General features: G+C 64.5%; 48 protein-coding genes and 9 pseudogenes (2 of these 57 cut by a window edge). 8 read left to right on the forward strand and 49 right to left on the reverse strand.

Annotated elements, in window-relative coordinates; translation table 11 throughout:
- The 12 genes and pseudogenes from ACHMXE_RS36265 to ACHMXE_RS36320 form a co-directional block, all read right to left on the reverse strand.
- Positions 1–496: the 5' portion of a hypothetical protein gene (locus ACHMXE_RS36265; protein ID WP_395348683.1), read on the reverse strand. Its footprint begins 371 nt before the window's first position; 496 of the gene's 867 nt are visible here — the first part of the coding sequence; it begins with the start codon at positions 494–496; the stop codon falls past the left edge of the window.
- Between the two features lie 153 nt (positions 497–649).
- Positions 650–1921, reverse strand: a complete 1272-nt coding sequence (locus tag ACHMXE_RS36270; RefSeq protein ID WP_395348684.1) for a phenylacetate--CoA ligase family protein — start codon at positions 1919–1921, stop codon at positions 650–652.
- A gap of 3 nt (positions 1922–1924) precedes the next feature.
- On the reverse strand, positions 1925–2449 hold the full coding sequence (locus tag ACHMXE_RS36275; RefSeq protein WP_395352957.1) for a glycosyltransferase: 525 nt from the start codon (positions 2447–2449) through the stop codon (positions 1925–1927).
- Positions 2449–3063, reverse strand: coding sequence for a glycosyltransferase (locus ACHMXE_RS36280; RefSeq protein WP_395348685.1), 615 nt, complete (start codon positions 3061–3063; stop codon positions 2449–2451). The genes ACHMXE_RS36275 and ACHMXE_RS36280 overlap by 1 nt, the downstream gene beginning before the upstream one ends.
- Positions 3063–3422: a serine acetyltransferase gene (locus ACHMXE_RS36285; RefSeq protein WP_395352959.1), complete on the reverse strand. Its 360-nt coding sequence runs from the start codon at positions 3420–3422 to the stop codon at positions 3063–3065. Before ACHMXE_RS36285 ends, ACHMXE_RS36280 begins: the two co-directional genes overlap by 1 nt.
- Before the next feature lie 149 nt (positions 3423–3571).
- Positions 3572–4267, reverse strand: coding sequence for a hypothetical protein (locus ACHMXE_RS36290; RefSeq protein WP_395348686.1), 696 nt, complete (start codon positions 4265–4267; stop codon positions 3572–3574).
- 322 nt (positions 4268–4589) lie between these two features.
- Positions 4590–5831 carry an oligosaccharide flippase family protein gene (locus ACHMXE_RS36295; protein WP_395348687.1) on the reverse strand — a complete coding sequence of 414 codons (1242 nt, stop codon included), beginning with the start codon at positions 5829–5831 and terminating at the stop codon, positions 4590–4592.
- 24 nt (positions 5832–5855) lie between these two features.
- Positions 5856–6896 (reverse strand): NAD-dependent epimerase/dehydratase family protein, encoded by a 1041-nt coding sequence (locus ACHMXE_RS36300; RefSeq protein WP_395348688.1) that lies wholly within the window; start codon positions 6894–6896, stop codon positions 5856–5858.
- A gap of 12 nt (positions 6897–6908) precedes the next feature.
- A pseudogene (gene tviB / locus ACHMXE_RS36305) lies at positions 6909–8186 on the reverse strand (Vi polysaccharide biosynthesis UDP-N-acetylglucosamine C-6 dehydrogenase TviB).
- A gap of 79 nt (positions 8187–8265) precedes the next feature.
- Positions 8266–9405, reverse strand: a complete 1140-nt coding sequence (locus tag ACHMXE_RS36310) for a polysaccharide biosynthesis/export family protein (protein WP_395348689.1) — start codon at positions 9403–9405, stop codon at positions 8266–8268.
- A gap of 215 nt (positions 9406–9620) precedes the next feature.
- Positions 9621–10402, reverse strand: a pseudogene (gene hisF, locus ACHMXE_RS36315) (imidazole glycerol phosphate synthase subunit HisF).
- Between the two features lie 44 nt (positions 10403–10446).
- On the reverse strand, positions 10447–11283 hold the full coding sequence (locus ACHMXE_RS36320) for a D-hexose-6-phosphate mutarotase (protein WP_395348690.1): 837 nt from the start codon (positions 11281–11283) through the stop codon (positions 10447–10449).
- 134 nt (positions 11284–11417) lie between these two features.
- Between ACHMXE_RS36320 and ACHMXE_RS36325 the strand changes: the two genes are divergently transcribed.
- Both ACHMXE_RS36325 and ACHMXE_RS36330 read left to right on the forward strand, forming a co-directional pair.
- Entirely contained in the window at positions 11418–12725 is a 1308-nt protein-coding gene (locus ACHMXE_RS36325) for a dicarboxylate/amino acid:cation symporter (protein ID WP_209544663.1), read from the forward strand.
- A 13-nt stretch (positions 12726–12738) separates the two neighbouring features.
- Positions 12739–13648 (forward strand): annotated as a pseudogene (locus ACHMXE_RS36330) (amino acid ABC transporter substrate-binding protein).
- Between the two features lie 12 nt (positions 13649–13660).
- Here the strand turns inward: ACHMXE_RS36330 and ACHMXE_RS36335 are convergent.
- From ACHMXE_RS36335 to ACHMXE_RS36395, 13 genes and pseudogenes are all read right to left on the reverse strand, one after another.
- Positions 13661–14845, reverse strand: coding sequence for an AAA family ATPase (locus ACHMXE_RS36335; protein ID WP_395348691.1), 1185 nt, complete (start codon positions 14843–14845; stop codon positions 13661–13663).
- A gap of 16 nt (positions 14846–14861) precedes the next feature.
- Positions 14862–15605: a 1-(5-phosphoribosyl)-5-[(5-phosphoribosylamino)methylideneamino]imidazole-4-carboxamide isomerase gene (gene hisA, locus ACHMXE_RS36340; RefSeq protein ID WP_203204637.1), complete on the reverse strand. Its 744-nt coding sequence runs from the start codon at positions 15603–15605 to the stop codon at positions 14862–14864.
- Between the two features lie 66 nt (positions 15606–15671).
- Positions 15672–16337, reverse strand: a complete 666-nt coding sequence (gene hisH, locus ACHMXE_RS36345; RefSeq protein ID WP_395348692.1) for an imidazole glycerol phosphate synthase subunit HisH — start codon at positions 16335–16337, stop codon at positions 15672–15674.
- 51 nt (positions 16338–16388) lie between these two features.
- Complete coding sequence (gene hisB / locus ACHMXE_RS36350; protein ID WP_395348693.1) at positions 16389–17000, reverse strand: imidazoleglycerol-phosphate dehydratase HisB; 612 nt, start codon at positions 16998–17000, stop codon at positions 16389–16391.
- Between the two features lie 19 nt (positions 17001–17019).
- Positions 17020–18111 (reverse strand): histidinol-phosphate transaminase, encoded by a 1092-nt coding sequence (hisC, locus tag ACHMXE_RS36355; RefSeq protein WP_395348694.1) that lies wholly within the window; start codon positions 18109–18111, stop codon positions 17020–17022.
- A gap of 35 nt (positions 18112–18146) precedes the next feature.
- Positions 18147–18506 (reverse strand): hypothetical protein, encoded by a 360-nt coding sequence (locus tag ACHMXE_RS36360; RefSeq protein WP_395348695.1) that lies wholly within the window; start codon positions 18504–18506, stop codon positions 18147–18149.
- A gap of 8 nt (positions 18507–18514) precedes the next feature.
- Positions 18515–19363, reverse strand: coding sequence for a hypothetical protein (locus ACHMXE_RS36365; RefSeq protein WP_395348696.1), 849 nt, complete (start codon positions 19361–19363; stop codon positions 18515–18517).
- A 68-nt stretch (positions 19364–19431) separates the two neighbouring features.
- Positions 19432–20803, reverse strand: a pseudogene (gene hisD, locus ACHMXE_RS36370) (histidinol dehydrogenase).
- 23 nt (positions 20804–20826) lie between these two features.
- Positions 20827–21468, reverse strand: a complete 642-nt coding sequence (gene hisG, locus ACHMXE_RS36375) for an ATP phosphoribosyltransferase (protein ID WP_057596768.1) — start codon at positions 21466–21468, stop codon at positions 20827–20829.
- Complete coding sequence (murA, locus tag ACHMXE_RS36380; RefSeq protein WP_203204631.1) at positions 21465–22748, reverse strand: UDP-N-acetylglucosamine 1-carboxyvinyltransferase; 1284 nt, start codon at positions 22746–22748, stop codon at positions 21465–21467. The genes hisG and murA overlap by 4 nt, the downstream gene beginning before the upstream one ends.
- 46 nt (positions 22749–22794) lie before the next feature.
- Positions 22795–23037 carry a BolA family protein gene (locus ACHMXE_RS36385; protein ID WP_057596770.1) on the reverse strand — a complete coding sequence of 81 codons (243 nt, stop codon included), beginning with the start codon at positions 23035–23037 and terminating at the stop codon, positions 22795–22797.
- Between the two features lie 19 nt (positions 23038–23056).
- Complete coding sequence (locus ACHMXE_RS36390) at positions 23057–23821, reverse strand: ABC transporter permease (RefSeq protein WP_057596771.1); 765 nt, start codon at positions 23819–23821, stop codon at positions 23057–23059.
- Positions 23818–24767, reverse strand: a pseudogene (locus ACHMXE_RS36395) (ABC transporter ATP-binding protein). The gene ACHMXE_RS36390 and the pseudogene ACHMXE_RS36395 overlap by 4 nt, the downstream one beginning before the upstream one ends.
- Before the next feature lie 276 nt (positions 24768–25043).
- Between ACHMXE_RS36395 and ACHMXE_RS36400 the strand changes: the two are divergent.
- On the forward strand, positions 25044–26390 hold the full coding sequence (locus ACHMXE_RS36400; protein WP_395348697.1) for a serine hydrolase domain-containing protein: 1347 nt from the start codon (positions 25044–25046) through the stop codon (positions 26388–26390).
- A complete protein-coding gene (locus ACHMXE_RS36405) occupies positions 26381–26509 on the forward strand; it encodes a hypothetical protein (RefSeq protein WP_395348698.1) in 129 nt (42 codons plus the stop codon). Before ACHMXE_RS36400 ends, ACHMXE_RS36405 begins: the two co-directional genes overlap by 10 nt.
- Positions 26510–26542: 33 nt before the next feature.
- Here the strand turns inward: ACHMXE_RS36405 and ACHMXE_RS36410 are convergent, their stop codons facing one another.
- The 9 genes from ACHMXE_RS36410 to ACHMXE_RS36450 all read right to left on the reverse strand — a co-directional run bounded on the left by ACHMXE_RS36410 (position 26543) and on the right by ACHMXE_RS36450 (position 37955).
- Complete coding sequence (locus ACHMXE_RS36410) at positions 26543–26818, reverse strand: lipid asymmetry maintenance protein MlaB (RefSeq protein WP_057596774.1); 276 nt, start codon at positions 26816–26818, stop codon at positions 26543–26545.
- A 34-nt stretch (positions 26819–26852) separates the two neighbouring features.
- Positions 26853–27515: a phospholipid-binding protein MlaC gene (locus tag ACHMXE_RS36415; RefSeq protein ID WP_203204627.1), complete on the reverse strand. Its 663-nt coding sequence runs from the start codon at positions 27513–27515 to the stop codon at positions 26853–26855.
- A 204-nt stretch (positions 27516–27719) separates the two neighbouring features.
- Complete coding sequence (locus ACHMXE_RS36420) at positions 27720–28469, reverse strand: VacJ family lipoprotein (protein ID WP_395348699.1); 750 nt, start codon at positions 28467–28469, stop codon at positions 27720–27722.
- A 26-nt stretch (positions 28470–28495) separates the two neighbouring features.
- Entirely contained in the window at positions 28496–28984 is a 489-nt protein-coding gene (gene mlaD / locus ACHMXE_RS36425; RefSeq protein WP_093351981.1) for an outer membrane lipid asymmetry maintenance protein MlaD, read from the reverse strand.
- 40 nt (positions 28985–29024) lie between these two features.
- On the reverse strand, positions 29025–29807 hold the full coding sequence (gene mlaE / locus ACHMXE_RS36430; RefSeq protein WP_203204625.1) for a lipid asymmetry maintenance ABC transporter permease subunit MlaE: 783 nt from the start codon (positions 29805–29807) through the stop codon (positions 29025–29027).
- The gene (locus ACHMXE_RS36435) at positions 29804–30631 is read right to left on the reverse strand and encodes an ABC transporter ATP-binding protein (protein WP_395348700.1); all 828 of its coding nucleotides are present in this window, start codon (positions 30629–30631) and stop codon (positions 29804–29806) included. The genes mlaE and ACHMXE_RS36435 overlap by 4 nt, the downstream gene beginning before the upstream one ends.
- A gap of 172 nt (positions 30632–30803) precedes the next feature.
- Complete coding sequence (locus ACHMXE_RS36440; RefSeq protein ID WP_395348701.1) at positions 30804–32282, reverse strand: glutamate synthase subunit beta; 1479 nt, start codon at positions 32280–32282, stop codon at positions 30804–30806.
- Between the two features lie 39 nt (positions 32283–32321).
- Positions 32322–37076: a glutamate synthase-related protein gene (locus ACHMXE_RS36445; protein ID WP_395348702.1), complete on the reverse strand. Its 4755-nt coding sequence runs from the start codon at positions 37074–37076 to the stop codon at positions 32322–32324.
- Between the two features lie 183 nt (positions 37077–37259).
- Positions 37260–37955 carry a transposase gene (locus ACHMXE_RS36450; RefSeq protein WP_395348703.1) on the reverse strand — a complete coding sequence of 232 codons (696 nt, stop codon included), beginning with the start codon at positions 37953–37955 and terminating at the stop codon, positions 37260–37262.
- 83 nt (positions 37956–38038) lie between these two features.
- On the opposite strand from ACHMXE_RS36450, the gene ACHMXE_RS36455 reads away from it, so the two are divergent.
- The gene (locus ACHMXE_RS36455; RefSeq protein WP_395348704.1) at positions 38039–38746 is read left to right on the forward strand and encodes a DUF1266 domain-containing protein; all 708 of its coding nucleotides are present in this window, start codon (positions 38039–38041) and stop codon (positions 38744–38746) included.
- A gap of 18 nt (positions 38747–38764) precedes the next feature.
- On the opposite strand, the gene ACHMXE_RS36460 is transcribed toward ACHMXE_RS36455, so the two are convergent.
- The 11 genes and pseudogenes from ACHMXE_RS36460 to ACHMXE_RS36510 form a co-directional block, all read right to left on the reverse strand.
- A complete protein-coding gene (locus tag ACHMXE_RS36460) occupies positions 38765–39673 on the reverse strand; it encodes an SAM-dependent methyltransferase (protein ID WP_209544686.1) in 909 nt (302 codons plus the stop codon).
- Between the two features lie 45 nt (positions 39674–39718).
- Positions 39719–40348, reverse strand: a pseudogene (locus tag ACHMXE_RS36465) (DUF1415 domain-containing protein); the annotation flags it as partial.
- Entirely contained in the window at positions 40243–41508 is a 1266-nt protein-coding gene (locus ACHMXE_RS36470) for a CynX/NimT family MFS transporter (protein ID WP_395348705.1), read from the reverse strand. The gene ACHMXE_RS36470 and the pseudogene ACHMXE_RS36465, both read right to left, overlap by 106 nt.
- On the reverse strand, positions 41505–42656 hold the full coding sequence (locus ACHMXE_RS36475; protein WP_093352005.1) for a deoxyguanosinetriphosphate triphosphohydrolase: 1152 nt from the start codon (positions 42654–42656) through the stop codon (positions 41505–41507). The genes ACHMXE_RS36470 and ACHMXE_RS36475 overlap by 4 nt, the downstream gene beginning before the upstream one ends.
- A 37-nt stretch (positions 42657–42693) precedes the next feature.
- Complete coding sequence (gene aroB, locus ACHMXE_RS36480; RefSeq protein ID WP_395348706.1) at positions 42694–43815, reverse strand: 3-dehydroquinate synthase; 1122 nt, start codon at positions 43813–43815, stop codon at positions 42694–42696.
- 94 nt (positions 43816–43909) lie between these two features.
- On the reverse strand, positions 43910–44473 hold the full coding sequence (locus ACHMXE_RS36485) for a shikimate kinase (RefSeq protein ID WP_203204615.1): 564 nt from the start codon (positions 44471–44473) through the stop codon (positions 43910–43912).
- 23 nt (positions 44474–44496) lie between these two features.
- Positions 44497–46646 (reverse strand): annotated as a pseudogene (gene pilQ, locus ACHMXE_RS36490) (type IV pilus secretin PilQ).
- Positions 46643–47185 (reverse strand): pilus assembly protein PilP, encoded by a 543-nt coding sequence (locus tag ACHMXE_RS36495; protein WP_395348707.1) that lies wholly within the window; start codon positions 47183–47185, stop codon positions 46643–46645. The pseudogene pilQ and the gene ACHMXE_RS36495 overlap by 4 nt, the downstream one beginning before the upstream one ends.
- Positions 47182–47838 (reverse strand): type 4a pilus biogenesis protein PilO, encoded by a 657-nt coding sequence (locus ACHMXE_RS36500; RefSeq protein ID WP_395352961.1) that lies wholly within the window; start codon positions 47836–47838, stop codon positions 47182–47184. The genes ACHMXE_RS36495 and ACHMXE_RS36500 overlap by 4 nt, the downstream gene beginning before the upstream one ends.
- A gap of 32 nt (positions 47839–47870) precedes the next feature.
- Positions 47871–48497, reverse strand: a complete 627-nt coding sequence (locus tag ACHMXE_RS36505; protein WP_057596022.1) for a PilN domain-containing protein — start codon at positions 48495–48497, stop codon at positions 47871–47873.
- A complete protein-coding gene (locus tag ACHMXE_RS36510) occupies positions 48494–49573 on the reverse strand; it encodes a pilus assembly protein PilM (RefSeq protein ID WP_057596021.1) in 1080 nt (359 codons plus the stop codon). Before ACHMXE_RS36510 ends, ACHMXE_RS36505 begins: the two co-directional genes overlap by 4 nt.
- 238 nt (positions 49574–49811) lie before the next feature.
- Between ACHMXE_RS36510 and ACHMXE_RS36515 the strand changes: the two are divergent.
- Positions 49812–52234: pseudogene (locus tag ACHMXE_RS36515) on the forward strand (penicillin-binding protein 1A).
- A gap of 20 nt (positions 52235–52254) precedes the next feature.
- Here the strand turns inward: ACHMXE_RS36515 and cyaY are convergent.
- Positions 52255–52587, reverse strand: coding sequence for an iron donor protein CyaY (gene cyaY / locus ACHMXE_RS36520; RefSeq protein WP_057596019.1), 333 nt, complete (start codon positions 52585–52587; stop codon positions 52255–52257).
- Between the two features lie 63 nt (positions 52588–52650).
- Between cyaY and ACHMXE_RS36525 the strand changes: the two genes are divergently transcribed.
- The gene (locus ACHMXE_RS36525; protein WP_395348708.1) at positions 52651–52866 is read left to right on the forward strand and encodes a lipoprotein; all 216 of its coding nucleotides are present in this window, start codon (positions 52651–52653) and stop codon (positions 52864–52866) included.
- Positions 52863–54147 (forward strand): annotated as a pseudogene (gene lysA, locus ACHMXE_RS36530) (diaminopimelate decarboxylase). The gene ACHMXE_RS36525 and the pseudogene lysA overlap by 4 nt, the downstream one beginning before the upstream one ends.
- A gap of 13 nt (positions 54148–54160) precedes the next feature.
- Here lysA and ACHMXE_RS36535 read toward each other — a convergent pair.
- The 3 genes from ACHMXE_RS36535 to ccsB form a co-directional block, all read right to left on the reverse strand.
- Positions 54161–54811, reverse strand: coding sequence for a protein-methionine-sulfoxide reductase heme-binding subunit MsrQ (locus tag ACHMXE_RS36535; RefSeq protein ID WP_209544700.1), 651 nt, complete (start codon positions 54809–54811; stop codon positions 54161–54163).
- Positions 54812–54857: 46 nt separating this feature from the next.
- Complete coding sequence (gene msrP / locus ACHMXE_RS36540; protein WP_203204605.1) at positions 54858–55868, reverse strand: protein-methionine-sulfoxide reductase catalytic subunit MsrP; 1011 nt, start codon at positions 55866–55868, stop codon at positions 54858–54860.
- A 118-nt stretch (positions 55869–55986) separates the two neighbouring features.
- On the reverse strand, positions 55987–56609 hold the 3' portion of the coding sequence (gene ccsB / locus ACHMXE_RS36545; protein ID WP_057596014.1) for a c-type cytochrome biogenesis protein CcsB. Its footprint extends 694 nt past the window's final position; the window shows 623 of its 1317 coding nt (coding positions 695–1317); its start codon lies beyond the right edge, outside the window — the gene reads right to left on this strand; it ends in the stop codon at positions 55987–55989.

Below are 56609 nucleotides of genomic sequence, written 5' to 3' on the forward strand. Positions count from 1 at the left end.
GCACCAAACCAGCGGCCATAAAAGCCAAAGCGTCCTTTCCTAAAGCGGAGGACCAAAAACTGATTGATGGCAGGAAAATAATAACGGCAACAAGCCTACGAATATATTTCGTCTTGCCTAACGATGCGTGGCGCAAGCTCCCGGCAAAAGCCAAAAGCCCAATAGATCCAAAAACGTTGTGAAGTAAAAAAGTCCCTAAGAGCGACAAATCAAAGGTCTGGGACAAAAAACGAGGTGATGAAATTAACGCCGGCCGTGCCCACACCGAAATCGGCGTAGCCTTTGTGGAATTAAGAAAATAACTTAAGGCGTCGCCACCGTAGGAAAGAACAAACCAAAGATAAACGAAACAGAATAGCGTGTGCCAGAAATAAATAATAGCGGCCCTAAGCCCACTTAATTTAAACTTCCGACCTAGCCAAATAGCGATTACTAATCCCGCAAAAAATACGAGGATCGATGAGACTAGCTGCCAAGCAGTTGATACAAGTGGCATGAGACGGCTTTACCTTATAACCAGCACGTACTTCTCTGGACTGACCGACTCAAAATCAAATTTCGCGCCGAATATCTGTCGGCTTTAAAAAGTTCTTCACAATTCTAAACTTTCCGCTTTTTTCTCTTGGAATTTCATCAACTTTAATAATTCTTATTTCCATGGATTCACCCACTCGCTGAACCAAGGCTGTAGAAAATACCCTTCTTGGTCCAAATCAAAGTCATCAGTTCCAACGACCTTAACCGTGATGCTGCTCAGCTCGTCCTGAATGATCTGAAACGCTTCTATTCCCTGCACATCTTTCGTGCAGTTGCTCAAATTTCCCAAATTGACTTTCCCGTTTTCTTTAGAAAACACAAAATCTGAGGTGCGCCCGTCGATCTTAAGCGCAACGGGAAAATGCGATCCGCAAGCACACCGAAAATCCTCCGGTGCCGACTGGACGCGGTCCCGATTCTGTATCGAATCAATGGTGTACCAGAAGTGGTAAACGAAGTTACTAGCAACTCTCCCCTCGATCGCAGGATTGAGATTTTCGTCAACCACCTCAAAAACTCCTGTTAGAGGATTAATGTGTAAACTCCCCTCCGCACATTCAGTGATAAATGGCGCTCCCTCAGAAGAAGCGTATTGGTCCACAATTCTGCAGCCAAAGACCTTCCCAATAACTTGGCGATGACTAGCAAGAACAGTTTCTGCTGTTGGGAAAAAGACTTTTACTATTCCATGCAAATTAAGATTTCGCCGTTCAGCCATCAGGCAGAGGTCGTAAACACTGGAAGGGAAACCAACTATAAACTCCGGAGCAAACTCAACAAAGCTTTCCCAGTAGGAGAGGAAATTTTTGTCGGCCATGTGAAAAGTTGAAAAAAATCTGATCCCATGCAGATAATCATCAAAAGCAAATCTTTTTGCGTGTTCATCAGCCTTGCCGACCAGATGCTTCCCGCTAAACCAAGCTGTCTTTTTCCCAAGCTTGTAACCATACTCCGCCCGAAAATTGTCCAAGATGGCAAATCTTTCTTGCATATCCTGGTGAGTATACAAAACCTTCATAGAAGCACCAGTTGTACCACCCGTTAGGCTAACAATTGCGTCAGATTCATCAATGGTTGAAATTTTTTCCAGATTTCTAAGAAGGTCCGTTTTTTCCAAAACGGGAAACTGCTGTAGTTTCAAAGATTTTTTATCTGCATACCACACCGATTTTGTAGTAGCGTCGCGGAGAAACTGTGAAAGCCTGAGTTCTGCTTCGGCATGAATTTGGCCAAGAGACCGATTATTCGCTGCAGAATGATATTTCTGCCATTTTTTATATTCACCCTCATGACGAGCCTTATAAAGGCGCCAGTTATAAAAGGTTACGCCAAGATTTTTAACGAATCGAGGAGCGCGCTCGATAATTATATCTTTTAGCTTCATTACTTAACGATCCAAATAAATTTCTTCGAATTTTTCTACCGTTTTGGCTAAAGTGAACATATTGGAAATCTTTTCTCGCCCAGCTAGACCGCGAGCATTCCAACTGTCCTGTCCTTCGGCGGCCAACTCGAGAATCGCTTCCGTCATGGCCAATCGATCGCTCGCTTGTACGACAATTCCGATCGATCCAAGAATCCACCGAGCGTCACCCACATCTGTAGTGATGCAAGGAAGTCCCACAGACATCGCTTCACCTAGTACGTTTGGAAAACCCTCTGTTTGAGAGTGCAAACAGAATATATCTATCGCGCTCATGCACGAAGCAACATCTCGACGCTCGCCTAGCATCAAGAAATGCTCTGCTACACCAGTTGATTGAACTGCAAGATCGAGTGCGGAATTGTCCTTCGTCAACTCCCGTCCCACAAAAACAACCAGAATTTGGGGATTTTTTCGAATAGCTTCTGCGGCTGCCTGAATAAATCCCAGTTGATCCTTTGCAGCACTATATCGACCGACCGAGCCAATTAAAACTCTTTCTTTACTGACACCCCATTCGGCGCGAAGCGCTGCCTATCGAAGGCAGAATGAACAAACTCATCAATTTCGAAACCGTTCGGAATTACTACCATCTTAGCGCTGTGATATCCGACCCCTATATGAAGTTCTCTCGCAGACTCGGCGACGCAAACTATTTTATCCGGCACGAAGGGCGATAAAAAAGCACAAATCTTTCTAACGGCGCGTTTAAATAGCGTGCCTCCAGCCTCAAATTTTGAGTTTCTGATCCCCCAAATCACTTTCGCATTGCAACTAGTTCGAGCTGCAATACCCCCTAACAAATCGGAATAATACATCCAGCACTGAACCACATCAGGAGATTCTTTCCGCAAAATATTTGACAATCTCCAAAAAGTCTTAAGCCCTCCGCGCGCGCCTTTCATTCCAAGAGCTGTGACCTGGATCCCATTTTCTTCCAACAGAAGACCCAAAGGCCCCTTCGTAGTAAGAGAAATTACCCTGTGGGAGAAAACAGCGGACTTATTTTTATGAGAGATTATTAGTCGGTATAAAGCTCTCTCAGCTCCACCAACATCAAGTCCTCCCACTATGTGGGTAACATTGATGACGTTATTTGACATTAGGTCCTCTCGCCTTCTGCATCAACTTTTATTAGTGATTTAGGAGCAAAGCATACAGCACCCTCAGGAACGTCTTCGACGACCAACGCATTCGCACCAATACGCGCTCGCGCACCAATCGCTACGCCGCCAATTATTTTTGCGCCTGCTCCAATAAAAACCCCATTACCTACAACTGGAGCCGCAAATGGCCTTTTAGTAGAGCCATAATTTGAGCCGATCGTTACCTGATGGAGAATAAAACAGTTATCTCCAACTACAGCTTTCCCGGATATGAAAATTCCGCTTAGGCCGTGGCGGAAGCAGATGCCACTCCCGAGCGTGCAAGAGAATGGTACGGAGCACCCCGAGAAGCAAATTCAAAAGTTTTGCAATTGCTATCGCCAAAACGTACGCCGGCCAAACGTAAAAAGCGCCATCCCGGCGCATTTTTAACAATAAACTACCGACTCGGTAATTTATCAAATAAATTATCGTCACGAACCCGGAGCCCTTGTTTGCACTTCGATCAAAGGCTATTTTTTGAAACAGCATGGCGTTCCCTCAAAAACAATGCCAGCGCTGTAGAGAAATTTTCTTCCAAATCCGCCTTCCCTTCCATATAGTGCCATTTATTATCAACCCAATAATGATGGCCCGGAGAGGCAGTGAGCGTAAGCGGTCCAAAGTTAAGCACCTGATACTCAATTAGCTTACAAGAATCGCTTGAGATTGCTATGTCAAGAGACAGGTAAGGCACATCTAACTTTAAAAAAATGGATCGTGCAAAATCCAATGCGCTTAAGGGAGGCGTCTCGTGGGAAAAGATTCCACTACCACTGGCCCTAAAGTCATTTTTTCGAACCTGTCGACGGAGGGAATAAAATCTATTCCCAAACACCAATATCTTATAATCACAATCCAATCCCGAAATAAAATCCTGCCAATTGAATGTCTTAAATTTTTTGTTTCTATACTCATAAATCGAGTATTGCTCACGTGTAAGGCGCAAACGTCTTACGAAGTTAATAGCCATCCTTCGATAGGAAACACGGAAATATTGACGCTTCAAGGCAGCCAGTTTCTTTTCGCTTTCAACCAAGGCAACGCCAGTACTTCCTGCGCCCGTGCTTGTTTTAAATACAAAGGGAGTTGATTTAGTCAGACCTTCGAGATCGAAATGATACCCACCTTTAAGCGCGCCAAAGCCTTTTTGTTCGCGCATTAACTGCTGGATCCCTTATTCTCATGGGCGAGCAAGCTCTGATAATTTGGAATGATTTGACATTTCTGAGACACGAAATACATTACATCACGTATGTAACTTCGTATTTCCTCATTATCTGAAGAGGTATAGATCACAAAATCCGTCGAAGACAAAGGTAGATTCGGCAGATCGGTTACCGCTACCCTTCTTGCCTTAAAACCCAGCTCCTCAATGCCGCGGGAGATCGAAGCCACATCTAGTGATTTCCAACTTGCTCCAGCGCTTCCAAAATACCCATTCGGTAGTGTGGCAAAATAAACAATGGTCATTTTAAATAACGCTAAATATTTGTCTTACTACCTGCGCCCGAGAAAAGTATCACGCTCATTGCCATAAGAAATCTCGCGACAAGTATCAACGCAATAGCGCCCATGACCCCAAATTTTGGTATGACAAAGATTCCAATAAAGAAACAAACCAAAGACACTCGCACAGAAATTTTGGCGCCAACTTTGGCTAGCCCCACAAGATTAAGATAGTTGGTCCCATACGTCAGATAAAGAAACGCAAAAATTATGCTAGGGGCCAGCCACCGAATTTCTTTGGAAATCAGGTCACTGTCTTTGGGAACCAAAAAACTTGAAGCAACCGGGGACAGAATAAACAATGCAATCGAAAGTAAGGCCCCCAACCCAAGCATGACCCATTTAAATGCCTTAAATTTCCTTATATCTCTGGAAAGCAGCGGCAGATAAGCGGTACAAACAATTCGCCCCACAGAATTAGCCGCATCTACCAATGCTGCCGCTGCGCTAAAAACACCAACCGCAGACTTACCCCAATAAACTCCGAGAAGAAAATTTGCTGAGTTATTATATAAATTTGGCGCCAACTGCCCGATAAATACATCGTAGCCGTGTTTATATGCTGTCAGAATCTCTCGCCACCCTGGGAAAAAAATCCGTAAAGAAAATCTCCATCGCGCGATGGAAATAGCCGCAAAAAAAACAATAGCAGCAGCTGCGCCGTTTAGCAAGTGCACGAAAATGTAATCGTGAGGCTGCTTAACCATTAAAAACAATGCGCCTACGTAGATGAGCTTTGATGTGAAAGCCAGCGCAGTTATAAACTGCATTTTCTCGAGGCCTTGGAACAGCCAGACTGGCAGCAAGGATTGCATCGTAATAAGGAACATCGAGGAAAAGAACACGCCCCTGTTCTCCCCAAATGCCGGCACAAATGCAACTAAAATTGAAAAGGCAATTACACAGGCCAGTGCCAGAATCAGGCTCGCAAATAGCGTTACGCTAAAAATTTTTTCAACTTCAGCCTGGTTAGCTTTGGCCCTCGCAACATCCCGCGCGGCCGTTATGCTGAAACCAAATTGCATCACCGCGCCAAAATAAGCAGATGTTGACAGTGAAAAGGCAAGCAATCCAAAATTATCTATTCCGACAACCCTAATCAAATATGGTAAAACTAGTAGCGGAATGACCAGATCGAGCCCTCTCAAGATCCCTAAGGCCACAATATTTTTTAGTAGCTGACCAAAATCCTTGTTTGCTCGAAATTTTTTAAGCAAAATTCCCGCCGAAATTGTACTGCGTTAATGCCGCGTCACATACCAAGGAATCGCTGCTTTAAGTCCCGCGGCGATATCATGCGAAGGCTCGTAGTGGAGATATTTTTTTATTTTTTCAATATCCGCAAGTGAATGCATAACATCACCTGCTCGGAATTCTCCGTATACGGCATCCTTTTCATAACTTATACCATTTTCGAATAAATTCGACTTAATCATCTCGAATAATTGAGTGAGACTTGTGCGCGCTCCATATGCAACGTTATAAACTTGATTTTTCGACTCAGATTTTTGATTGGTAGCCGCAAGTATATTTGCCTGCACCGCATTTGCTATGAAACAAAAATCACGACTTGTCGTTCCATCCCCATTGATTTTGATTTCGCGCTGACCAACCATTGCGGCCACCCATTTGGATATCACTGCCGCATAAGCTCCCGACGGATTTTGTCGCGGTCCAAATACGTTGAAATAGCGCAAACCGATACTTTGAAAAGAATAGCATCGATCGAAAATACTCGCGTAGAGTTCATTTACATACTTTGTAACTGCATATGGGCTTAGCGGATTTCCAATAATCGATTCGACTTTTGGAAGGCCTGGATGGTCGCCATATGTGCTACTACTAGCGGCGTAAACAAAGGCCTCGACCTTAGCGTCGCGCGCAGCGATGAGCATATTGAGAAAGCCGGAGATATTCGCGTTATTGGTAGCAATGGGGTCTGCAATGCTGCGCGGCACACTACCGAGCGCCGCCTGATGAAGGACATAGCGCACTCCGCGGCAGGCCTTATGGCACGCGTCCAAGTCGCATATGTCTCCCTGGATGAACTTAAACCTAGACCATTGTTCAATCGATACCTTACGCTTAACCTCTTCGAGATTTTCTCGAAATCCGGTCGAAAAGTTATCCAGTCCGACAACAGCCTGATTTAATTTCAGTAATTCCTCAAGGAGGTTACTCCCGATAAACCCCGCAACACCCGTTATCAACCACGTCCGAGAGTCAGAATGAAGGCTATTTTTAATTTTCCCGTAGAATGGAAAATTGGCATCCGAATGCATACAAAAGATCCCTCAAAGCCGGCCGTCAGAAATTTCAGCGGGGAAAACCCCTTTCACATCAAATAGTACCGCCCCGGGTTGACCCAGTTCTCTTGTCCCCGTGCCGCCCATTTCAATAAATTCTTTATGCCCCACGGCAAGAATTATCGCGGCGTAGTTCCCCGACTCGGGGAGCTGCCGCGAGCATTCCAACCCGTATTCGCGTGAAGCCTCTGTCACATCTATCCAAGGGTCAAAAATATCCACATTGGCGTTATAGGATTTTAGCCCGGCGACTATATCAACAACCTTTGTATTTCGAAGATCTGGGCAGTTCTCTTTAAACGTCAGTCCCAACACCAGTATCTTGCTACCAAGAACTGGGAGTCCTTTACGGAGCATCAGTTTGACGGTTTGATCTGCTACGTGGCTAGCCATATTATCGTTAACACGACGCCCTGCCAGAATCACCTCGGGATGGTAGCCAACTTCCTGAGCTTTGTGCGTGAGGTAATAAGGATCCACCCCGATGCAATGACCTCCAACAAGGCCAGGACGAAATGGCAAAAAATTCCATTTAGTACCAGCCGCCTTGAGCACCTCTAGCGTATCAATACCCAGTCTGTGAAAAATAAGACTAAGTTCATTCATAAGGGCGATATTTATATCGCGCTGCAGTGTTTTCGATTACCTTCGCCGCCTCTGCTACCTTTATGCTGCTTGCTTTGTGCGTGCCGGCGACGATTATTTCTCGATATAAGCTATCGACCAGATCTGCCGTAGCTGGTGTACTGCCACTGGTCACTTTCTTGATGTTTGGAAGTCGATGTTCTTTTATCTCCGGGATTGATACGCTCAGGACTATAGCCGCAGAAAAAATCTTGATTAAACTTCTTTCCGCTGAATCTTTCTAAAACAGGTACGCATACCTCTTCCGTTGCACCAGGGTAGACCGTAGATTCATACACAACTATTGAATCGAGGACAATAGTCGGCCGACAGTTTCACTAGCTTTAATGAGAGGCGTTAAGTCAGGTCGGTTGGCTTGGTCTACGGGCGTCGGAACCGTCACAATAAAAATTTTGCACTTAGCAAGGTCCGCTGGTTCAGCGCTGAAGCGAAGATGCTCAGCCTCACGAAGCTCTTCAGAAGTTACTTCGAGAGTGTGGTCCTGTCCTGATTTTAATTCTTCGATGCGCGCTTCGTTAATATCAAAGCCAACCACATTTCTTTTTTCCCAAACTCAACGGCGAGCGGCAAGCCCACGTAGCCAAGGCCAATAATGGCAATCGGCGCTTCAAGAATACTCATGGTACTTTGTTCAGTTAATTGATAAGATTTTATGCGAGCTTTGGGAGCTTAACTTCCTCGGCACGATCACCGGTCAGATCTAACGGTGCCTTACGTAGATTTGGCTGGAAGTGTTTACTATTTGGGAGGTTGGAAGAATCAAGCTTATTACGCGGTTCCACTTTACGAGCGGTGCAGGATCGACGTAAACCACGTCCTTTGGCTGCAACCGAAACTGGCTGGCTATAGCCATAAGAGCAGGATTTCTGGCATTTAGGTGAAAGATCGCGGGCAGGCCTGTTTCGCCTTGCCGAATCACATAAATCTGCCCAGGGTTAGACGTTGCCGCAATTGGGCCACCGACTTCACCCAGCGCCTCACTCAGACTCAAACGTCCATCGCTCCGCATTAACAACGCCGTGGGCTGCAACACTTCTCCAAGCACTATGACCTTTGCGTCTTCCCGATTCGGTATCCGAACCGTATCGCCGCTCCTCAACGGTATGTCATTGCCGTCATACCCGGCTTCACGGAGCTGATTAAGGTCGATCGCAGTGGACTGCCCTCCACGCACGAGAGTAATTGCAGAGCGATTGCCTTCCGCGGTGATTCCTCCGGCACGATCTATTGCCTCATTCAATGTCATAGGAACGTCCGTCACAATTTGCGACCCGGGAGCGCGAACTTCACCTTCTACGTATACCCGCCGACTTCTAAATGATTGAATTCGTACCGTGACCTGAGGATCGCGTATCTGGGAGGTGATGAGCTTCGCAATTAAGTCAGACGCCTCTGCTTCATTCAGGCCGGCAACCCGCACACGACCGACATACGGAAAAGCAATCTCGCCCTCAGCATTTACGATAAATCCCGCAGCTACCTGCACACCCGTAGGATCGATGCTCTGCGAGATAACCGCGCCAGCGTTCGGCAACAGTTCGGGATGGTCATACACGATTACACCCACCACATCCCCGGGCCCGATCGTGTACCGGTCAGGCTTACCGAAGAGCTTCTGTACCTGTGGAGATACCCCTCTGGGGACCGCTTCAGCAAGCGTACGAACTAGAGCGACGGATATTGGGGTAATTCGCCCCTCTGGCGCATCATTGGGCAAATACTGGAATTGCTCAGGCAACTCGCCCCCACCGTCGTACGCCGTCACGTTACCCATACCTGGCACTACCGCGCAGCCCTGAAGCACCATCGCGGCAATAAGTGCGGCGGCGCGCGCCAGCACAGTCGTATCACATTTCACAAAAATCCCCAGTGGAGTTAGCTTCTCTGTCTTCTGGCGGCTGTCGGCATCGCTCGGGACTGAAGCCCCCAGCCCTCCCTGTTCACAGTCTTTAAGACTCGCTGCAGCCGTTTGAGCAACTTCGGATCATAGTTGCCCTTTGTATAAAGCCAGCGACACAGCTCACACGGTGATGTTACAAATTGGCGCAGCAATGTTCACACTTGCCGCACCGGGATGCCGCGCTCGGCCATCCGCGCCTTGGCCTCACCGACCGTGTGCTCCCCGTAGTGGAAGATGCTCGCCGCCAGCACGGCGTCCGCCCCGCCCTTCTGGATGCCGTCGGCCAGGTCGTCGAGGTTGCCCACGCCGCCGGAGGCGATGACCGGCACGTTGACGGCGTCGCTGACCGCGCGGGTCAGTGCCAGGTCGAAGCCGCTCTTGGTGCCGTCGCGGTCCATGCTCGTCAGCAGGATCTCACCAGCGCCGCGGCGCGCCATCTCGGTGGCCCATTCGACGGCGTCGAGGCCGGTGTTCTGCGCCCGCCGTGGCTGTAGACGTCCCAGCCCGGGCCGCGGCTGGCCGCTTCCTCGGGCGTGCGGCGCTTGGCGTCGATGGCGACCACGATGCATTGGGCGCCGTACTTGGCCGAGGCGTCGCTGATCACCTGCGGATTGGCGATGGCGGCCGAGTTGAAACTGGTCTTGTCGGCGCCGGCATTGAGCAGCCGGCGCACGTCCTCGACGGTGCGCACGCCGCCGCCCACGGTCAGCGGGATGAAGACCTGCGAGGCGACCGACTCGATGATCGGCAGGATCAGGTCGCGGCCGTCGCTGGTAGCGGTGATGTCGAGGAAGGTCAGCTCGTCGGCGCCCTGCGCGTTGTAGCGCGCGGCGATCTCGACCGGGTCGCCCGCGTCGCGCAGTTCGAGGAAGTTGACGCCCTTGACGACGCGGCCGCCGGTGACGTCGAGGCAGGGAATGATGCGTTTGGCGAGCATGGTGGGGTAACTGAGGTATCTGGGGTATCGGGAAGAAGCTGGGATCAGAGGACGCGCAACTGCTGCCAGCCCTGCCACTCGGCGCCGGGCGCGAGCTGCACGGGCTCATCGATGCGCGCGGCCTCGACGCAGAGCATGTGGCGAAAGCCGTCCTCGGGCATGTCGGCGAGTTTCGCACCGAGCACGGCGCCCGGGTTCCAGACCACGGTTTCGGTGCAGGTGGCGCCCTGGGAAATCTCGAGCGTGCCGCCGGGCTGCACCAGCCGCAGCGGCTGGGCGGGCGCGGCATAGACGCTGTCGAACTCGGATTCGAAGCGCAGGGCCGGCGCGGTTTCCACATGGCGGTCGTCGCGCACCGCATCCCAGCGGTTGGCGCCTTGCAGGCCCTCGAGCCGCACCTCGGCGATGTCGTCCACCGCCAGGTAGGTGTGCAGCGCGGCCGTGAAACCGAAGGGTCCTCCGCCGAGGTTGCGCAGCCTCAGCGCGGTGCGCAGTTGCCCGGCCTCGAGCGTGAACGCGACCCGCGCCTCGAAGGCATGCGGCCACAGGGCCCGGGTGGCGTCGTCGTCGCGCAGCCGCAGGGTCAGCGCGCCCGAACCGGCATCCACGCCCTGGTTTTCCCAAGGCAGATTGCGCATGAAACCATGTTCGGGGAGCATGCCGCGCTGGTTGAACTGCGGGCAGCAGATGGGCACGCCGCCACGGATCGCGGTCTTGCCGTCGAACACGGCGCGCGGGCTCAGGTAGAGCCTTTCCCTGCCGTCGGCCGTGGTCCACGAGAGCAGATGCGCCCCGTGCAGGGCCACGGTGAGGGTGCTGCCGTCGGCACCGGTGGCGCGCAGCGCGGGCTGGCCGCGGAACTCGATCGAGCTGATGTGCATGTGAAGAATTGTAGGCAGCGCGCCATGGGGCCTAAAGACTGCATGGTCAGGCCCCGATTGCAAGCCGGGGGCCTTCTTGGATACCCTGTGCCTGCCTAAAAAACGCTCACACAACCAAGGACAAGGGGAATCGAATGAAGAAGAAGTTGCCGATGGCGGCATGGATCCTGATTGCCATGGTGCTCGGCATCATCCTCGGCTACATGATCTTCGCGAGCTTCCCGGACAAGGGAACCGCCAAGGAGATCGCGGGCTATGTCTCGATCGTCTCGGACGTGTTCCTGCGCCTGATCAAGATGCTGATCGGACCGCTGGTTTTCTCCACGCTGGTGGTGGGTATCGCGCACATGGGCGACGCCAAGTCGGTCGGCCGGGTGTTCGGCAAGGCCATCGGCTGGTTCCTCACGGCTTCGCTGATCTCGCTGGTGATCGGCCTGGTGATGGCCAACCTGCTGGAGCCCGGCGCCAACCTGGGCCTGCCGCTGCCCGACATCGGCGCCTCGGCCAACCTCGCGACCTCCAAGTTCACCTTCAAGGACTTCGTGAGCCACACGGTGCCGAAGTCCTTCATCGAGGCCATGGCCAACAATGAGATCCTGCAGATCGTGGTGTTCTCGATGTTCTTCGGCGTGGCGCTGGCCTCGCTCGGCGACAAGGCCAAGACGCTGGTCGCCGCTACCGAGGAGCTCTCGCACGCGATGCTGAAGATCACGGGCTACGTGATGAAGCTCGCGCCGCTCGCGGTGCTGGCCGCCATGGCCGCCACGGTGGCGGTCAACGGGCTGGGCATCCTGATCAAGTTCGCGGTGTTCATGCGCGACTTCTACCTCGGGCTGTTCGTGCTGTGGGGCGTGCTGATCCTCGCGGGTTTCACCTTCCTCGGCCCGCGCGTGCTCAAGCTGCTGGTGCTGATCAAGGAAGCCTTCCTGCTCTCGTTCGCCACCGCCAGCTCCGAGGCCGCGTACCCGAAGATCCTGCAGGCGCTCGACCGCTTCGGCGTCAAGCGCAAGATCTCGAGCTTCGTGATGCCGATGGGCTACTCGTTCAACCTCGACGGCTCGATGATGTACTGCACCTTCGCCGTGCTGTTCATCGCGCAGGCCTACAACATCCACATGCCGATCAGCACGCAGGTCACGATGCTGCTGATCCTGATGCTCACCTCCAAGGGCATGGCCGGCGTGCCGCGCGCCTCGCTGGTGGTGATCGCCGCCACGCTCAACCACTTCGACATTCCCGAGGCCGGCCTGCTGCTGATCCTGGGCGTGGACACATTCCTCGACATGGGCCGCTCGGCCACCAACGCGGTGGGCAATTCGATCGCCACCGCGGTGGTCGCGAAGTGGGAAGGCGAATTGCTGCCGGAGAGCGAGGCCGAACTCAACGCGGCCAAGCTCGACGAAGAAGCGGCCGCGACGATCGCGCATCCGGCGCATGGCTGAGGCGATACGCGGCATGACGACGATCCTCGGCACGGCCGGATGGCGAACCGGCTTCGCCTGCGTGGCCCTGCTGCTCGCGGCCGGCGCGGCGCAGGCGCAGGAACTGCTCACCGGCACGCTCGCCAAGGCGCGCGCCAGCGGCGCCATCACCATCGGCTACCGCGAATCCTCGGTGCCCTTCTCCTTCCTCAACACGCGCAAGGAACCGGTCGGCTACTCGATCGAGCTGTGCCGCGAGCTGGTCACGGCGATCGGCAACGCGATCGACCGCACGCTCGCGATCCAGTGGGGAGCCGGTCACCTCCGACTCGCGCTTCGACGCGGTCGCCAGCGGCAAGGTCGACCTCGAATGCGGCTCGACCACCAGCAACCTCGAGCGCCAGAAGCGCGTGAGCTTCTCGCCGACGATCTTCGTCTCGGGCACCAAGGTGCTGGTGAAGAAGGGCACGCCGATCGCCTCGTTCCGCGACCTCGCGAGCCGCAAGGTGGCGGTGACGGCGGGCACCACCAACGAGAAGACGCTGCGCGAGCTGTCCGAGAAATTCAAGCTCGGCATCCAGCTGCAGGTGGCGCGCGACCATGCCGAGTCCTTCGCTCTCGTGAAGAGCGGCCAGGCCGATGCCTTCGCGACCGACGACGTGCTGCTCTACGGCCTGATCGCGCAGGAGAACGCCAAGGCCGACTACCGCGTGGTCGGCGACTTCCTCTCCTACGACCCCTACGGGATCATGTACCGCAAGGGCGACCCGCAGCTCGCGAAGGTGATCAACGACAGCTTCCAGGTGCTGGCCGAGGACGGCGAGATCGAGCGCCAGTACAAGCGCTGGTTCCTGCGCAAGCTGCCCACGGGCGCCAGCCTCGACCTGCCGATGAGCGCGCAGCTCGAGACGATCATCAAGACGATGTCGGTGAAGGCCGAGTAGCCGGGGCCGGCTTCAGCGCGCCGGCCACTCCCAGCGCGGGATCTCGCTCATGTCGAGGTTCGCGATGCGGGTCTCGCCCAGGCGCTTCTCGAGCACCACTGACTGCAGCTCGACGCCGTCAGCGGCCGCCTCCTCGAGCGCGGCGATCAGCCGCGAGGCGTGCGACACCACGATCACCTGCGACTCGCGCGCGGCATGCGCGATCAGCCGGCCGAGCGCGGGCAGCAGGTCGGGATGCAGGCTGGTCTCGGGCTCGTTGAGCACCAGCAACGCGGGCAGGCGCGGCGTGAGCAGCGCCGCGATCCACAGCAGGTAGCGCAGGGTGCCGTCGGACAGCTCGGCGGCGGTCAGCGCGCGCAGCAGGCCGTGCTGGTGCATCAGGGTCTGGAAGCGGTCGCCCGCGGCATCGATCTCGATGCGCGCGCCCGGGAAGGCGTCGTCCACGGCGCGATCGAGCGCCTCGCCGTCGCCGATCTCGCGGATGGTCTGCAGCGCGGCGGCGAGGTCGGCGCCGTCGTTGGCCAGCACCGGCGTGCGGGTGCCGAGCTGCGGCTGGCGCGCCGGCGCCTCGGCATCCGAGCGGAAGTGGTCGTAGAAGCGCCAGGAGCGCATCTGCTCGCGCAGGGTGAGCATCTCGGGCGCGTCGCGCGGATCGGCGTGCTCGGTCATCATGCTCGCGAAGGGCGGAATCGGCCGGCCCACGGGCTGCCAGCCGCGCCCGTCGCGCAACCGCAGCGAAGCGCCCTTGCGGTCGACCAGCTGCGTGGACGGCCGCAGCAGCGGGCCGGCCCAGATGGCCTCGTGCTTGATCTCGGGATCGCGCGAGAAGGCGGTCGAGGGAATCGGCGGCGGCAGGCCGATGTCGATCGCGTAGCCGAAGTCCTCGGTGCTGGCGCCTGCGAAGCCCAGCTTCAGCGCGACCGGTTCGCTGCGCGTGGTGCCCTGCACCGGCATCTCGCCGCGCAGCATGGCGGCCGAGAAGCGCTCGGGCCCGGCCCACAGCGTGGAAGACAGGCCGCCCTCGCGCACCAGCGAACGGATCGCGCCGCCGTTGGCGATCTCGGCCAAGAGGCGCATGGCGCGGTAGACGCTCGACTTGCCGCTGCCGTTGGGCCCGGTGACCACGGTGAGCCGCGCGAGCGGCACCGTGAGCTGGCGCAGCGAGCGGTAGTTGGCGATGGCGAGCGCGGACAGCACGCGCCGCAGAGCCCCCTCAGGCGCCGGCCAGTTCGTCGGCGCGCGCCTGCGCCTGAGCGAAGTCGAGGTCGCCCGAATAGATGGCGCGGCCGCAGATCACGCCTTCGACGCCTTCGAATTCGACCGCGCAGAGCTGGTCGATGTCGGCCATGTTCGACAGGCCGCCCGAGGCGATGACCGGAATGGACAGCGCGCGCGCGAGCTTGACGGTGGCTTCGATGTTGATGCCCGACAGCATGCCGTCGCGGCCGATGTCGGTGTAGATGATCGATTCGACGCCGTAGTCCTCGAACTTCTTGCCCAGGTCGGCCACCTCGTGGCCCGTGAGCTTGCTCCAGCCGTCGGTGGCGACCTTGCCGTCCTTGGCGTCGAGGCCGACGATGATGTGGCCGCCGAAGGCGCTGCACGCGTCCTTGAGGAAGCCCGGGTTCTTGACCGCGGCGGTGCCGATGATCACGTAGCGCAAGCCGTCGTCGATGTAGCGCTCGATGGTGTCGAGGTCGCGGATGCCGCCGCCGAGCTGCACCGGGATGTCGTCGCCGACCTCCTTCAGGATCGCCTTGATCGCCGCGTGGTTCTGCGGCTTGCCCGCGAAGGCCCCGTTCAGGTCGACCAGGTGCAGGCGCCGGGCACCGGCCTCGACCCATTTGCGCGCCATGGCGGCCGGGTCTTCGCTGAAGATGGTGGACTGGTCCATGTCGCCTTGCTTCAGGCGTACGCAATGGCCGTCTTTGAGGTCGATCGCTGGGATGAGGAGCATGAAAGTGACGCGAGAGTGCAACGAAAGGGCGCCGGCCGGCGGCGCCCGGTCAGGGGAACGAAGTGTTCAGGGATTCCAGTGGAGGAAGTTTCGGTAGAGCTGCAACCCGTGGTCCGCACTCTTCTCCGGGTGGAACTGGGTGGCAAAAATGTTATCGCGTGCGATGGCGGCGGTAAAGCATGCCCCGTATTCGGCTTCGCCCACGCTGTGCCGCGCATCGACCGGCCGCGCATAGAAGCTGTGCACGAAATAGAAGTAGCTGCCGTCCGGCACCCCGGCCCAGACCGCGTGCGGCTGCGCCTGGCGCACCTGGTTCCAGCCCATCTGCGGCACCTTGAAGCGGCTGCCGTCGGGCTGCAGCTGCCCCTCGAGCTCGAAGCGGACCACCTCGCCCGGGATCAGGCCGAGCCCGTCGGTCGGCCCCTCGTCGCTGCGCGACAGCAGCATCTGCATGCCCACGCAGACGCCGAACAGCGGCTTCGTCGCCGCCGCCTCGAGCACCGATTCGAGCAGCCCCGAGTCGCGCAGCTCGCGCATGCAGTCGGGCATGGCGCCCTGCCCCGGCAGCACCACGCGCGCGGCCTTGCGCACCACCTCGGGGTCGGAAGTCACGAATACCTCCACGCCGACCTGGTCGGCGGCATGGCGCACCGCCTGCGCGACGGAGTGCAGATTGCCCATGCCGTAGTCCACCACGGCGACGGTGTTGGCGTTGTTTGCTACAGTTTTCATAGCTTCAATGACAGGCGGAGCGTGCGATGGCACGCTGTTCCGCTTGCAGGATCAGAGCGAGCCCTTGGTCGAGGGAATGACACCGGCCGAACGCGGATCGAGTTCGAGCGCGGCGCGCAGCGCGCGGGCGAAGGCCTTGAACACGGTCTCGCACTGGTGGTGCGCGTTGACGCCCTTGAGGTTGTCGATGTGCAGCGTGACGAAGGCGTGGTTCACGAAACCCTGGAAGAACTCGTAGGTGAGCTGGCTGTCGAAGGCGCCGATCATCCCGCTGGTGAAGGGCACGTGCATCTCGAGGCCGGGCCGGCCCGAGAAGTCGATGACCACGCGGCTGAGCGCCTCGTCGAGCGGCACGTAGGCATGGCCGTAGCGGCGGATACCCTTCTTGTCGCCCACGGCCTTGGCCACGGCCTGGCCCAGCGTGATGCCCACGTCTTCCACCGTGTGGTGGCCGTCGATGTGCAGGTCGCCCTGGCAGTCGATCTCGAGGTCGATCAGCCCGTGGCGGGCGATCTGGTCGAGCATGTGATCGAAGAAGCCGATGCCGGTGGCCAGCTTGGCGCGGCCGGTGCCGTCGAGGTTGACGCTGACGGTGATCTTCGTCTCGGCGGTGTTGCGCGCGACCGTGGCGGTGCGCGCGGCGAGGGCGTCGGGGGTGGCCACGGGGGCGGCCGGGGGGTGGTCATAGTGAGGCTTCGAGCGCCGCGAGCATCCTGGCATTCTCGTCGGCCGTTCCGACGGTCAGGCGCAGGCAGTTCGCGAGCAGTTCGTGCATTTTAGAAACGTTCTTCACCAGCACCCCGCGCGCCTTCATGCCGTCGAAGGCGCGGGCGGCGTCGGGCACGCGCAGCAGGATCATGTTGGCGTCGCTGGGCCAGACCTTGACGCCCGGCAGCCGGCCGAGCCCCATCATCAGCCGCTCGCGCTCCTCGCGGATCTGCCTGGCCTGGGCCTCGAACACCTCGGCATGCTCGAGCGCGAACAGCGCGCACTCGCAGTTCAGCACGCTGACGTTGTAGGGCGGGCGCACCTTGTCGATCTCGGCGATCAGCGCGGCCGGGCCCATCAGGAAGCCCAGCCGGATGCCGGCCAGGCCGAACTTGCTGAGGGTGCGCATCAGCAGCACGTGGCGGTGCTTCGCGAGCCGGTCGATGTAGCTGCGCGCGGCGAAGGGCTGGTAGGCCTCGTCGATCACCACCAGGCCGCCCTGCGCGCCCTGGGCCTCGACGATCTTCTCGACCACCGCGTCGTCCCAGAGGTTGGCGGTCGGGTTGTTCGGATAGGCCAGGTAGACGATGGCCGGCTGCTCGCGCGCGATGGCGGCGAGCATGGCGGCCTCGTCGAGCTCGAAGTCGGCCGTGAGCGGCACGCCCACGAAGCGCAGGCCCTGGAGCTGGGCGCTCATGGCGTACATGACGAAGCCCGGCAACGGTGCCAGCACGCTGGCGCCCGGCAGGTCGCAGGCGATCGCGAGCAGCGAGATCAGCTCGTCCGAGCCGTTGCCCAGCACCAGCGAGAAGCCCTCGGGCAGGCGCGCCTGCGCGGCCAGCGCGCGCTGCAGGTCGGCGCCGCGCTCGCCCGGGTAGCGGTTGAGCGCCAGCGCGCCGAGCCGCGCGCCGAGCTCGGCCTGCAGCGCGGGCGGCAGGCCGAAGGGGTTCTCCATCGCATCGAGCTTGACCAGGCCGCGCGCGTCCTGCACGGCATAGGCATGCATGGCGCGCACGTCGGCGCGGATGCGCTGGAGCGCGGGAACGGGGGCGGTGGTGTCGGACATCGGGGGCTCGGGGGGAAAACGGTCGATGGAAAAAATCAGGAAGCGCAGCGGAAGCTGTTCTGCAGCGCGGTCGACAGCACCAGCTGCACCGGCATGTCGGCCTCGTAGAGCTCGGCGTTGCGCTTGAGCTCGGCCTCGAACAGCGAGCGCGCCATCGAAGGCTCGAGCCGGCGGCCGTCGACGCAGAACAGCGGCTTCTGGCCCGCGCGCCGAGCGGCGTCGCCGGCCTCGCGCAGGCCCTCGAGCACGCCCACGAGGTAGTAGCTGGCGTAGGCCTTGCCCTGCTTCTTCTCCTTCACCTCGAGGGTGTGGAACTCGCGGATGCTCATGGCCTGCGCGCCCAGGCTGGCCGCGGCCAGCACGAGCGGCAGCAGCAGGAGACGCGTGCGCTGCATGGCGGGCCTCACTTCGCGTAGCGCGGCGGCGGCGCGTAGCCGGTCGCGCCGTCGGCCGGGAAGGCATTGGGCTGCGCGGCATCGGGGCCGCGGCGCGGACGGCGCGGGGCGTCGGGCTGCGCGATCTCGAACAGCGCGGCGCCGAGGATGCCGATGTTGCGCGTGTCGCCGGCCTCGGTGTTGGCGGCATAGGCGCGGCCCGGCGTGGCGAAGCGGAAGGCCGCGACCTCGGACTGGCTCTTGCGGAAGCCCTCGATGTCGAGCACCTGCAGCGGACGCAGCACGTAGCCGCCGTTGCGCAGGCTGCCGGGCTTGCCGTTGAGCACGTCGAGGCCGTCGACCGTGGCGATCACCTCGTAGCTGCGGTCGCTGAGGTTGCGAAAGCGCAGCGTGTAGCGCGCGCCCTCGGCGCCCGCGAGGCGAAAGCTCTCGTCGCCGCCCGTGCCGCGGCGCGCGCGCTGCAGCGGGATGGCGCGGCCCGATTCGTCGATCACCGACCATTCGACGTCGCCCTGCGCCAGCTGCAGGTTGAGCCGGCGCTCGGGGTTGGCACCGACGCCGCGGCGCACGCTGGCGGCGTCGTTGTAGCCGATGGAGGCGACCTCGTCGGGCTGCTCGGGCGTGTAGCGCTGGACCTGCACGCTGCGCGTGTTCGATTCGCGGCCCTCGCCCCACTGCGTGCCCAGGCGCGGCGCCGGCGCGGCGGGCGCGGCAACGGCGGCGGCCGTGCTCGGCACCGCCTCGGCCTGGCTCTGGGTGCGCGGCATCGGGGTGCAGGCCACGAGCAGCACGGCACCGGCCAGCAGGCCGAAGGCGAACTTGAACAGGCGCGAACGACGCAGACGTTGATTCATCATCAGGCTTGCTCCTCCCGAGCGGGTTGTGGACGGAAATGCCATCGGAACCGGGCCCGCGGCCGCGGCCCTCAAACCTTGCGCAGCCGCATGCGCGCGGCCTCGGCGTGGCCCTGCAGGCCCTCGCCCTCGGCCAGCGTGACGGCGATCGGCCCGAGCACCTGGGCCCCGGCCTCGCTGACCTCGATCAGGCTCGAGCGCTTCTGGAAGTCGTACACGCCCAGCGGGCTCGAGAAGCGCGCAGTGCCGCTGGTGGGCAGCACGTGGTTCGGGCCGGCGCAGTAGTCGCCGAGGCTCTCGCTGGTGAAGGCGCCGAGGAAGATCGCGCCGGCGTGGCGCAAGAGCGGCTCCCAGCGCTGCGGCTCGCTGCTGCTGACTTCCAGGTGCTCGGGCGCGATGCGGTTGCTGATCTCGCAGGCCTCTTCCATGCTCTTCGTGTGGATCAGCGCGCCGCGGCCGTTGAGCGAGGCGGCGATGATCGCCGCGCGTGGCATGGTCGGCAGCAGGCGGTCGATCTCGGCCTGCACGCGGTCGATGTAGGCGGCGTCGGGGCACAGCAGGATGCTCTGCGCGAGCTCGTCGTGCTCGGCCTGGCTGAACAGGTCCATCGCCACCCAGTCGGGCGGCGTGCTGCCGTCGGCCAGCACCAGGATCTCGCTCGGGCCCGCGATCATGTCGATGCCCACGGTGCCGAACACGCGGCGCTTGGCGGCGGCCACGTAGGCATTGCCGGGACCGGTGATCTTGTCGACCGCGGGAATGGTCGCCGTGCCATAGGCCAGCGCGGCCACGGCCTGCGCGCCGCCGATGGTGAAGGCGCGCGTGACGCCGGCCACGTAGGCGGCGGCCAGCACCAGCACGTTGCGCTCGCCCTTGCCGGACGATTCGCCGCCGGCGCCGCCGGTGGCCACGCTGCCCTTCACCGGGGTCGGCACGACCATGATGATCTCGCTCACCCCAGCCACGTGGGCCGGAATCGCGTTCATCAGCAGGCTCGACGGATAGGCCGCCTTGCCGCCGGGCACGTAGATGCCGACGCGGTCGAGCGGCGTGACCTTCTGGCCCAGCAGCGTGCCGTCGGCGTCGCGGTAGCTCCAGCTCTCGCCCGAGGCCTTCTTCTGCGCCTCGTGGTAGCTGCGCACGCGGTCGGCCGCGGCCTGCAGCGCCTCGCGCTGCACGGCGGGCAGCGAGTCGAAGGCCTGCTTGAAGTCGGCCTGGGTCAGTTCGAGTTCGGACACCGAAGCGGCACCCAGGCCGTCGAAAGCGGCGCGTGTACTCGAGCACCGCCGCGTCGCCGCGCGCCTGCACGTCGGCCAGAATGTCGGCCACCGTCTTCTCGATCGCGGCATCGGCATCCGCGGACCAATGCAGCCGCGCCTTGAATTCAGCATCGAAGCTGGCTGAAGTCGTGGACAGTCGGGCGGGGGCTGCTTGCAGGGTCATTTGGCGAAGTGCGGTTCGAGGGATCAGGCGGAGGGAATGGCCGACGCGAAGGCGTCGATGATGCGGCGGATGGGTTCGCGCTTGAGCTTGAGCGCGGCCTGGTTGACGACCAGGCGCGCGCTGATGTCCATGATGCGCTCGACCTCGACCAGCTGGTTGGCCTTGAGTGTGTTGCCGGTCGAGACCAGGTCGACGATGGCGTCGGCCAGGCCGGTCAGCGGCGCGAGCTCCATGCTGCCGTAGAGCTTGATCAGGTCGACGTGCACGCCCTTGCTGGCGAAGAAGTCGCGCGCCAGGCCCACGTACTTGGTCGCGACCTTGAGGCGCGAACCCTGGCGCACGGCCGAGGCGTAGTCGTAGTCGGCGCGCACGGCCACGCTGAGGCGGCAGGCGGCGATGCGCAGGTCGAGCGGCTGGTACAGGCCCTGGTTGCCGTGCTCGAGCAGCACGTCGAGGCCGGTCACGCCGAGGTCGGCGCCGCCGTACTGCACGTAGGTCGGCACGTCGGAGGCGCGCACCAGCACCACGCGCACGTCGGGGCGGGTGGTGCCGAGGATCAGCTTGCGCGACTTCTCGGGGTCTTCCGTGACCTCGATGCCGGCCGCGGCCAGCAGCGGCATGGTCTCTTCGAAGATGCGGCCTTTGGAAAGCGCCAGGGTGATCATGCGGTGGCTCCGGTCACGCGTTCGATGTCGGCCCCGAGGCCGCGCAGCTTGGCTTCCATGCGGTCGTAGCCGCGGTCCAGGTGGTAGATGCGGTCGACCAGGGTCTCGCCCTCGGCCACCAGGCCGGCGATGACCAGGCTGGCCGAGGCGCGCAGGTCGGTCGCCATCACGGTGGCGCCCGACAACTGCGGCACGCCCTCGACCATCGCCACCTTGCCCTCGACGTGGATGCGCGCGCCCAGGCGCACCATCTCGTTCACGTGCATGAAACGGTTCTCGAAGATGGTCTCGGTGACCATCGAGGCGCCGTGCGCGATCACGTTGAGCGCCATGAACTGCGCCTGCATGTCGGTCGGGAAGCCCGGGTATTCGGTGGTGCTGAAGTTCTGGGCCTTGAGCTGTTCCGCGCCCTTCGAGGCGATGCGGATGCCGTCCTGCTCGCAGCCGACCTCGCAGCCGGCGTCGCGCAGCTTGTCGATCACCGCGTCGAGATGGTCGCCGCGCGCATGGCGCAGCAAGGCCTCGCCGCCCGCGGCCGCCACGGCGCACAGGAAGGTGCCGGCCTCGATGCGGTCGGCCACCACGGCGTGCTCGCAGCCGTGCAGCTTCTCCACGCCCTGGATGCGGATGTGGCTGGTGCCGTGGCCCTCGATCTTCGCGCCCATGCGGATCAGCATCTCGGCCAGGTCGACGATCTCGGGCTCCTGCGCGGCGTTCTCGAGCAGCGTCTCGCCCTCGGCCAGCGCGGCCGCCATCAGGAAGTTCTCGGTGCCGGTGACGGTCACCATGTCGGTCAGGATGCGCGCGCCCTTCAGGCGCGTGCGGCCCGCCGGCAGGCGCGCGACCATGTAGCCGTGCTCGACCACGATCTCGGCGCCCATGGCCTGCAGGCCCTTGATGTGCTGGTCGACCGGCCGCGAGCCGATGGCGCAGCCGCCCGGCAGCGACACCTTGGCCTGGCCGAAGCGCGCCAGCAGCGGGCCCAGCGCCAGCACCGAGGCGCGCATGGTCTTCACGAGTTCGTACGGGGCCTCGGGGCGGGTCAGGTCGCCGGCGTTCAGGCGCACGGTACCGTTGTCGTCGCGCTCGGCCGACACGCCCATGTTGCGCACGAGCTTGAGCATGGTCGACACGTCCTGCAGGCGCGGCACGTTGTGCAGCACCACGGGCTGGTCGGTCAGCAGGGCCGCGCACAGTTCGGGCAGCGCGGCGTTCTTGGCGCCGGAAATGAGTACTTCGCCGCGGAGCTGGCGCCCGCCGCGAATCAGGAGTTTGTCCATCGAAGGTCCAGCGAGTGGCTCGCAAAGGGCCCGCAGGCCCGGAGAGTTATTTTTCAGCCGCCGCCCATTCGGACGGCGTATAGGTCTTCATCGAGAGCGCATGCACCTCATCGGTGTGCATTTTCGCACCGAGGGTGGCGTAGACCCGCTGATGGCGCTGGATCGAACGCTTGCCCTCGAATTCGGCCGAGACGATGGTGGCGTACCAATGTCGGCCGTCCCCCTCGAGCGCGATGTGCTCGCACGGCAGGTGGGACTGGATGATGGCCTTGAGTTGGTCTGCGGTCATGGAGTGTGGGGTGGGCCGTTCAGCCTCGGATTTTGTAGCCGATCTTCAGCAGGTGGACCGCGATCGCGCTGACCACGAGCCAGGCGCTGCCGACGATCCCGAAGCTCAGCCACGGCGAGGCGTCGCTGACGCCGAAGAAGCCGTAGCGGAAGCCGTCGATCATGTAGAAGAAGGGGTTCAGGTGGCTCACCGACTGCCAGAACGGCGGCAGCGAGCCGATCGAATAGAACACGCCCGACAGGAAGGTCATGGGCATGATCAGGAAATTCTGGAACACGGCCATCTGGTCGAACTTCTCGGCCCAGAGCCCGGCGATCAGGCCCAAGGTGCCGAGCATGGCCGAGCCGAGCAGCGCGAACACCAGGATCCACACGGGCGCCGCGAAGTCGGGCACCGCGAAGAAGATCGTGACCAGGAACACGCCGAGCCCCACCGCCAGCCCGCGGATCACCGACGAGCCCACGTAGGCCAGGAACCAGCCCCAGTGCGACAGCGGCGTGAGCAGCACGAACACGAGGTTGCCCATGATCTTGCTCTGGATGATCGAGGACGAGCTGTTGGCGAAGGCGTTCTGCAGCACGCTCATCATCACCAGCCCGGGGATCAGGAAGGCGGTGTAGCCAACGGTGCCGTAGACCTTCACGTGGTCCTCGAGCACATGGCCGAACACCATCAGGTACAGCAGCGCGGTGAGCACCGGCGCGCCGACGGTCTGGAAGCCGACCTTCCAGAAGCGCAGCGTTTCCTTGTAGAGCAGCGCGCGCCAGCCGGTGACAGCCATCATCGTGCAACCTCCAGCGGCGTCTGCTCGCCCGCCATCAGGTCGATGAACACGTCTTCCAGGTCGGCCTTGCGCATTTCCACGTCTTCCACCGCCACGCCGGCCTGCCGGATGGCGGCCAGCAGTTGTTCGACCTCGTGCGCGTTCTGCGCCGGCAGTTGCACGATGCGGCCCGTGATGCGCGCGTGCTGGGCGATTTCCCAGGGCAGCATCCCATCGGTCTTGAAGCGCAGCACGTTGCTCGCGGCCGACTTCAGCAACTCGCTGGTGCGGTCCAGCGCGATCACGCGGCCGAGCTTGAGCATCGCGATGCGGCTGCACAGCGCCTCGGCTTCCTCGAGGTAATGGGTGGTCAGCAGCACCGTGCTGCCCTGCTTGTTGAGCCGCGCGACGAACTGCCACAGCGTCTGGCGCAGCTCGACGTCGACGCCCGCGGTGGGCTGCGTCTAGCACGATCACCGGCGGCTTGTGCACCAGCGCCTGCGCCACCAGCACCCGGCGCTTCATGCCGCCCGAGAGCTGGCGCATGTTGGCCGTGGCCTTGTCGGCCAGGCCCAGGCTCTGCAGCAGCTCGTCGATCCAGGCCTCGTTGTTGGTGATGCCGAAGTAGCCCGACTGGATGCGCAGCGACTCGCGCACGTTGAAGAAGGGGGTCGAACACCAGCTCCTGCGGCACGATGCCGAGCTGGCGGCGCGCCTGCGCGTAATCGCGCTGCACGTCGAAGCCATGCACCTTGATCGACCCGGCGGTGGGTCGCGACAGGCCCGCGAGCATGCTGATCAGCGTGGTCTTGCCGGCCCCATTGGGACCGAGCAGGCCGAAGAACTCGCCGGGCTCGATGTCGAAGCTGACCTCGTCGACCGCCCGCAGCCCGTTCTTGCCCTGGGCCCGCTGCTGTCGTGAGGGAGGATAGGTCTTGGAGACCGATTGGAATGAGATCGCGGGCATGGGAGGCCGGGATTTTAAGGGCGCGGGTCCTCCAGCGCAGTTCGTGCGGGAATGCAAGCCCGGCGGACCCTGAAGGACCGCGGGCCCGGTTCGGATCAGAATCGCGCCCGACGCCGAGCGGGGCACCGCCCACGCCGGCCGTCGCGAGGAGCCTTCGTGATGCGATTGCGACCGTTGCACCGCCCTGCCCGGCCCTGGCTGGCCGCCGGGGCCCTGATTCTTGCGAGCCTGCTGTCCGCCTGCGGCGGTGGCGGTGGAGGTGGCGGAGGGGGCGGCTTGCCCATCGTCGGTGGCACGCCGCCGCCCAGCACGGCCGAACTGCCGTCGCGCGAGGCGCTGATCGCGCGCGCCCGCTCCCTCGAGCTCAACACCCCCTACGTGCCGCCGCCCGCCAACGTGCTCGAACACAACACCTCGGGCTATGCCAAGGCGATGTGCTCGGCGGTCTTCATCACCGGGCTCGACCCGGACGTCGCCGCCGAGACCATCGGCTACTTCGTCGGGCCGTATTCGGAACGCAGGAAGGTCGGCAAGCCGGTCATCGACCGCACGAAGCGCGAAGTGCGCATCGCCATCCCCGGCGGCCCGACCCTGACCGCGCGCCAGTTCGGCTCGCAAGGCTGCGTGACGCTGCCGCCCGGGCGCGACGACGTGTTCTTCACGCCGATCGAGGTCAAGAGCACGCTGCCCGATGCGGCCACCCAGCCCTGGCCGATGGGCGACCTGCTGCCGAGCACCGCGCCGCCGGCCGGCGTGAACATGGCCAAGGTGGCGCAGGCCGTGGATGCCGCCTTCGCCATCCCCGAGGCCTACACCTCGGCCTTCGTGGTCACGCACAAGGGCCGGATCATCGGCGAGCGCTACATGCAGGGCATCGGCCCGACGACGCCGCTGGAATCGTGGTCGATGGGCAAGAGCGTGGTGGCCACGATGATGGGCCTGCTGATCAAGCAGGGCGTCTACACCCTCGACCAGCCGGCGCCGATCCCCGAATGGCAGGGCGAAAGCGATCCGCGCCAGAAGATCCGCATCTCGGACCTGCTGCACATGTCGAGCGGGTTGCGCATCAAGGCGCCCGACGATCCGGACTTCGACCCCAACGGCACCTACCCCGACCACATCTACTTCTACACGGGGCGCATCAACGCCTTCAACTACGCCGCCACGCGGCCGCAGCAATGGCAGCCCAACCTCGTGGGCCGCTACCGCAACACCGACCCCGTGCTGGCCAGCTACCTGGTGCGCCTGGCGGTCGAGAAGCGCGGCGAGGAGTACCTGTCGTTCCCGCAGCGCGCGCTGTTCGACAAGATCGGCATCCGCTCGATGGTGCTGGAGACCGATCCCTACGGCAATTTCCTGGCCCAGGGCTACGACTTCATGTCGGGCCGCGACTGGGCGCGGCTGGCCGACCTGTACCTGCAGGACGGGGTCTGGAACGGCGAGCGCCTGCTGCCCGAGGGCTTCGTGAATTTCGTGCGCACCGTGGCGCCGGGCTGGGCGGCCGACAAGCGGCCGATCTACGGCGGCTTCTTCTGGCTCAACGGGTCGATCAACGGCGTCACGGCGTTCCCGGTGCCGACCTCGGCCTACTACATGCTGGGAGCGGACGGCAGGTGGTGCTGATCGTGCCCTCGCACGACCTGGTGATCGTGCGCATCGGGCATTCGAAGGGCGCGCCGGTCTACGGCCGGGCGCTCAACGATGCACTGAAGCTGCTGATGGAGGCCGTTCCGGCCTCCTGAACTCGCAAGGGCGAGAGCGAGAGGAAGAAGGGATCAGGGCGCGGCCGGCAGCAGGCCGGCGATCCCGTAGAGCGCCGCCAGCTCGCGCAGCCGCGGCGACAGGCCCTTCACCGCGAAGCCGCGCCCCAGAGCGCTGGCCTCGCGGCGGCATTCGAGCAGCACCGCCAGCGCCGACGAGTCGAACTGCACCAGCGCGCTGGCATCGACCACGGTGGCGGAGGCGTCGGCCTGGCCGGCGAGGCCCTTCTGCAGCATGCGCATGCAGGCGGGCGCCTCGTCGTGCGTGAGCTTCGTGGGCAGGACCAGCATGGCCTCGGCTCCTCTTCGGCGCGCCTGGGCGGGCTCAGCCCTTGGCGCCGCCCTTGTTGCGGGCTGCCAGCGCGGTGATCAGGCCGTCGATGCCGCGGGCGTTGATCTCCTGCGAGAACTGGGTGCGGTAGGTATCGACCAGCCACACGCCGAGCACGTTGAGGTTGTAGACCTTCCAGCCGCCGCCCTGGCCGGGCGTCTTCTCGAGGCGGTAGTCGAGCTGGACCGGGTCGCCGCGGCCGCGGACCTCGGTGCGCACCAGCACTTCCTTGTCGTCGGGCGAACCGCGGTAGGGACGCACGGTGACGGTCTGGTCGCTCACCTGGTCGAGTGCACCGGCATAGGTGCGCACCAGCAGGGTCTTGAACTCTTCCTGCAGGCGCTTCTGCTGCTCGGGGGTGGCCTGGCGCCAGGCCGGGCCGACGGCCGAGGCGGTCATGCGCTGGAAATTGACGTTCGGCATGATCTTGCTGTCGACCAGCAGCATGATCTTGTTGACGTCGCCGGCCTTGATCGAGGTGTCGGCCTTGATGGTCTCGAGCACGTCGGTCGACAGCCGCTTGACCAGCGCGTCGGGCGCTTCGTCCGCGGCCTGCGCGGGGCGCATGAAGGCGACGCCGGCGCCGATCAGCAGCGCGCCGGCCAGCACCAGGCGGCCGAGGCTGCGTCGTTGAATCAAGGTCTGAGTTTTTGTCATGATCGTGAGTCCCTCTGGTTGGATCTGCCGCGCGGCTCTTCGAAAAAGAGAGCAGCCGCGCCAAGTCTGGAACGGTTTCGACAGGCTACCGGCCTACCGGGTTCCTGAACGTCGGATGAAGCCTGCAACCGGATGCAAGCGAATGCCACGGCCGGTTGCCTGGGTTGCCTGGGTTGCCGTGCGCCGGGCACGGCGGGCCGGCGCTTACTTGCCGTCGGCGCCCTTGCCGTCCTTGGTGTCGATGTCCTCGCGCTCGTCGGGCGGATTGCCGTCGTAGATGTCGCTGCGGCGGTGCTGCAGGTAGGCGTCGCGCGTGAAGGTGTACTTGTCGAGCGCCGCGTCGTCGAGCAGGCGGCCGGCGCGCAGGTACTTGGCGCGGGTGTCGACCAGGTTCAGCACGTTGAGCGAATTGCGCCACGCCACGTCGTTCATGTGCGAGATCGGGTCGCCCCAGCGGTCCACCGGCAGCGCCGCGGCATCGCGCACGGTCGAGGGGCCGAGCAGCGGCAGCACGAGGTACGGGCCCGAGCCCACGCCCCAATAGCCCAGGGTCTGGCCGAAGTCCTCGTCGTGGCGGTCGATGCCCGCCTCGGTCGCGATGTCGAGCAGGCCGCCGAGGCCGAAGATCGTGTTGACGTTCAGGCGCATGAAGGTCTGGGCGCTGTTCTGCACCTTGCCCTGCGCGACGTTGTTCGCGAAGTTCCAGACGTCGCCGACGTTGTTGAAGAAGTTGCTGACGCCGGTGCGCACCAGCGAGGGCAGCACGCGGGTGTAGGTGGTGGCCACCGGCACGAGCACGTTCTCGTCGACGACGTCGTTGAAGCGGGTCACGCCGCGGTTGAAGGGCTCGAGCGGATCGAGCGGGTTGGCCTGGGGGCCGGTGGCGCACGCGGCGAGCACCGACAGGAGCGCGGAAACGCCCATCCATCGGGCGTAAGTCGCTATGTTATTCATAGCATTCGATAGGGGGTGACGGTTTTTCATTTCTTGTTGCTGTTGGCCGGTGTGGAGCTTCCCTCGGCGGCCTTGCTGTAGAGGAACTGGCTGATCAGGTTCTCGAGCACCACCGCCGATTGGGTGGCGGTGATCGTGTCGCCGGCCTGCAGGTTCTTCTCCTCGACGCCCGCCTCGATCCCGATGTACTGCTCGCCGAGCAGGCCACTGGTGAGGATCTTCAGCGAGCTGTCCTTGGGAAAACTGTAACGGTTTTGCAATGCCAGCGTCACGTCGGCCTGAAATGTCTTGTCGTTGAACGAGATCGATTGCACGCGGCCGATCACGACGCCGGCGCTTTTGACGGCCGTCTGCGGCTTCAAGCCGCCGATGTTGTCGAAGCGCGCGGTGACGGTGTAGGTCTTCTGGAAGTTCAGGCTCAGCAGATTGGCCGACTGCAGCGCGAGGAACAGCAGCCCGGCCGCCCCGAGCAGCACGAACAGGCCGACCCAGATGTCGTTGTTGGAACGTTGCATGGTTGCACTCTCTATCTAGAACGATCGGGGGCGAGCCCCTTCAGATACTGAACATCATGGCCGTGAGCAGGAAATCCAGCCCCAGCACCGACAGCGAAGCCGCCACCACCGTGCGCGTGGTGGCGCGCGACACGCCCTCGGGCGTGGGCTGCGCCTCGTAGCCCTGCAGCAGCGCGATGAAGGTCACGGTGAAGCCGAACACGATGCTCTTGATGACGCCGTTGCCGACGTCGCGCCAGACATCGACGCCGGCCTGCATCTGGCCCCAGAACGCGCCGGGATCGACGCCGAGCATCAGCACGCCCACCACGTAGCCGCCGAGGATGCCGACCGCGCTGAACACGGCCGCCAGCAGCGGCATCGTGATCACACCGGCCCAGAAGCGCGGCGCGAGGATGCGCTGCACCGGGTCGACCGCCATCATCTCCATGGCGCTGAGCTGTTCGCCGGCCTTCATGAGGCCGATCTCGGCCGTGAGCGAAGTGCCGGCGCGGCCCGCGAACAGCAGCGCCGCCACCACCGGCCCGAGCTCGCGCACCAGGCTCAGCGTGACCAGCAGCCCGAGCGCTTCGGAAGAGCCATAGCGCTGCAGCGCGTAGTACATCTGCAGCCCGAGCACGAAGCCCACGAACAGCCCCGACACCGCGATGATCGCGAGCGAGTAGTTGCCGAGGAAATGGATCTGGTCGCGCACCAGCGCGAAGCGGCGCAGGCTGCGCGAGCCCTGGAAGGCCAGCCGCAGAAACAGCTTGGCGCCATAGCCGAGGTCGGACAGCTTGCTGCGCACGGCGAAGCCGACATCGCGCGGGTTCCACCAGCTCATGGATGGCCTCCGTGCGCGGGGCCGAAGTCTTCCTCGATGCCGACGCCCGGGTAATGAAAGCGCACCGGACCGTCGGGCAGCGCATGCACGAACTGGTGCACCAGCGGATCGCTGCTGTTGCGCACCTCGTCGGGCGTGCCCTGCGCGGCGATGCCGCCGTTGGCGAGCACGATCACCTGGTCGGCGATGCGGAAGGTTTCCTCCACGTCGTGCGACACGATGATGCTGGTGAGCCCCAGCGTGTCGTTGAGCTGGCGGATCAGCCGCGCCGCGGTGCCGAGCGAGATCGGGTCGAGGCCGGCGAAGGGTTCGTCGTACATCACGAAGTCGGGATCGAGCGCGATCGCGCGCGCCAGCGCGATGCGCCGCGCCATGCCGCCCGAGACTTCGCTGGGCATCAGGTCGCGCGCGCCGCGCAGGCCGACGGCGTCGAGCTTCATCAGCACGATGTCGCGCACCAGCGCCTCGGGCAGCTCGGTGTGCTCGCGCAGCGGAAAGGCCACGTTGTCGAGCACGCTCATGTCGGTGAACAGCGCGCCGAACTGGAACAGCATGCCCATGCGACGCCGCGCGGCATAGAGCGTGGCGGCGTCCATGCGACCGACGTCGTGGCCGTCGAACAGCACCTCGCCGCGCTGGGCGCGCTGCTGGCCGCCGATGAGGCGCAGCACGGTGGTCTTGCCCCCGCCCGACGCGCCCATGAGCGCCGTGACCTTGCCGCGCGGCAGCGAGAACGAGACGCCGTCGAGGATCGCGCGCTCGCCATAGCCGAAGCGAACGTCGCGAAACTCTACGAAGGGCTGTGGCTGTGCGGCTGGGTCCATCTCGATAAAAAAGCCGGGCGCCCTGAGGAGGCATCCCGGCATGCGGTTTCCGCGGATGATAAAGGAGCCGCGAGAAGCCCCGCCGAATTGAAACAAATTTCCGCCGTGGCAGCCTGCTCCGTTTGGAGGAGACATCCGCCCGCCCGAGGGAGGGCGGGCGCGGCACCTGGGCCTATCGCGGCAGGTCGCTGAAACCCATCAGGAACTCGTCGACCGAGCGCGCGGCCTGGCGGCCTTCGCGGATCGCCCACACCACCAGCGACTGGCCGCGGCGGATGTCGCCGGCGGCAAAGACCTTCGGCACGTTGGTGGCATAGCCGCCGATGAAGTCGACGCTGGCCTTCGCGTTGCCGCGCGCATCCTTCTCGACGCCGAAGGCATCGAGCACGGTCGCCACGGGGCTCACGAAGCCCATCGCGAGCAGCACGAGGTCGGCCTTGAGCACCTGCTCGCTGCCGGCCACTTCCTGCATCCTGCCGTCCTTCCATTCGACGCGAACGGTCTTCAGGCCGGTGATCTTGCCCTTCTCGCCGATGAATTCCTTGGTCGAGATCGCGAACTCGCGCTCGCAGCCCTCGTCGTGGCTGGAGCTGGTGCGCAGCTTGATCGGCCAGTAGGGCCAGGTCAGCGGACGGTTCTCTTCCTCGGGCGGCTGCGGCATCAGCTCGAACTGCGTGACGCTCACGGCGCCATGGCGGTTGCTCGTGCCCACGCAGTCGGAGCCGGTGTCGCCGCCGCCGATCACGATCACGTGCTTGCCGTCGGCGCGCAGCTGGCCCTTGACCTTGTCGCCCGCGTTGACGCGGTTCTGCTGCGGCAGGAACTCCATCGCGAAATGGATGCCGTCGAGGTCGCGGCCGGGCACCGGCAGGTCGCGCGACTGCTCGGCGCCGCCGGTCAGCAGCACGGCGTCGAAGTCCTTCTGCAGTTGCTCGGGCGTGACGGTTTCCTTGGCCAGGTTGGTGACCTTGGAGCCCTTGCCCAGCGGATCCTTGGCGGCGCCGACGACCACGCCGGTGCGGAACACCACGCCCTCGGCCTTCATCTGCTCGACGCGGCGGTCGATGTGCGACTTCTCCATCTTGAAGTCGGGGATGCCGTAGCGCAGCAGGCCGCCGATGCGGTCGTTCTTCTCGAACAGCGTCACGTCGTGGCCGGCGCGCGCGAGCTGCTGCGCGGCGGCCATGCCGGCCGGGCCCGCGCCCACCACCGCGACCTTCTTGCCGGTCTTGTGCTTGGCCACGCGCGGCGCGACCCAGCCTTCGTCCCACGCGCGGTCGATGATCGCGTGCTCGAGCGACTTGATGCCGACCGCGTCGTCGTTCACGTTGAGCACGCAGGCCGCCTCGCAGGGCGCGGGGCAGATGCGGCCGGTGAATTCCGGGAAGTTGTTGGTCGAGTCGAGCACCGCGAAGGCGTTCTGCCAATCGTTGCGGTACACGAGGTCGTTGAAGTCCGGAATGATGTTGTTGACCGGGCAGCCGCTGTTGCAGAACGGCGTGCCGCAGTCCATGCAGCGCGCGCCCTGCACCTTCGCCTGGTCGGTGTTCAGGCCGACGACGAATTCCTTGTAGTGCTTGAGCCGTTCCTCGACCGGGCGATAGCCCTCCTCGATGCGCTCATGCTCCAGAAAACCGGTGATCTTTCCCATCGTGCTGTTCCTTCGTTGTGTCTTCGTTCACCCGCGCCTTCAGGCGGCGGCCGGCGCCGTCTTGGGCGCGGCGGCGATCGCGTGCGGCTCGAGGCCGACGTGCGCGTTGTTGCCGGTGCTGGTGAGCTCGACCTTGCGGTCGTGCAGCTCGCCGAGGGCGCGCTTGTACTCGTTGGGGAAGACCTTGACGAACTTGGTGCGCGACACGGCCCAGGTGTCGAGCAGCTCGCGCGCGCGCTTGCTGCCGGTCCAGCGGTGGTGGTCCTCGAGCAGCTTCTTCAGCTGGGCCTCGTCGGTCTCGCCGCCGTGCCAGATCTTGCGATGCACGCTGGCGGTCTGCTCGGCCGAGGTCAGCACCTTGTCGAGCGAGACCATCGCCATGTTGCAGCGCGAGGCGAACTGGCCGTCCTCGTCGTAGACGAAGGCCACGCCGCCGCTCATGCCGGCCGCGAAGTTGCGCCCGGTCTTGCCGAGCACGGCCACCGTGCCGCCGGTCATGTATTCGCAGCCGTGGTCGCCCGTGCCTTCGATGACCGCCGTGGCGCCCGACAGGCGCACCGCGAAGCGCTCGCCGGCCACGCCGCACAGGTAGGCCTCGCCGGTGGTCGCGCCGTACAGCGCGGTGTTGCCGACGATGGTGTTGCGCGCGGCCTCGCCGCGGAAGTCGAGGCTGGGGCGCACCACCACGCGGCCGCCCGACAGGCCCTTGCCGGTGTAGTCGTTGGCGTCGCCGATCAGGTACAGCGTGATGCCGCGTGCCAGGAAGGCGCCGAACGACTGGCCGCCCGTGCCCTCGAGCTGGATGCGGATCGAGTCGTCGGGCAGGCCCTGCGGATGCACCTTGGTCAGCGCGCCCGAGAGCATCGCGCCCACCGAGCGGTTGACGTTGCGCGCCACCTCGATGAACTGCACCTTCTCGCCCTTGTCGATCGCGGGACGCGACTTCTCGATCAGCCGGACGTCGAGCGCCTTGTCGAGGCCGTGGTCCTGGTTCTCGACATGGAAGCGCGAGACGTCGGCCGGCACGTTCGGCAGCGCGAACAGGCGGCTGAAGTCGAGGCCCGAGGCCTTCCAGTGCTCGATGCCCTTGCGCATGTCGAGCAGGTCGGCGCGGCCGATCATGTCGTCGAACTTGCGGATGCCGAGCTGGGCCATGATCTGGCGCACCTCTTCCGCGACGAAGAAGAAGTAGTTGACGACGTGCTCGGGCTTGCCCGAGAACTTCTTGCGCAGCACCGGGTCCTGCGTGGCCACGCCCACCGGACAGGTGTTGAGGTGGCACTTGCGCATCATGATGCAGCCCTCGACCACCAGCGGCGCGGTGGCGAAGCCGAACTCGTCGGCGCCCAGCAGCGCGCCGATGGCGACGTCGCGGCCGGTCTTCATCTGGCCGTCGGCCTGCACGCGGATGCGGCTGCGCAGGCGGTTGAGCACCAGCGTCTGCTGCGTCTCGGCCAGGCCGATTTCCCACGGGCTGCCCGCATGCTTGATCGACGACCAGGGCGAGGCGCCCGTGCCGCCGTCATGGCCGGCAATCACGACGTGGTCGCTCTTGCACTTGGCCACGCCCGCGGCGATGGTGCCGACGCCGATTTCGCTGACCAGCTTCACGCTGATGCTGGCGTGCGGCGCGGTGTTCTTCAGGTCGTGGATCAGCTGGGCCAGGTCCTCGATCGAGTAGATGTCGTGGTGCGGCGGCGGCGAGATCAGGCCCACGCCCGGCACCGCATAGCGCTGCTTGCCGATGTACTCGGTGACCTTGCCGCCCGGCAGCTGGCCGCCCTCGCCCGGCTTCGCGCCCTGGGCCATCTTGATCTGGATCTGGTCGGCCGAATGCAGGTACTCGGCCGTGACGCCGAAGCGGCCCGAGGCCACCTGCTTGATGCGCGAGCGCAGCGAGTCGCCGTCCTTCAACGGCAGGTCGACCTCGACGTTCTCGGCGCCGATCACGCTGCGCAGCGTGTCGCCCTGCTTGATCGGGATGCCCTTGAGTTCGTTGCGGTAGCGCGCGGGGTCTTCGCCGCCTTCACCGGTGTTGCTCTTGCCGCCGATGCGGTTCATGGCCACGGCCAGCACCGAGTGCGCCTCGGTGCTGATCGAGCCCAGCGACATCGCGCCGGTGGCGAAGCGCTTGACGATGTCGGCCGCCGATTCGACTTCGTCCACGGGAATTGCTTTCGCCGGATCGATCCTGAACTCGAACAGGCCGCGCAGCGTGAGGTGGCGGCGGTTCTGGTCGTTGATGAGCTGGGCGTATTCCTTGTACGTGTTCCAGTTGTTGGCGCGCGTGCTGTGCTGCAGCTTGGCAATCGCGTCGGGCGTCCACATGTGCTCTTCGCCGCGCGTGCGCCAGGCGTATTCGCCGCCGGCGTCGAGCATGCTGGCGAGCACCGGGTCGTCGCCGAAGGCGGCCTTGTGCATGCGGATGGCTTCCTCGGCGATCTCGAACACGCCGATGCCTTCCACGCGGCTGGCGGTGCCGGTGAAGTACTTGCTGACGGTCTCGCTGTTCAGGCCGATGGCCTCGAACAGCTGGGCGCCGCAGTAGCTCATGTAGGTGCTGACACCCATCTTCGACATGATCTTCGACAGACCCTTGCCGATCGCCTTCACGTAGTTGTAGATCGCCTTGTCGGCGCTCAGCGCGCCCGGCAGGTCGGCATGCATGCCGGCCAGGGTGTCCATCGCGAGGTAGGGATGGACCGCCTCGGCGCCGTAGCCCGCGAGCACGGCGAAGTGGTGCACCTCGCGCGCCGACCCGGTCTCGACCACCAGGCCGGCCGTGGTGCGCAGGCCCTCGCGCACCAGGTACTGGTGCACGGCCGACAGCGCCAGCACGGCGGGAATCGCGACCTGCGTCGGGCCGACGCCGCGGTCGCTCACGATCAGGATGTTGTGGCCGCCCTTGATGGCATCGACGGCTTCGGCGCACAGCGAGGCCAGCTTGGCTTCGACGCCTTCGTCGCCCCAGGCGAGCGGGTAGGTGATGTCGAGCACGTAGCTCTTGAACTTGCCCTGCGTGTATTTGCCGATGTCGCGCAGCTTCGCCATGTCGGCGAAGTCGAGGATCGGCTGGCTCACCTCGAGCCGCATCGGCGGGTTGACCTGGTTGATGTCGAGCAGGTTGGGCTTGGGGCCGATGAAGGACACCAGCGACATCACGATGGCTTCGCGGATCGGGTCGATCGGCGGGTTCGTGACCTGGGCGAACAGCTGCTTGAAGTAGTTGTACAGCGGCTTGTTCTTGCTCGAGAGCACGGCCAGCGGGCTGTCGTTGCCCATCGAGCCGATGCCCTCCTCGCCGGCCTGCGCCATCGGGCTCATCAGGAACTTGATGTCTTCCTGGGTGTAGCCGAAGGCCTGCTGGCGGTCGAGCAGCGCGACCTGCGAGATCGGCGCGGCCACCGGCTCGGCCTGCACGCTGTCGAGCTTGATGCGCAGGTTCTCGATCCACTGCTTGTAGGGCTTGCTGTTCGCGAGGGTGGCCTTGACCTCCTCGTCGTCGATCATGCGGCCCTGCTCGAGGTCGATCAGGAACATCTTGCCGGGCTGCAGGCGCCACTTGCGCACGATCTTCTGCTCGGGCACGGGCAGCACGCCCGACTCGGAGGCCATGATGACCAGGTCGTCGTCGGTCACGCAGTAGCGCGAGGGACGCAGGCCGTTGCGGTCGAGCGTGGCGCCGATCTGGCGGCCGTCGGTGAACACGATCGAGGCCGGGCCGTCCCAGGGCTCGAGCATGGCGGCGTGGTATTCATAGAACGCGCGGCGGCGCGGATCGATGGTGCTGTGCTGTTCCCAGGGCTCGGGAATCATCATCATCACGGCCTGGCTGATCGGGTAGCCGGCCATCGTCAGCAGCTCGAGGCAGTTGTCGAAAGTGGCGGTGTCGGACTGGCCCGCGAAGCTGATCGGGTAGAGCTTCTGCAGGTCGGCGCCGAGCACGGGAGACGACATCACGCCCTCGCGTGCCTTCATCCAGTTGTAGTTGCCCTTGACGGTGTTGATTTCGCCGTTGTGCGCGACGTAGCGGTACGGGTGGGCCAGCGGCCACTCGGGGAAGGTGTTGGTCGAGAAGCGCTGGTGCACCAGGCCCAGGGCCGAGACGCAGCGCTTGTCCTGCAGGTCGAGGTAGTAGGTACCGACCTGGTCGGCGAGCAGCAGGCCCTTGTAGACCACGGTGCGGCTCGACATGCTCGGAACGTAGTATTCCTTGCTGTGCTTGAGCTTCAGGCGCTGGATGTTGGCGCTCGCGGTCTTGCGGATCACGTAGAGCTTGCGTTCCAGCGCGTCCTGCACGATCACGTCGTTGCCGCGGCCGATGAAGACCTGGCGAAGCAACGGTTCCTTTTCGCGCACGGTGGGCGACATCGGCATGTCGCGGTTGACCGGCACGTCGCGCCAGCCCAGCAGCACCTGGCCTTCGGCCTTGATCGCGCGTTCCATTTCCTGCTCGCAGGCCTGGCGCGAGGCGTGTTCCTTCGGCAGGAAGATCATGCCGACGCCGTACTCGCCCGGCGGGGGCAGCGTGACGCCCTGCTTGGCCATCTCGTCGCGGTACAGGTGGTCGGGCAGCTGGATCAGGATGCCGGCGCCGTCGCCCATCAGCTTGTCGGCACCCACGGCGCCGCGATGGTCGAGGTTCTCGAGAATCTTCAAGCCCTGCAGCACGATGGCGTGGCTCTTCTCGCCCTTGATGTGGGCCACGAAGCCGACGCCGCAGGCATCGTGCTCGTCGGCACCGGAATACAGACCGTGTTGTTGGAGATGTTGAATCTCGGCAGCCGTCGTCATGGCGCACTCCTTCAGTTTTCGCAGGGATTGGGAGCATATTGCGATGCACAAAGAATGCCAAACACTTTAATGGGGGTCAGATTCCAATTAAATCTTGAGCTTTCTTGTCAGAATTTAATTGGGGACACATCAATTTGGATAGCGGAAAACGACCACCGGACGGCGGTTTTCACCCGCTTCGGCTCAGCTTTTGATGCCCGAAGGCGGCCGCCCGGCCTTGGCCGGCAGCACCCGGCGCTCGGTGTTCTTCTGCAACGCTTCCAGAAAATCGGCGTCGCCGGCCGCCCAGCCACGCAGCGTGGCCTCGGTCAGCGCTAACTGGTCGGCGGACCGGACGCCCGCGCGCACCAGTTCGACATACGCGGCCTCGCGCGCGAACGGAGTGTTGCCGAGCTCCCAGTACAGCGGATGGGGCGTAAGCAGCCGGTCGTGCCGCAGCCCCGCGTAGTGCGCATGGCTGGACCACGCGAAGTCGCGCGGATCGATCACCAGCCCCGCGCGCACCGGGTTGAGGTCGATGTAGGCCATGCAGGTCAGCAGGTAGCGCTCGGTCTGGATCAGGGTCGACCTGTAGCGGCCTTCCCACAGCGTGCCGCTGCGGCCATGGCGGTCGTTGAAGTAGCGCACGTAGCTGCGCCCGACCGACTGCATCAGCTGCGGCAGCCCCGTGGCGGTTTTGGGCGTGGCCAGCAGGTGGAAGTGGTTGTCCATCAACACGTAGGCATGCACCGCGACGCCGAAGCGCGTGGCGCTGTCGGCCAGCAGGGCGAGCAGCTTCTCGTGGTCGGCGCGGTCCACGAAGATTGGCTGGCGGTTGTTGCCGCGCTGGATCGCGTGGTGCGGCAGGCCGGCAAGGGTGAGACGGGGAAGGCGGGCCATGGGCCAGGAAGGGTTGACGCGCGGGGCCTGTATCCTAAGCCGCCCGCCGAACCATTCCATCCTGGCGGGGGAGGAGCCATTCGATGTTCAAGTTCTTCAAGGAAATGCTCGATACGGTCAAGGAAGGCATGGCGGAGGGACGCGCCGAGCTGGCGCAGGAAACCGCCGAGCGCGAGGCCAAGGCGCAGCAGGACGGCGCGGCGCTCGAGGCCCGTCTCGCGGCCTCGTCGCGCTACGAGAACATGGCCGTGGCGCTGGCCGCGATCTACCGCGAGACCTTCGCCCCCGACCTCAAGGCCGCCAAGGAAGCGAACCGCAGCGCGGTGCACCTGCTGTGCGTGCCGATCCCCGACGAGGAAGTAGCGCCATGGAAGAAGCTGCTGGCGCGCGACTTCGACGCGGGCGACGAAGCCCAGGCACGCGAAGCCATCGCCGACACCCACGATGCGGCCGAGGCGTTGGCCCGCAGCACGGATGGCGAACTGGCCGTGTGGATCGCCCGCTTCGCGCACCTCGCGACCGGCTCGGCGGCGGTCGGCTACCTGCAAGCGCGCGAGGCGCTGGATGCGCTCGAGCCGGCGGTGGCGCTGGCGATCGAGCGCTTCGACGGCTGGCAGGGCTACGGCCGAAGCTTCCTTGAAGGCGAACGCGACGCCGCGGGCAGCAACTTCATGGGCCGCAAGGTGCTGGCATCGGTGACCGAACGGCTGCTGGAAGACGAGCGCAGCCCGTGGAAGACGCTGGCCTGGCCCACGCGCGACGCGCTGCCGGCGCTGCTGGCTTCGCGCTGACCCGGCGCGGCGCGCGGCTCAGTCGAGCCGAAAGCGGGTGTCACCCAACGCATCGAGCCCGAACTGCGCCAGCAATTCGCGCAGCCGAGCGGCCGCGCTCGCCTTGCGCTGGCCGGTATGGCGCGCGAGGATCAGTTCGTTCTTCATGCTGTGTTCCCAGCCCACGAGCTCGGTCACGGTGACGCTGTAGCCGTTGGCCTCGAGGTACAGGCAGCGCAGCACGTTGGTGAGCTGGCTGCCGATCTCGCGGGTGTGCAGCGGATGGCGCCAGAGCTCGGCCAGCGGCGTGCGCGACAGCGCCAGCGCCTTGGTCTCGCGCAGGCAGGCCGCCACTTCCGCCTGGCAGCAGGGCACCAGCACCATGCAGCGCGCCTTCTTCGCGAGGCCGAAGGCGATCGCGTCGTCGGTGGCGGTGTCGCAGGCATGCAGCGCGGTCACCACGTCGATCTGCGATGGCAGCTCACCCGCGGTGGCGGACTCGGCCACCGTCAGATTCAGAAAGGACATGCGGTCGAAGCCCAGCCGCTGCGCAAGTTCGCGCGACTTCTGGACCAGCTCGGCGCGCGTCTCGATGCCGTAGACGTGACCGCCCTGCCCCGCGCGGAAGAACAGGTCATAGACGATGAAGCCCAGGTACGACTTGCCCGCGCCATGGTCGGCCAGCGTGGCGTTGGCGCCGCCCTCGGGCAGCTCGCGCAGCAGCTGCTCGATGAACTGGAACAGGTGATAGACCTGCTTGAGCTTGCGGCGCGAGTCCTGGTTGAGCCGGCCCTCGCGCGTGAGGATGTGCAGCTCCTTGAGCAGCTCGACCGACTGGCCCGGGCGCAGGGCCTCGGCGAGTTCGGCATCGGCCTTCGCCACCTTGGCGGTCTTGCCGCCCTTGGCGGAATGGTCGTCGCGGGTCTTCTTCGGTGCGTGGGTATTCATGTGGGGGGTGCTCCCGGGGCCGACGTCGAGCGCGGCCCAGCCTTCGGGCCCGAGGGCCTCGAGGGTGTCGATGTTGCGGCCGAAGATTTCCTCGGCGTCGGGAAAGGCCTCGACCGCGCGGTCCACGCTCTCTTCGCGCAGCAGGTGCAGCGTGGGATAGGGCGCGCGGTCGGTCGCGTTGCCGATGTCGTCGGGCTCGGTGCCGCCGAACTGGAATTGCGGATGGAAGCTCGCGAGCTGCAGCACGCCGTCGAAACCGGCCTTGGCGAGCCGGCGCTCGGCGCGCGCGGTGAAGTCGTTGAAGTCGAGGAAGTCCGCGAGCGCGTTCGGCGCGATCAGCAAGGTGGTGTCGCGCTCGGCGGCATCGAGCGCGACGAGCTGCCGCGCTTCGGCGAGCAATGCGTCGAGCAGGTCGTCATGCTCGGCGGGCAGGTAGGTGGCGCAGTGGATCTGGCCCTTGACGTGCACGGCCTTCGCGAACGGGCACAGGTTGAGGCCGATCACCGCGCGCTCGAGCCAGCGGCGCGTGTCGGCGACGGCCTGCTCGGCCGTGACGGGAGCATTGCCGCTCATGGCGTCGCCGCCTCCAGCGCCAGCCGCGCACGGCCGAGCCGGCGCGCGATCGCGATGCCGGTCAGCGAGCAGGCCAGCGTCGCGACCCAGGTCCAGTGCCATCCGCCGACACGGTGCGCCACCCAGGCAACCGTCGGCGGCGCCAGGAACTGGCCCAGCGACGAGGCCTGCTGCATCAGCCCGACGGTGGTCGACACGGTGGCCGGCCCGGGCGCGAAGCGCACGCCGAGCAGGAACAACGTGGCCGGCACCATGCCGCCCGCGAGCGAGAAGGCGCAGACGGCCACGAAGCGCAGCGAAGCGGGCAGCCCGACGGCATCGGCGCCCGGCCCGCGCAGTTCCGCGAAGGCCGCGATGCCGCCCAGCGCCATGATCAGGAAGCCCCACTGCAGCAGCCGTTCGGGCGCGATGCCGCGCTGCAGCCAGCGCCCGCCCATGATGTTGCCGACGATGTTCATCGCCGCGGCCAGCGCCGTGAGCACCGCGTTCCAACCGGCCGGCACGCCCGCGCCGGCATAGATCGCGGGCAGGAAGCCGATCACCGCCATCCACTGCGCCGAATAGACGGCGAAGCTCAGCGCCGTGAGCCAGGGCCCGCGCGCACCGACGGTGGTGCGCAGGCGCGACCAGCCGCTCTCTGGCACGGCGGCGGCGCTCGGCGCGCGCTGCCGGTCGGCCGGCACCGCGACGAACAGCCAGGCGGCCGCCAGCGCCGACACCAGCGACAGCGCCCACCACCAGCCGGGCCAGCCGTTCCAGCCGATCAGCACCGGGCCGAGCAAGAGGGCCAGCGCCACGCCGAACGGCATATAGGCGCCCCAGAGCCCCAGCGCGGCCTTGTCGGCGCCTGCGGGCGTGAGGGCGCGGATCAGGCCCGGGCCCGGCATCACCGCCAGCAGGAAGCCGATGCCCTCGACGGCGCGCAGCACCAGCAGCCAGGGCACGGCCTGCTCGGGGGGCAGATGGCTGCCGACCGCGCCGCCCGCGAGGCTGGCCAGGGCCAGCACCGCCAGTCCGCCCAGCATGCTGCGGCGCAGGCCGATGGTGTCGGCCGCCAGGCCCGCGAGCAGGCCCAGCGTCATGCTCGCGACCTGCACCAGCGAGAGCAGGAAGCCGGCCTCGACCAGGCCGATGCCCAGCGAAGCCTGCAGCGCCGGCACCGCGGGCGGCAGCTTGCCCAGGTGCAGCGCGGCGCTGACGCCAGCGACCACGACCGCGAAGGCGGCCGCGGGAATGCGCGGGCGCGCGCCGGGCGATGTCATGCCGTCGGCCCGTCGGCGCGCGCGATCCCGCGCCGGCCGGTCAGCCTCTCGTGCTCGCGCATCGCGAAGCGGTCGGTCATGCCCGCGATGTAGTCGGCCACGGCGCGCGGGCGATCCGCGCGCTCGGCGAAGGACTCGGGCATCTCGGCGCCGCGCTCGAGGTAGGCGTCGAACAGTTCGCGCACCACCTCGCGCGCCTGGTCGGTGGTCTGCACCACCTGCGGATGGCGATAGAGGTTGCGGAACAGGAAGCGCTGCAGCGTCTCCGACTGCGCGCGCATGCCCTCGCTGAACGCGACCACCGGCGGCGCACGGCGCACCGCGTCGGCATCGCCGGGCGCGAGCGCTTCGAGCGTCGCGCGGGTGGCGTCGATCACGTCGTAGACCTGGGCGCTGAGCATGCGGCGGATGGTCTCGTAGAGCACGCGGCGGCCGCTGAGCGCCGGGTATTCGGCCAGCGCCTCGCGCCGGTAGCGCTCGAACAGCTCGACCTCGGCCAACTGCTCGACGGCGATCAGGCCGGAACGCACGCCGTCGTCGATGTCGTGGGCGTTGTAGGCGATCGCATCGGCCAGGTTGCACAGCTGCGCCTCGAGGCCGGGCTGGGTACGGTCGATGAAGCGGCGCGCCACGCCGCCGGGCTCGGCCGCCTCGAGCTTCTCGGCATTGGCGCGCGAACAGTGCTTGAGGATGCCCTCGCGCGTCTCGAAGCTGAGGTTGAGGCCGTCGTACTGCGGATAGCGGTGCTCGAGCGCATCGACCACGCGCAGGCTCTGCAGGTTGTGCTCGAACCCGCCGTGCTCGGCCATGCAGGCATTGAGCGCGTCCTGCCCCGCATGGCCGAAGGGCGTGTGGCCCAGGTCATGGGCCAGCGCGACCGCCTCGACCAGGTCCTCGTTGAGCCGCAGCGCGCGCGCGATCGAACGGCCGAGCTGCGCCACCTCGAGCGAATGGGTGAGCCGCGTGCGGAACAGGTCGCCCTCGTGGTTGAGGAACACCTGCGTCTTGTAGACCAGCCGCCGGAATGCCGTCGAATGCACGATGCGGTCGCGGTCGCGCTGGAAGGCATCGCGCGTGGGCGCGGGCGGCTCGGGATGGCGACGGCCGCGCGAACGCGCGGGGTGGGAGGCGTAGGGCGCGAGGCTCATGGATCCGCGGTGGCGATGCCGGCCATCGGAATGGGGCTCAGGCCGCCGCGCAGGACTGCGCGAGCACCTCGCGCACCAGCGCATCGGGCGCGCCGCGCATGATCGCGGAGCCGGGCTTGTCGATCACCACGAAGCGGATCTCGCCGCCCTCGGATTTCTTGTCGACGCGCATCAGTTCGAGGTAGCGCTCCGCGCCGAGGTCGGGGCCGACGGTGGGCAGGCCGGCGCGCTGGATCAGGCGGGTCAGGCGCTCGACGAAGGCCGCATCCACGCCGCCGAGGCGCTGCGACAGCCGCGCCGCCATCACCATGCCGCAGCCCACGGCCTCGCCATGCAGCCACTCGCCATAGCCCAGGCCCGATTCGATCGCATGGCCGAAGGTGTGGCCGAAATCGAGGATCGCGCGCAGGCCGGTCTCGCGCTCGTCCTGGCCGACCACCAGCGCCTTGATCTCGCAGCTGCGCTTGACCGCATGCGCGAGCGCGGCGGGATCGCGCGCCACCAGGGCGTCGATGTTGGCTTCGATCCAGTCGAGGAAGGCCATGTCGTGGATCGGCCCGTACTTGATGACCTCGGCCAGGCCGGCACTGAGTTCGCGCGGCGGCAGGGTCTGCAGGGTGCCGAGGTCGCAGACCACCAACTGCGGCTGGTAGAACGCGCCGATCATGTTCTTGCCCAGCGGATGGTTGATGGCCGTCTTGCCGCCGACCGAGGAATCGACCTGCGCCAGCAAGGTGGTCGGCACCTGGACGAAGGGCACGCCGCGCATGTAGCTGGCGGCCGCGAAACCGGTCATGTCGCCGACCACGCCGCCGCCGAGGGCGAACAGCACGGTCTTGCGGTCGCTGCCGTGGCCCAGCAGCGCGTCGAAGATCAGGTTCAGGGTCTCGAGGTTCTTGTAGACCTCGCCATCGGGCAGCTCGAGCAGATGCACCTGCCGGAACCGGCCGGCCAGCGCCTGGCGCAGACCCTGGGCGTAGAGCGGCGCGACCGTGGTGTTGCTGACGATCAGCGCGCTGGCCGCCTGCGGCACGATGCCGTAGGTCTGGGGATCGTCGAACAGTCCGGCGCCGATGAGGATGGGATAGCTGCGGTCGCCGAGCGGGATGTCGACGCGTTCGAGGGTGGGCGGGGAAACGGAAGCGGCGGGCGATGGCATGGCGGGAGTTTAGGCGGTGCGGCGCCCAGGGGCCGGAGCGCTGGCCGCAAGCGCCTCGGCGCGCGAGGGTCGATGTGCTTCGGGCCGCGCGAACTCAGTCCGAGGACGAGGTCGGCTCGGGCCCCTCGGGATGCGCGCCGGGCGGCACGATGCCGGCCAGCTCGAGCTGCATCACGATGATGTTCACGAGCGTCGCGACCGTGGGACGCCCCGTGTCGACGACGTCGTGGGCGGTCTCGCGATAGAAGGGATCGCGCGCATCGTGCAGCTCGCGCAGCCGACCCAGCGGATCGGCCACCTGCAGCAGCGGCCGCTTGACGTCGTGGCGCAGGCGCCGGAACAGGTCCTCGGGCGAGGACCGCAGGTAGATCACGTGGAAGTGGCCGCGCAGTTGCAGCCGGTTGGCCTCGCGCAGCACCGCGCCGCCCCCGGTGGCCAGCACGCCGTTCGCGCCGGCCGCCAGCTCGGCGATCACTTGCTGTTCGAGATCGCGGAAGGCGGCTTCGCCCTCGCGCTCGAAGTAGTCGCGGATCGAGCAGCCGATGCGCTGCTCGATCTCGTGATCGGTGTCGACGAAGGGAAGGTTGAGCCGAAGACCCAGCCGCCGGCCCACCGCGGACTTTCCGGCGCCGGGCAATCCGACGAGTGCGACGGCCACGCCGTGGCTGCTACGCCCGCGCGTCAGCGCGCGGCGTTGCGGTCGGTAATCATCTTCGGGGTGATAAAGACGAGCATTTCGGTCTTGTTCGCAATGCGAGTCCGTGTGCGGGAACAGCGCCCCCCACATAGGGCACTTCACCCAGCACCGGCACGCGCGACTCGTCATTGGATTCGTTGAGCTCGAAGATACCACCGATGACGACCGTGCCGCCGTTCTCGACCAGCACTTCGGTCTGGACGTGCTTGGTGTTGATGGCCGGGCCCGCGGTGGTGTTGATGCCGCGCGCATCCTTGCTGACGTCGAGCGTGAGGATGATGTTGCCCTCGGGCGTGATCTGCGGCGTGACTTCGAGCTTGAGCACGGCCTTGCGGAACGAGATCGAGGTAGCGCCGCTCGAAGTCGCTTGCTGGTAGGGGATTTCCTCGCCCTGCTCGATCAGCGCCTTGGTCTGGTCGGCCGTGATGACGCGGGGGCTGGATACCAGCTTGCCCTTGCCGTCGGCTTCGAGTGCCGAGATCTCGAGGTTCAGCATGCGGGAGAAGCTGGAGTTGAAGAGCGAGATGGCGAAGGTGCCTGCGGCGACACCGTTGCCGGTCGGATCCGAGGCAGGCATGTTGACGAAGTTCGAGTTGGTCCAGGTGGTGGTACCCGTACTCCCGCTGCCATTGGTCCCTTGAGTTACGACCGGCATCGCGCCAAAGTTCCCGAAGGCCCGATTGCCGTTGGCGGAAGCCACGCGCTCGCCCGCAATACCTCCCCCCAGGCGTGCGCCCAGCGACTTGCCGAATGTGTCGGTCGCTTCAACGATACGGGCCTCGATCAACACCTGCCGCACCGGCACGTCCAGCTTCTGAATCAGTTCCGACACTTGAGCGAGGCGAGAGGGTATGTCCGAAACAAACAGTTGGTTGGTACGTGCCTCCGCAATCACGCTGCCGCGCGGACTCAAAATGCGTGTGGCCGAGCCCCCCCCGCCTCCACCTGCCGAGGTTCCCGTCCCCGTCAGCCCCTGGGCGATCGTGATGGCCTTGGTGTAGTTCAACTGAAACGACTGCGTCCGCAGCGGCTCGAGGTTCTCGATCGCCGCCTTGGCCTCGAACTCGAGCTTCTCCTTGGCATTGATCTCGTCCTTCGGCGCGATCCACAGCACGCTGCCGTTCTTGCGCATGCCGAGATTCTTGGCTTGCATGATGATGTCGAGTGCCTGATCCCAAGGCACGTCTTTCAGCCGCAAGGTCAACGCACCGGTCACCGAATCGGAGGTCACGATGTTGAAGTTCGTGAAGTCGGCGATTACCTGCAGCAGCGAGCGAATCTCGATGTTCTGGAAATTCAGCGACAGCTTCTCACCCGTGTAGCCCACGCCCTGGGTCAGCTTGGTCGGGTCGACCTTGCGTGCGCGGACTTCCACCACGAACTGGTTGTCGCTCTGGTAGGCACTGTGCTCCCAGTCGCCCTTGGCCTCGATCGTCATGCGGACGCGATCACCGGCCTGCTGAGCCGTGATCGATTGCACCGGCGTGTTGAAATCGGCGACGTCGAGGCGACGGCGCAGGCCCTCGGGCAAGGTGGATTTGGTGAACTCCGCCACCAGGGTCTTGCCTTGCTGCCGCAGATCGACACCCACTTGATTGTTGGCCAGATCGATGATGACGCGACCCGTGTTGTCGGGGCCGAGACGGAAATCGACATCACGCAACGGAAGCATGTCGCGGTTGCGATTCTCGGCGAAGGCCGCGGAGGCGGACGCCGCGAGCGCGACGCCGGCCACGGGCTCGAGCGTCACCAGCAGCGACTTGCCCTGGATCTCGGTCTTGTACGCGGTGGCCTGTTTGAGATTGAGCACCACACGGCTGCGTTCACCCGCCTGCACCACGTTGACCGAACGCAGATTGCCCTGATTGATCTCGATCGCGGAACGCCCGATGGCATTCGTGACACCCGGGAAATCGAGCGCGATGCGCGCGGGCGCCTGGACCGCAAAACCATTGGGGGCCGTGGCCAGGGGCTGTGCCAGGTCGATACGGATCACCTCCGCACCCGACTGCGTCGAACTGGTCACCGCCTCGATGGCGTTCTGCGCCTGGGCCATGGCAAAAGCACCACATGCCAGCAGTCCGAGGGCGACGTTTCGCAGCCGCTCCGCCATCTTCGATTTTTCTAGGTTCATTTCGCACTCTCTTGCAACTGCAGCGATGCTGCGCGTTCGATCCATTCGCCGGCCGCGTCCTGCACGATTTCTCGCAGGGCGACTTCGCTTTCGTTGATCCGCGTGATGCGGCCGTAGTTGAGGCCCAGGTACTCGCCAACGCGCACCTTGTAGAGCAGCTTGTCGACCTTCAACAGGGCCACGGGCTGCCCGTTGCGGTTCATCGTGCCGACCATTGCCATCGAATCGAGCGGGAAGGCCTCGAGGGCCTCCTTGCGACGCGCCAATTCGGGAGCAATCAGATCGGAACTGCCCTGTTGGTTCGATTCGCGCCGCAGCGCCTGCGTGAGCTTCAGCATGTTGAAAGGCTCGAACGACGAGGCTTCCGTATAGGCCTGTGGTGTGAACCTTTTCGGTTCCGTGATGGGCGAGATGCTGGGCTTGACCTGTGCGCGCTGCTCCACCATCCAGCGCTGAAGATCTTCCTGATCGGAGTTCCCGCAAGCACTCAATCCCAACGCGGCCATTGCGAGCCACAAGAACTTGAAGGCCGCTTTCATTTCTTCGCGCCTTTGGACGCCGCAGCGCGTTTCTGGGTGGCCCGCTCTTCTTCATCGAGATAGCGGTAGGTGCGCGCCGTCGCATCCATGGTCAACGCACCGTCCTTGTCCTTCTGCGGCGCCACGCTCAGGTTGTTCAACGTGACGATCCGCGACAGGCTGGCGACATCGGCCGCAAAAGCGCCCATGTCGTGGTAGCGACCGGTCACGCGCACAGCAATCGGCAACTCGGCGTAGTAGTCCTTGACGACGACCTGCCCTGGGCGGAACAGCTCGAACTGCAGGCTGCGCCCGAGGCCAGCCTGGTTGATATCCGACAGCAAGGCATCCATCTCGGCCTTGCTCGGCAGTTGCTTTTCGAGCAGCGTGACGTACTGCTGCACCTGCTCGCGTTGCTTCTTCAGCAGGTCGAGGTTCGCGGCCTGCGCCACCTTCTTCTGATAGTCGGCCTTGAGCGTGACCTCCTTGCCGCGCTCCGATTCGAGCTCGTCGTTCGAATTCGTGAGCCACACGAACCACAGCGCCACCACCACGACGACGGTCAGGCCCAGGCACAACGCGTAGCGCGGCACGGACGGCCAGCTCGCGGGGTCGTTGGTGTTCAGCCCGCGGAACTGATCGCCGAAGCGGCGCAGCGCGGCACCGAGATCGATGGGGGGGAAGAGCGTTTGCTTGCCATGATCGCCTAGCCCTTGGACTGCGCCGCGGTGGCCAGCGCCTTGTCGGCCGCGGCCTTCTGCGCGTCGGTCGGCCGCTTGAGGCCGATGCGCATGGTGAAGTTCGCCACCCGCCGCTGGTCGCGCTGGTTCGCGCTCAGGCTCACGGTGGCGGAAGTGATCTCGACCAGCTCCGGCTTCACCAGCCAGGGACTGTTGTTGCCGAGATTGCGCAGCAGCTCGGACACGCGCTCGTTCGACTGCGCCATGCCCTGCAGCGTGACGGTCTGGTTGTCCTGCTTCATGTTCGACAGGTAGACGCCGTCGGGCAGTTGCCGCACCAGTTCGTTGAGCAGATGCACCGGCAGGTTGCGGTCACCCTGCAGGTCCTCGACGGCCTGCTGGCGCGCGCGCAGCGCCGCGATCTCCTCCTGCAAGGTCGAGATCTCCTTGATCTCGACCTCGAGCTTCTTGATCTCGCCCTGCAGGAAGCGGTTCTTCGATTGCTGGGCCGAGATCTGGGCCTCGAACCAGAGATAGCCCAGACACGCGATCAGGCCGCCGAGCAAAGCGGCACCGGCCAGCGCGCCATAGAAGGCTTCGCGCCGGCGCTTGCGCGCGGCCTCGCGGTGCGGAAGCAGATTGATCAGGATCACTGCAGGAACCTCCGCATGGCCAGACCGCAGGAGGTCAGGTAGGAAGGCGCTTCGCGCCGGACCTTCTTCTCGCGGATGTTCGAGCCGAGCTCCATGCCGTCGAAGGGATTGACGAGCGAGCAGGCGAAGGAGGTCTGCCGCGTCACCGCATTGCTCAGGCCCGGCAGCGAGGCCGATCCGCCGGCCAGCATCACGTAGTCGACACGGTTGTGCGGCGTGCTGGTGAAGAAGAACTGCAGCGCGCGCGCGATTTCCTGGGCGATGCTCTCGACGAAGGGCTTGAGGACGCCCGAGCCGTAGTCGTCGGGCAGGTCGCCGCTGCGCTTCTTGGCCTCGGCCTCCTCGGCCGAGAAGCCGTACTGGCGCACGATCATCTGGGTGAGCTGGGCGCCGCCGAAGGCCTGGTCGCGGTCGTACAGCACTTCCTGGTTGCGCAGCACCTGCATGCTGGTGGTGAACGCGCCGACCTCGAACAGGGCGACGATGGCGTCCTGGCCCTTGCCCGGCAGTTGTTCGATCAGGCGCGCGGTGGCGAGGCGCGAGGCATAGGACTCGACGTCCAGGATCATGGCCTTGAGGCCCGCCGCCTCGGCCAGGCCTTCGCGGTCCTGCACCTTCTCCTTGCGCGACGCGGCGATCAGCACCTCGACGTCGCCCGCCGAGCTCAGGCTCGGCCCGGTCACGCAGAAATCGAGACTCACTTCGTCCAGCGAGAAAGGAATGTATTGATTGGCTTCCGATTCGACTTGGATTTCGAGCTCCTGCTCGCTCATCCCGCCCGGAAGAATGATCTTCTTGGTGATCACCGCCGAGGGCGGCAGCGCCAGCGCGACGTTGCGCGTGCGGGTGCCGCTCTTGCGCACCACGCGGCGCACGGCCTCGGCGACCTCGTCGAACTTCTCGACGTTGCCATCGGTGATCCAGCCGCGCTCGAGGGGCTCGATGGCGCAGCGTTCCAGGATCAGCTTGCCGCTGGCTTCACGGCCGAGTTCGACCAGCTTGACGCTGGACGAGCTGACATCCAGCCCGAGCAGGGGGGCGTTCTGACGACGAAACAATGTTCCAAGAGCAGCCAAGTTCTGTCCCTCTTCCCCTGCATTTGTAACCAATGGAAAAATTTGAATTCGGTTGCATGCTAGCAGCACGCCCGACGCCATCCAAGGGGCGGATCGGGACGGCAGGGTCGATCGTTGCCAAAAGCTGACGCTAAAGCCTCGTTTTGTAACTTTCGATTTAGGACCGGGGCGCCGAGCAAACATCGGGGCCCGCCCAAGGGGTGGCTTTTTATAATGCGCGGTGACTCTCGGGCCCTCCATGCAAGAAAACACACGGCCAACGCCAAACTCCAAGCGCCCAGCCAAGACCCCACCCGCCTCCACCCGGCCCGCCTGGCTCAAATGGCTGCTGCGCTTCGTGTTCTGGGGCCTGGGCATCGCCGCGGCCGGCGTGCTGTCGGTGATCTGCGTGGTCGCGGTGGCGCTGGCGGTCGCCTATCCGAACCTGCCGACATCTCCGAGCTCTCCGACTACCGGCCCAAGCTGCCGCTGCGCGTGTTCTCGGCCGAGGGCATCCTGATCGGCGAGTTCGGCGAGGAGCGCCGCAACCTGACGCCGATCTCGGCCATTCCCAAGGTGGTGAAGGACGCCGTGCTGGCGGCCGAGGACGCCCGCTTCTACGACCACGGCGGCGTCGACTACAAGGGCATGATCCGCGCCGGTCTCGCGAACATGAACCGCGTGAAGAGCCAGGGCGCCTCCACCATCACCATGCAGGTGGCGCGCAACGTCTACCTGAGTTCCGAGAAGACGCTGACGCGCAAGATCTACGAGGTGCTGCTGACCTTCAAGCTCGAGCACCTGCTGAGCAAGGACCAGATCTTCGAGATCTACCTGAACCAGATCTACCTCGGCAACCGCGCCTACGGCTTCTCCGCCGCCTCAGAGGCCTACTTCGGCAAGCCGCTGTCCGAGCTCACCATCGCCCAGGCCGCGATGCTGGCCGGCCTGCCCAAGGCGCCCGGCGCGAACAACCCGGTGAACAACCCGCAGCGCGCGCGCGGCCGGCAGTTCTACGTGATCGACCGCATGCAGGAAGCCGGCTTCATCACCGCCGAGCAGGCCGCGGCCGCCAAGAAGGAGGAGCTGCACCTGCGCGACGCCGCCGACCCGAACCGGCTGCACGCCGAATACGTGGCCGAAACGGTGCGCCAGCTCATGTATGCGCAGTACGGCGACAGCACCTACACGCGCGGCCTTAAGGTCTACACCTCGCTCGTGGCGGCCGACCAGGCCGCCGCCTACAAGGCACTGCGCAAGGGCATCATGGATTACGAGCGCCGCCAGATCTATCGCGGCCCCGAGAAGTTCGTCGAGTTGCCGAACGATGCCAAGGATCTCGACGAAGCCGTCGACGACGCGCTCAGCGACCATCCCGACAACGGCGACGTGATGGCCGCCGTGGTGCTCAAGGCCACGGCCAAGCAGATCGACGCGGTGCGCGGCAACGGCGACGCGGTGCAGATCACGGGCGAAGGCCTCAAGCCCGCGCAATCGGGCCTTTCGGACAAGGCACCGCCCAACATCAAGATCCGTCGCGGCGCGGTGATCCGGGTGGTCAAGACGCCCAAGAACACCTGGGAGATCACCCAGCTGCCCGAGGTCGAGGGCGCCTTCGTCGCCATGGACCCGCGCGACGGCGCGATCAAGGCGCTGGTCGGCGGCTTCGACTTCGGCAAGAACAAGTTCAACCACGTCACGCAGGCCTGGCGCCAGCCGGGCTCGAGCTTCAAGCCCTTCATCTACTCGGCCGCGCTCGAGAAGGGCTTCACGCCCGCCACCGTGATCAACGACGGCCCGCTGTTCTTCGACGCCGGCACCACCGGCGGCCAGCCCTGGGAGCCCAAGAACTACGGTGGCGGCTACGACGGCCCGATGTCGATGCGCACCGCGCTGATGAAGTCGAAGAACCTGGTCTCGATCCGCATCCTGCAGTCGATCGGCACGCGCTACGCGCAGGACTGGATCACCAACTTCGGCTTCGAGCGCGAGAAGCATCCGGCCTACCTGCCGATGGCGCTCGGCGCGGGCTCGGTCACGCCGATGCAGATGGCGGTGGGCTACTCGGTGTTCGCCAACGGCGGCTACCGCGTCAATCCCTACCTCGTGACGCGCATCACCGACCACAAGGACAAGCTGCTGGTCGACAAGCAACCGCCGCTGCTCAATGACGCGCTGCGCGCCATTCCGCAGCGCAACGCCTTCATCATGGACAGCCTGCTGCAATCGGTGGCGCGCGCCGGCACCGCGGCCAAGGCCCAGGCGATGCTCAAGCGGCCCGACCTCTACGGCAAGACCGGCACCACCAACGATTCGCTCGATGCGTGGTTCGCAGGCTTCCAGCCGACCATGACCGCGATCTCGTGGATCGGCTACGACACGCCGCGCAACCTCGGCGACCGCGAGACCGGTGGCGGCCTGAGCCTGCCGATCTGGATCAACTTCATGGAAACCGCCATCAAGGGCGCGCCGGTCACCGACCTCTCGACCAGCCCGCCTTCAGGCGTGGTGAACGTGGGCGGCGAGTGGTACTACGACGACTACGCGCCAGGCCGCGGCGTGGCCAGCCTGGGTGTCGACACGACGCCGGCGGCACCGGCCGAAGCGCTGAGCGGCGCGCCGGTGAGCCCGCCCGCGCCGCCCGAGGAGCGCAGCCGCATCCTCGACCTGTTCCGCAACTGAAGCGAAGCCGCGGGCCTTGCTCAGCCCGCGGTGAAGCTCAGCGGCTGCCCCGCCTGCAGGCTCGCCTCGCGCGACAGGTTGCCGAAGAACTCTTCCGCGCTCTTGGTGTCGACCCAGGCCTGGCCGTCGAAGCGGTAGTGGTAACCACCCGAGCGCGCCGCGAGCCAGATCTCCTGCAGCGGCTTCTGCAGGTTCACGATCAGCTGGCTGCCGTTGGGAAACGAAATCGTGATCATGCCGCCCACGCGCTGGTTGTCGATGTCGGCGTCCGTGGCGTCGTTGATGCGGTCGCAGCTGTGCTCGATTGCCGCCAGCGCGGCTTCGGCGCGGTCCATGTATTCGGAGTCCGTCATTACAATTTCGTTATGTTGAATGTCCACCAAATTCTAGTGAGCGCCTGCGGCCGCACTGCGCTCATGGTCTGCCTCGCCGCCGCCACCCTCGGCCTGGCCGCCTGCGGACAGCGCGGCGCCCTCTATCTGCCGACCGATCCGGCCGCCTCGCAACGCGCCACGCTGCCCGACCTGCTGACGCCCAGCATGCCCGGCGGCACCGGCAATGCGACACCGTCTTCCGGCGCTGGCCAGGCCGCGCCGAAGCCCGCCACCGCCGGCAGCGGAGCCGCACGATGAGCACCCTTCCCCTGCCCGGCCATCCCCATATCGCGCAGCGCGACGGCGCGCTCCAGGTCGAAGGCGTGTCGCTCGATGCGCTCGCGCGCGAGCACGGCACGCCGCTGTTCGTCTACTCGAAGCAGTGGATGCTCGACGCCCTGGCCGCCTACCAGCGCGGCTTCCAGGGCCGCGATGCGCTGGTCTGCTACGCGATGAAGGCCAACTCCTCGCTCGGCGTGCTGCGCGTGTTCGCCGAGGCCGGCTGCGGCTTCGACATCGTCTCGGGTGGCGAACTCGCGCGCGTGCTCGCGGTCGGCGCCGATCCGAAAAAAGATCATCTTCTCGGGTGTCGGCAAGACCCGCGCCGAGATGCGCCAGGCGCTCGCGGCCGGCATCGCCTGCTTCAACGTCGAGAGCGAGGCCGAGCTCGAGGTGCTCAACGAGGTGGCGCTGGCCGAGAAGGCGCGCGCACCGATCAGCATCCGCATCAATCCCAACGTCGATCCCAAGACGCACCCCTACATCTCGACCGGCCTCAAGGGCAACAAGTTCGGCATCGCGCACGACCGCGCCGTGCAGGCCTACCGCCACGCGGCCAGCCTGCCGGGCCTCGAGGTGGTGGGCATCGACTGCCACATCGGCTCGCAGATCACCGAGGCCTCGCCCTACTTCGACGCCTTCGAGCGCGTGCTCGACTTGGTGGTGGCGATCGAGGCCGCGGGCATTCCCATCCATCACCTGGACTTCGGCGGCGGCCTGGGCATCGACTACAACGGCGAGACGCCGCCGCAGGCCGATGCGCTGTGGCGGCAGCTGCTCGACCGACTCGACGCGCGCGGCTTCGGCCAGCGCAAGCTGGTGATCGAGCCGGGCCGCTCGCTGGTCGGCAATGCCGGCGTGTGCCTGACCGAGGTGCTCTACACCAAGCCCGGCGAGGACAAGAATTTCTGCATCGTCGACGCGGCCATGAACGACCTGCCGCGGCCCGCGATGTACCAGGCCTTCCATCGCATCGTGCCGCTGCGCGAGCGCGCCGGCGCCGGCACCACCTACGACGTGGTGGGCCCGGTCTGCGAGAGCGGCGACTGGATCGGCCGCGACCGCGAACTCAACGTGGTGGCCGGCGACCTGCTGGGCGTGCTCTCGGCCGGTGCCTATTGCATGAGCATGGCGAGCAACTACAACACCCGCGCGCGCGCGGCCGAGGTGCTCGTGAGTGGCACGGCCGCCACGCTGATCCGCCGGCGCGAGACGCTGGAAGACCAGCTGCAGGCCGAGCTGCAGGCCGCCAGGGGCTGAGCGGGAACCGCGGCTAGTTCGACGGCCGTGCCCGCGCGCCGGCCCGCGCCGCCGGCACGCCCGCCTTGCGGGCGCCCATCCAGCGCCAGAGCCGCCACGCCAGCAGCAGTCCGATGATCGCCGCGTAGACGAACACCTCGGCGAAGTTGTTCTTGCCCGCGCGCATCCAGAAGAAGTGCAGCAGGCCCAGCCCCGCGATCAGGTAGACCAGCTTGTGCAGCAGCTGCCAGCGCTTCGCGCCCATGGCCTTGATCGCGCGGTTGAACGAGGTCAGTGCCAGCGGGGTCAGCAGCACGAAGGCCGAGAAGCCCACCAGGATGAACGGCCGCTTCGCGATGTCCTTGGCGATCTCGCCCCAGTCGAGCCCCATGTCGAACCACGCGTAGCACAGCAGGTGCAGCACCACGTAGAAGTAGGCGTACAGGCCCAGCATGCGCCGAAAGCGCGCCAGGCCGTTCCACTTCGTCGTCACGCGCAGCGGCGTGACCGCCAGCACGATGCACAGGAAGCGCAAGGTCCAGTCGCCGGTCGCGCGGATCAGGTACTCCTGGGGATTGGGGCCCAGCTGGTCGACCACCACACCGTAGGCCAGCCACGCGAAGGGAAGCAGGCACAGCAGGAAGACGACGGGCTTGGCGGCGGGGTGCAGCAGCAGCTTGTTCATGGCGTTCGGGTCGCGCCCCCGCGGGTTGCAGGGGTGCGCGCCCGCCTCAGTAGTTCTTCTTCAGGTCCATGCCCGCATAGAGCTGGCCGACCTGCGCTTCGTAGCCGTTGAACAGAAGGGTCTTGTTGCGCTTGGCGAACAGGCCGCCGCCGTCGCCGATGCGGCGCTCGGTCGCCTGGCTCCAGCGCGGATGGTCGACGTTCGGGTTCACGTTCGAATAGAAGCCGTACTCCTGCGCCGCGGCCTTGTTCCAGGCCGTGCTCGGCTCCTTCTCGACGAAGCGGATCTTCACGATCGACTTGGCCGACTTGAAGCCGTACTTCCATGGCACCACGAGCCGTACCGGCGCGCCGTTCTGGTTCGGCAGCACCTCGCCATACATGCCGAAGGCCAGCAGCGTGAGCGGATGCATTGCCTCGTCCATGCGCAGGCCCTCGGTGTAGGGCCAGTCGAGCACGCGCGAGCCGACGAAGGGCATGGTCTTGGGATCGGCCAGGGTCACGAACTCGACGAACTTGGCGTTGCCCTGCGGCTCGACCTTCTTGATCAGCTCGGCCAGCGAATAGCCGACCCACGGAATCACCATCGACCAGCCCTCGACGCAGCGCAGCCGGTAGATGCGCTCTTCCTGCGCGCTGAGCTTCAGCAGGTCCTCGATCGAGTACTTGCCGGGCTTCTTCACCAGCCCCTCGACCTCGACGGTCCAGGGCCGGGTCTTGAGCGTGCCGGCGTTCTTGACCGGGTCGCCCTTGTCGGTGCCGAACTCGTAGTAGTTGTTGTAGCTCGTCGCGTCCTTGTAGTCGGTGAGCTTTTCCATCGTCTGCGCACCGGGCACCGCGGACTTCGCGCCCGGCAGCGCTTCCAGCTTGTTCGGCCGCGCCGTCTGGGCCAGCGCCTCGCGGCCCGCGAAGGAAGCCAGCGCGGCGCCGGCCGCGCCGCCCGCCATCAGCTTGAGCAGGTCGCGCCGGCCTTCGTAGAGGGCGCGTGGCGTGATCTCGCTGGACAGCGGGTGGATGAAGCCGCTGTTGCGGCGCGACGGACGGGAAGGGAAGGACATGACGGGCCTTTCGCTGGAATCGTTGTGTTCGGAAGGTAGTTCGTGGCTCCCCCCGATTCGGTTACGCGCACGCGGGGCGCGCGGTTTCAATTCTTCGCGAAAGGCCGCCGGCGCGCGCCTACAAGGTGCCGTAGCTGTGCAGGCCGCTCAGGAACATGTTGACGCCGAGGAAGGCGAAGGTGGTGACCGCCAGCCCCGCGAGCGCCCACCAGGCCGCCACGGTGCCGCGCAGGCCCTTGACCAGGCGCATGTGCAGCCAGGCCGCGTAGTTGAGCCAGACGATCAGCGCCCAGGTCTCCTTCGGGTCCCAGCTCCAGTAGCCGCCCCAGGCATCGGCGGCCCACAGCGCGCCCAGCACGGTGGCGATGGTGAAGAAGGCGAAGCCGACCGCGATCGACTTGTACATGACGTCGTCGAGCACCTCGTTGGCCGGCAGGCGTGCCGCGATGCGCTTGCGCCCCAGCAGGATGCCGGCCGCGATCAGCGCCGAGATCGCCGCATAGGCCACCCAGTAGCTCCCACCGGCTTCCTGCACGCGCTGGCGGAACGCCACCGGCACGAAGCACAGCGCCATGCCCAGCAGCCAGATCGGCGTGAGCTTGTACCAGCGGGTCTCGCCCGCCTGTTCCTTCACCAGGTAGGCGAAGGCCACCATGGCCGCGAGCGAGAAGGTGCCGTAGCCGATGAAGTTGGCGGGCACGTGCAGCTTCATCCACCAGCTCTGCAGCGCGGGCACCAGCG

Origin of the sequence: Variovorax sp. UC122_21 (genome assembly GCF_044056785.1) — a bacterium.
Classification (GTDB): domain Bacteria; phylum Pseudomonadota; class Gammaproteobacteria; order Burkholderiales; family Burkholderiaceae_C; genus Variovorax.

What these genes read in the sequence shown, in the direction of transcription:
- ACHMXE_RS36290 (WP_395348686.1), bottom strand. Translation starts at nt 4,267, where the DNA reads ATGCGCGAACAAAAAGGCTTTGGCGCGCTTAAAGGTGGGTATCATTTC.
- cyaY (WP_057596019.1), bottom strand. Translation starts at nt 52,587, where the DNA reads ATGACGGACTCCGAATACATGGACCGCGCCGAAGCCGCGCTGGCGGCA.
- ACHMXE_RS36360 (WP_395348695.1), bottom strand. Translation starts at nt 18,506, where the DNA reads ATGCAGCGCACGCGTCTCCTGCTGCTGCCGCTCGTGCTGGCCGCGGCC.
- hisA (WP_203204637.1), bottom strand. Translation starts at nt 15,605, where the DNA reads ATGCTCCTCATCCCAGCGATCGACCTCAAAGACGGCCATTGCGTACGC.
- ACHMXE_RS36280 (WP_395348685.1), bottom strand. Translation starts at nt 3,063, where the DNA reads ATGTCAAATAACGTCATCAATGTTACCCACATAGTGGGAGGACTTGAT.
- ACHMXE_RS36300 (WP_395348688.1), bottom strand. Translation starts at nt 6,896, where the DNA reads ATGCATTCGGATGCCAATTTTCCATTCTACGGGAAAATTAAAAATAGC.
- ACHMXE_RS36475 (WP_093352005.1), bottom strand. Translation starts at nt 42,656, where the DNA reads ATGAGCCTCGCGCCCTACGCCTCCCACCCCGCGCGTTCGCGCGGCCGT.
- hisH (WP_395348692.1), bottom strand. Translation starts at nt 16,337, where the DNA reads ATGAAAACTGTAGCAAACAACGCCAACACCGTCGCCGTGGTGGACTAC.
- mlaD (WP_093351981.1), bottom strand. Translation starts at nt 28,984, where the DNA reads ATGCAACGTTCCAACAACGACATCTGGGTCGGCCTGTTCGTGCTGCTC.
- ACHMXE_RS36535 (WP_209544700.1), bottom strand. Translation starts at nt 54,811, where the DNA reads ATGAACAAGCTGCTGCTGCACCCCGCCGCCAAGCCCGTCGTCTTCCTG.
- ACHMXE_RS36440 (WP_395348701.1), bottom strand. Translation starts at nt 32,282, where the DNA reads ATGGGAAAGATCACCGGTTTTCTGGAGCATGAGCGCATCGAGGAGGGC.
- aroB (WP_395348706.1), bottom strand. Translation starts at nt 43,815, where the DNA reads ATGCCATCGCCCGCCGCTTCCGTTTCCCCGCCCACCCTCGAACGCGTC.
- ACHMXE_RS36410 (WP_057596774.1), bottom strand. Translation starts at nt 26,818, where the DNA reads ATGCTGGTCCTGCCCACGAAGCTCACGCACGACGAGGCGCCCGCCTGC.
- hisG (WP_057596768.1), bottom strand. Translation starts at nt 21,468, where the DNA reads ATGATCACCCTGGCGCTTTCCAAAGGCCGCATCTTCGAAGAGACCATG.
- hisC (WP_395348694.1), bottom strand. Translation starts at nt 18,111, where the DNA reads ATGTCCGACACCACCGCCCCCGTTCCCGCGCTCCAGCGCATCCGCGCC.
- ACHMXE_RS36455 (WP_395348704.1), top strand. Translation starts at nt 38,039, where the DNA reads ATGTTCAAGTTCTTCAAGGAAATGCTCGATACGGTCAAGGAAGGCATG.
- ACHMXE_RS36435 (WP_395348700.1), bottom strand. Translation starts at nt 30,631, where the DNA reads ATGGACCCAGCCGCACAGCCACAGCCCTTCGTAGAGTTTCGCGACGTT.
- ACHMXE_RS36270 (WP_395348684.1), bottom strand. Translation starts at nt 1,921, where the DNA reads ATGAAGCTAAAAGATATAATTATCGAGCGCGCTCCTCGATTCGTTAAA.
- ACHMXE_RS36385 (WP_057596770.1), bottom strand. Translation starts at nt 23,037, where the DNA reads ATGACCGCAGACCAACTCAAGGCCATCATCCAGTCCCACCTGCCGTGC.
- ACHMXE_RS36450 (WP_395348703.1), bottom strand. Translation starts at nt 37,955, where the DNA reads ATGGCCCGCCTTCCCCGTCTCACCCTTGCCGGCCTGCCGCACCACGCG.
- ACHMXE_RS36460 (WP_209544686.1), bottom strand. Translation starts at nt 39,673, where the DNA reads ATGAATACCCACGCACCGAAGAAGACCCGCGACGACCATTCCGCCAAG.
- ACHMXE_RS36525 (WP_395348708.1), top strand. Translation starts at nt 52,651, where the DNA reads ATGGTCTGCCTCGCCGCCGCCACCCTCGGCCTGGCCGCCTGCGGACAG.
- ACHMXE_RS36320 (WP_395348690.1), bottom strand. Translation starts at nt 11,283, where the DNA reads ATGCACATCAGCTCGATCGAGTTCCGCGGCCAGCCCGCGCTGCGCGCC.
- murA (WP_203204631.1), bottom strand. Translation starts at nt 22,748, where the DNA reads ATGGACAAACTCCTGATTCGCGGCGGGCGCCAGCTCCGCGGCGAAGTA.
- ACHMXE_RS36415 (WP_203204627.1), bottom strand. Translation starts at nt 27,515, where the DNA reads ATGACAAAAACTCAGACCTTGATTCAACGACGCAGCCTCGGCCGCCTG.
- ACHMXE_RS36420 (WP_395348699.1), bottom strand. Translation starts at nt 28,469, where the DNA reads ATGAATAACATAGCGACTTACGCCCGATGGATGGGCGTTTCCGCGCTC.
- ACHMXE_RS36445 (WP_395348702.1), bottom strand. Translation starts at nt 37,076, where the DNA reads ATGACGACGGCTGCCGAGATTCAACATCTCCAACAACACGGTCTGTAT.
- ACHMXE_RS36470 (WP_395348705.1), bottom strand. Translation starts at nt 41,508, where the DNA reads ATGACATCGCCCGGCGCGCGCCCGCGCATTCCCGCGGCCGCCTTCGCG.
- ACHMXE_RS36365 (WP_395348696.1), bottom strand. Translation starts at nt 19,363, where the DNA reads ATGATGAATCAACGTCTGCGTCGTTCGCGCCTGTTCAAGTTCGCCTTC.
- ACHMXE_RS36495 (WP_395348707.1), bottom strand. Translation starts at nt 47,185, where the DNA reads ATGAAAGCGGCCTTCAAGTTCTTGTGGCTCGCAATGGCCGCGTTGGGA.
- msrP (WP_203204605.1), bottom strand. Translation starts at nt 55,868, where the DNA reads ATGTCCTTCCCTTCCCGTCCGTCGCGCCGCAACAGCGGCTTCATCCAC.
- ACHMXE_RS36390 (WP_057596771.1), bottom strand. Translation starts at nt 23,821, where the DNA reads ATGATGGCTGTCACCGGCTGGCGCGCGCTGCTCTACAAGGAAACGCTG.
- ACHMXE_RS36325 (WP_209544663.1), top strand. Translation starts at nt 11,418, where the DNA reads ATGAAGAAGAAGTTGCCGATGGCGGCATGGATCCTGATTGCCATGGTG.
- mlaE (WP_203204625.1), bottom strand. Translation starts at nt 29,807, where the DNA reads ATGAGCTGGTGGAACCCGCGCGATGTCGGCTTCGCCGTGCGCAGCAAG.